The sequence below is a fragment of the Silanimonas sp. genome (assembly GCF_027531545.1).
Lineage (GTDB): Bacteria > Pseudomonadota > Gammaproteobacteria > Xanthomonadales > Xanthomonadaceae > Silanimonas.
Genome location: NZ_JAPZSC010000006.1, coordinates 1 through 57,671, shown reverse-complemented (window position 1 = coordinate 57,671; position 57,671 = coordinate 1). Strand labels below are relative to the sequence as shown.

The 57,671-nt window shown below is 66.2% G+C and carries 46 protein-coding genes and 1 pseudogene (1 of these 47 running past the window's edge); 21 read left to right on the top strand and 26 right to left on the bottom strand.

What is annotated here, in order from left to right; genetic code table 11:
- From O9280_RS04595 to O9280_RS04575, 5 genes are all read left to right on the top strand, one after another.
- Window positions 1-5,505, top strand: the 3' portion of a protein-coding gene (locus O9280_RS04595; protein WP_298340605.1) for a non-ribosomal peptide synthetase/type I polyketide synthase. 4,113 nt of this gene lie to the left of the window's left edge; only the last 5,505 of its 9,618 coding nucleotides appear in the window; its start codon lies beyond the left edge, outside the window; it ends in the stop codon at window positions 5,503-5,505.
- Complete coding sequence (locus O9280_RS04590) at window positions 5,502-6,257, top strand: alpha/beta fold hydrolase (protein WP_298339383.1); 756 nt, start codon at window positions 5,502-5,504, stop codon at window positions 6,255-6,257. Before O9280_RS04595 ends, O9280_RS04590 begins: the two co-directional genes overlap by 4 nt.
- On the top strand, window positions 6,254-7,057 hold the full coding sequence (locus tag O9280_RS04585) for a hypothetical protein (RefSeq protein WP_298339381.1): 804 nt from the start codon (window positions 6,254-6,256) through the stop codon (window positions 7,055-7,057). The genes O9280_RS04590 and O9280_RS04585 overlap by 4 nt, the downstream gene beginning before the upstream one ends.
- A 103-nt stretch (window positions 7,058-7,160) precedes the next feature.
- Window positions 7,161-8,765 (top strand): hypothetical protein, encoded by a 1,605-nt coding sequence (locus O9280_RS04580; RefSeq protein WP_298339378.1) that lies wholly within the window; start codon window positions 7,161-7,163, stop codon window positions 8,763-8,765.
- Window positions 8,762-9,148, top strand: a complete 387-nt coding sequence (locus O9280_RS04575; RefSeq protein ID WP_298339375.1) for a VanZ family protein — start codon at window positions 8,762-8,764, stop codon at window positions 9,146-9,148. Before O9280_RS04580 ends, O9280_RS04575 begins: the two co-directional genes overlap by 4 nt.
- Window positions 9,149-9,219: 71 nt before the next feature.
- Here O9280_RS04575 and O9280_RS04570 read toward each other — a convergent pair whose 3' ends face one another.
- Complete coding sequence (locus O9280_RS04570) at window positions 9,220-11,571, bottom strand: choice-of-anchor X domain-containing protein (protein ID WP_298339372.1); 2,352 nt, start codon at window positions 11,569-11,571, stop codon at window positions 9,220-9,222.
- 710 nt (window positions 11,572-12,281) lie between these two features.
- Between O9280_RS04570 and ykgO the strand changes: the two genes are divergently transcribed.
- From ykgO to O9280_RS04535, 7 genes are all read left to right on the top strand, one after another.
- Window positions 12,282-12,407: a type B 50S ribosomal protein L36 gene (gene ykgO, locus O9280_RS04565; RefSeq protein WP_029213509.1), complete on the top strand. Its 126-nt coding sequence runs from the start codon at window positions 12,282-12,284 to the stop codon at window positions 12,405-12,407.
- Window positions 12,408-12,522: 115 nt separating this feature from the next.
- The gene (locus O9280_RS04560; protein WP_298339369.1) at window positions 12,523-12,852 is read left to right on the top strand and encodes a hypothetical protein; all 330 of its coding nucleotides are present in this window, start codon (window positions 12,523-12,525) and stop codon (window positions 12,850-12,852) included.
- A gap of 113 nt (window positions 12,853-12,965) precedes the next feature.
- Window positions 12,966-13,997 (top strand): agmatine deiminase family protein, encoded by a 1,032-nt coding sequence (locus O9280_RS04555; protein WP_298340604.1) that lies wholly within the window; start codon window positions 12,966-12,968, stop codon window positions 13,995-13,997.
- A 33-nt stretch (window positions 13,998-14,030) separates the two neighbouring features.
- Complete coding sequence (locus tag O9280_RS04550; RefSeq protein WP_298339366.1) at window positions 14,031-14,915, top strand: carbon-nitrogen hydrolase; 885 nt, start codon at window positions 14,031-14,033, stop codon at window positions 14,913-14,915.
- On the top strand, window positions 14,912-16,123 hold the full coding sequence (locus tag O9280_RS04545) for a TraB/GumN family protein (protein WP_298339363.1): 1,212 nt from the start codon (window positions 14,912-14,914) through the stop codon (window positions 16,121-16,123). The genes O9280_RS04550 and O9280_RS04545 overlap by 4 nt, the downstream gene beginning before the upstream one ends.
- Window positions 16,124-16,234: 111 nt before the next feature.
- The gene (proB, locus tag O9280_RS04540; protein WP_298340602.1) at window positions 16,235-17,353 is read left to right on the top strand and encodes a glutamate 5-kinase; all 1,119 of its coding nucleotides are present in this window, start codon (window positions 16,235-16,237) and stop codon (window positions 17,351-17,353) included.
- A complete protein-coding gene (locus O9280_RS04535) occupies window positions 17,350-18,621 on the top strand; it encodes a glutamate-5-semialdehyde dehydrogenase (protein ID WP_298339360.1) in 1,272 nt (423 codons plus the stop codon). The genes proB and O9280_RS04535 overlap by 4 nt, the downstream gene beginning before the upstream one ends.
- Window positions 18,622-18,657: 36 nt before the next feature.
- Here O9280_RS04535 and O9280_RS04530 read toward each other — a convergent pair whose 3' ends face one another.
- From O9280_RS04530 to O9280_RS04520, 3 genes are read right to left on the bottom strand one after another with little or no spacing between them, the layout of a single operon-like run.
- A complete protein-coding gene (locus O9280_RS04530) occupies window positions 18,658-21,762 on the bottom strand; it encodes an efflux RND transporter permease subunit (RefSeq protein ID WP_298339357.1) in 3,105 nt (1,034 codons plus the stop codon).
- Entirely contained in the window at window positions 21,759-25,217 is a 3,459-nt protein-coding gene (locus tag O9280_RS04525; protein WP_298339354.1) for an efflux RND transporter permease subunit, read from the bottom strand. Before O9280_RS04525 ends, O9280_RS04530 begins: the two co-directional genes overlap by 4 nt.
- A 10-nt stretch (window positions 25,218-25,227) precedes the next feature.
- Entirely contained in the window at window positions 25,228-26,403 is a 1,176-nt protein-coding gene (locus O9280_RS04520) for an efflux RND transporter periplasmic adaptor subunit (protein WP_298339351.1), read from the bottom strand.
- Window positions 26,404-26,634: 231 nt separating this feature from the next.
- Here O9280_RS04520 and O9280_RS04515 point away from each other — a divergent pair, with 231 nt between their 5' ends.
- Together O9280_RS04515 and O9280_RS04510 are read left to right on the top strand one after the other, a co-directional pair.
- Window positions 26,635-26,958, top strand: a complete 324-nt coding sequence (locus tag O9280_RS04515; RefSeq protein ID WP_298339348.1) for a cytochrome c — start codon at window positions 26,635-26,637, stop codon at window positions 26,956-26,958.
- 17 nt (window positions 26,959-26,975) lie between these two features.
- Window positions 26,976-27,359, top strand: a complete 384-nt coding sequence (locus O9280_RS04510) for a c-type cytochrome (protein ID WP_298339345.1) — start codon at window positions 26,976-26,978, stop codon at window positions 27,357-27,359.
- On the opposite strand, the gene O9280_RS04505 is transcribed toward O9280_RS04510, so the two are convergent.
- Window positions 27,344-28,321 carry a hypothetical protein gene (locus tag O9280_RS04505; RefSeq protein ID WP_298339342.1) on the bottom strand — a complete coding sequence of 326 codons (978 nt, stop codon included), beginning with the start codon at window positions 28,319-28,321 and terminating at the stop codon, window positions 27,344-27,346. The two genes, O9280_RS04510 and O9280_RS04505, sit on opposite strands and share 16 nt — an antisense overlap.
- A 129-nt stretch (window positions 28,322-28,450) precedes the next feature.
- Window positions 28,451-29,035 (bottom strand): NfuA family Fe-S biogenesis protein, encoded by a 585-nt coding sequence (locus O9280_RS04500; protein WP_297866337.1) that lies wholly within the window; start codon window positions 29,033-29,035, stop codon window positions 28,451-28,453.
- 96 nt (window positions 29,036-29,131) lie between these two features.
- On the opposite strand from O9280_RS04500, the gene O9280_RS04495 reads away from it, so the two are divergent.
- Window positions 29,132-29,479 carry a 4a-hydroxytetrahydrobiopterin dehydratase gene (locus O9280_RS04495; protein WP_298339339.1) on the top strand — a complete coding sequence of 116 codons (348 nt, stop codon included), beginning with the start codon at window positions 29,132-29,134 and terminating at the stop codon, window positions 29,477-29,479.
- Window positions 29,480-29,512: 33 nt separating this feature from the next.
- Here O9280_RS04495 and O9280_RS04490 read toward each other — a convergent pair whose 3' ends face one another.
- Window positions 29,513-30,466 (bottom strand): RluA family pseudouridine synthase, encoded by a 954-nt coding sequence (locus O9280_RS04490; protein WP_298339336.1) that lies wholly within the window; start codon window positions 30,464-30,466, stop codon window positions 29,513-29,515.
- Between the two features lie 394 nt (window positions 30,467-30,860).
- Between O9280_RS04490 and O9280_RS04485 the strand changes: the two genes are divergently transcribed.
- Entirely contained in the window at window positions 30,861-33,860 is a 3,000-nt protein-coding gene (locus O9280_RS04485; RefSeq protein WP_298340600.1) for an Rne/Rng family ribonuclease, read from the top strand.
- A gap of 97 nt (window positions 33,861-33,957) precedes the next feature.
- On the opposite strand, the gene O9280_RS04480 is transcribed toward O9280_RS04485, so the two are convergent.
- The 3 genes from O9280_RS04480 to O9280_RS04470 form a co-directional block, all read right to left on the bottom strand.
- Window positions 33,958-34,602, bottom strand: coding sequence for a response regulator (locus tag O9280_RS04480; RefSeq protein WP_297866340.1), 645 nt, complete (start codon window positions 34,600-34,602; stop codon window positions 33,958-33,960).
- A gap of 185 nt (window positions 34,603-34,787) precedes the next feature.
- On the bottom strand, window positions 34,788-35,585 hold the full coding sequence (locus O9280_RS04475; protein WP_298339333.1) for a hypothetical protein: 798 nt from the start codon (window positions 35,583-35,585) through the stop codon (window positions 34,788-34,790).
- A gap of 17 nt (window positions 35,586-35,602) precedes the next feature.
- Window positions 35,603-36,031: a hypothetical protein gene (locus O9280_RS04470; RefSeq protein WP_298339331.1), complete on the bottom strand. Its 429-nt coding sequence runs from the start codon at window positions 36,029-36,031 to the stop codon at window positions 35,603-35,605.
- Between the two features lie 234 nt (window positions 36,032-36,265).
- Between O9280_RS04470 and O9280_RS04465 the strand changes: the two genes are divergently transcribed.
- Together O9280_RS04465 and O9280_RS04460 are read left to right on the top strand one after the other, a co-directional pair.
- Window positions 36,266-37,465, top strand: coding sequence for a site-specific integrase (locus tag O9280_RS04465; RefSeq protein ID WP_298339328.1), 1,200 nt, complete (start codon window positions 36,266-36,268; stop codon window positions 37,463-37,465).
- 7 nt (window positions 37,466-37,472) lie between these two features.
- Window positions 37,473-38,627, top strand: a complete 1,155-nt coding sequence (locus tag O9280_RS04460; RefSeq protein WP_298339325.1) for a hypothetical protein — start codon at window positions 37,473-37,475, stop codon at window positions 38,625-38,627.
- A gap of 77 nt (window positions 38,628-38,704) precedes the next feature.
- Here O9280_RS04460 and O9280_RS04455 read toward each other — a convergent pair whose 3' ends face one another.
- From O9280_RS04455 to O9280_RS04425, 7 genes are all read right to left on the bottom strand, one after another.
- A complete protein-coding gene (locus O9280_RS04455; RefSeq protein ID WP_298339322.1) occupies window positions 38,705-39,409 on the bottom strand; it encodes a MobA/MobL family protein in 705 nt (234 codons plus the stop codon).
- Between the two features lie 231 nt (window positions 39,410-39,640).
- Window positions 39,641-39,967 (bottom strand): hypothetical protein, encoded by a 327-nt coding sequence (locus O9280_RS04450; RefSeq protein ID WP_298339319.1) that lies wholly within the window; start codon window positions 39,965-39,967, stop codon window positions 39,641-39,643.
- Between the two features lie 89 nt (window positions 39,968-40,056).
- The gene (locus O9280_RS04445) at window positions 40,057-43,170 is read right to left on the bottom strand and encodes a DEAD/DEAH box helicase family protein (RefSeq protein WP_298339317.1); all 3,114 of its coding nucleotides are present in this window, start codon (window positions 43,168-43,170) and stop codon (window positions 40,057-40,059) included.
- 42 nt (window positions 43,171-43,212) lie between these two features.
- The gene (locus O9280_RS04440) at window positions 43,213-43,971 is read right to left on the bottom strand and encodes an abortive infection system antitoxin AbiGi family protein (protein ID WP_298339315.1); all 759 of its coding nucleotides are present in this window, start codon (window positions 43,969-43,971) and stop codon (window positions 43,213-43,215) included.
- 11 nt (window positions 43,972-43,982) lie between these two features.
- Window positions 43,983-44,339, bottom strand: a complete 357-nt coding sequence (locus O9280_RS04435) for a hypothetical protein (RefSeq protein ID WP_298339313.1) — start codon at window positions 44,337-44,339, stop codon at window positions 43,983-43,985.
- Window positions 44,339-45,589, bottom strand: coding sequence for a restriction endonuclease subunit S (locus O9280_RS04430; protein ID WP_298339311.1), 1,251 nt, complete (start codon window positions 45,587-45,589; stop codon window positions 44,339-44,341). The genes O9280_RS04435 and O9280_RS04430 overlap by 1 nt, the downstream gene beginning before the upstream one ends.
- The gene (locus tag O9280_RS04425; RefSeq protein ID WP_298339308.1) at window positions 45,586-47,433 is read right to left on the bottom strand and encodes a class I SAM-dependent DNA methyltransferase; all 1,848 of its coding nucleotides are present in this window, start codon (window positions 47,431-47,433) and stop codon (window positions 45,586-45,588) included. Before O9280_RS04425 ends, O9280_RS04430 begins: the two co-directional genes overlap by 4 nt.
- Before the next feature lie 372 nt (window positions 47,434-47,805).
- Here O9280_RS04425 and O9280_RS04420 point away from each other — a divergent pair, with 372 nt between their 5' ends.
- Window positions 47,806-48,978: a nucleotidyltransferase gene (locus O9280_RS04420; protein WP_298339305.1), complete on the top strand. Its 1,173-nt coding sequence runs from the start codon at window positions 47,806-47,808 to the stop codon at window positions 48,976-48,978.
- A 275-nt stretch (window positions 48,979-49,253) separates the two neighbouring features.
- Here O9280_RS04420 and O9280_RS04415 read toward each other — a convergent pair whose 3' ends face one another.
- Window positions 49,254-49,415 carry a hypothetical protein gene (locus O9280_RS04415; RefSeq protein WP_298339303.1) on the bottom strand — a complete coding sequence of 54 codons (162 nt, stop codon included), beginning with the start codon at window positions 49,413-49,415 and terminating at the stop codon, window positions 49,254-49,256.
- A gap of 335 nt (window positions 49,416-49,750) precedes the next feature.
- On the opposite strand from O9280_RS04415, the gene O9280_RS04410 reads away from it, so the two are divergent.
- On the top strand, window positions 49,751-50,845 hold the full coding sequence (locus O9280_RS04410; protein ID WP_298339300.1) for an SAVED domain-containing protein: 1,095 nt from the start codon (window positions 49,751-49,753) through the stop codon (window positions 50,843-50,845).
- 154 nt (window positions 50,846-50,999) lie between these two features.
- On the opposite strand, the gene O9280_RS04405 is transcribed toward O9280_RS04410, so the two are convergent.
- The 6 genes from O9280_RS04405 to O9280_RS04380 all read right to left on the bottom strand — a co-directional run bounded on the left by O9280_RS04405 (window position 51,000) and on the right by O9280_RS04380 (window position 55,527).
- Window positions 51,000-51,233: a hypothetical protein gene (locus tag O9280_RS04405; RefSeq protein WP_298339297.1), complete on the bottom strand. Its 234-nt coding sequence runs from the start codon at window positions 51,231-51,233 to the stop codon at window positions 51,000-51,002.
- Window positions 51,230-52,129, bottom strand: a complete 900-nt coding sequence (locus tag O9280_RS04400) for a hydrolase or metal-binding protein (RefSeq protein ID WP_298339295.1) — start codon at window positions 52,127-52,129, stop codon at window positions 51,230-51,232. Before O9280_RS04400 ends, O9280_RS04405 begins: the two co-directional genes overlap by 4 nt.
- Window positions 52,126-53,109 (bottom strand): lambda-exonuclease family protein, encoded by a 984-nt coding sequence (locus tag O9280_RS04395; RefSeq protein WP_298339293.1) that lies wholly within the window; start codon window positions 53,107-53,109, stop codon window positions 52,126-52,128. The genes O9280_RS04400 and O9280_RS04395 overlap by 4 nt, the downstream gene beginning before the upstream one ends.
- Window positions 53,110-53,198: 89 nt before the next feature.
- Window positions 53,199-53,954: a hypothetical protein gene (locus O9280_RS04390; protein WP_298339291.1), complete on the bottom strand. Its 756-nt coding sequence runs from the start codon at window positions 53,952-53,954 to the stop codon at window positions 53,199-53,201.
- Window positions 53,954-54,166, bottom strand: coding sequence for a hypothetical protein (locus tag O9280_RS04385; protein ID WP_298339288.1), 213 nt, complete (start codon window positions 54,164-54,166; stop codon window positions 53,954-53,956). Before O9280_RS04385 ends, O9280_RS04390 begins: the two co-directional genes overlap by 1 nt.
- Before the next feature lie 68 nt (window positions 54,167-54,234).
- The gene (locus O9280_RS04380; RefSeq protein WP_298340598.1) at window positions 54,235-55,527 is read right to left on the bottom strand and encodes a DnaJ domain-containing protein; all 1,293 of its coding nucleotides are present in this window, start codon (window positions 55,525-55,527) and stop codon (window positions 54,235-54,237) included.
- A 166-nt stretch (window positions 55,528-55,693) separates the two neighbouring features.
- Here O9280_RS04380 and O9280_RS04375 point away from each other — a divergent pair, with 166 nt between their 5' ends.
- A complete protein-coding gene (locus tag O9280_RS04375; RefSeq protein WP_298339286.1) occupies window positions 55,694-56,131 on the top strand; it encodes a helix-turn-helix transcriptional regulator in 438 nt (145 codons plus the stop codon).
- A gap of 48 nt (window positions 56,132-56,179) precedes the next feature.
- Here O9280_RS04375 and O9280_RS04370 read toward each other — a convergent pair whose 3' ends face one another.
- On the bottom strand, window positions 56,180-57,136 hold the full coding sequence (locus O9280_RS04370; protein WP_298339284.1) for a DUF932 domain-containing protein: 957 nt from the start codon (window positions 57,134-57,136) through the stop codon (window positions 56,180-56,182).
- A gap of 357 nt (window positions 57,137-57,493) precedes the next feature.
- A pseudogene (locus O9280_RS04365) lies at window positions 57,494-57,671 on the bottom strand (hypothetical protein); the annotation flags it as partial.

The following is a 57,671-nucleotide window of genomic DNA, read 5'->3' as shown; positions in this document are numbered from 1 at the left end:
CAGGTCCGCGAGCCGGTGCGCTTCGCCGAGGCCGTGGCCAATGCGTCGGGGGAAGGCGACACGCTGTTCATCGAAATGGGACCGGGCCAGGCACTGACCACGCTGGTCCGCCAGATCCGGTCGGGCGCGAGCGCCCGCGTCGTCCCCCTGCTGCCCGCTCCGGGCCGCGGTGCGCCGCCGGCGCGCCACGCCCTCGAGGCCCTGGGCCAGCTCTGGTGCCACGGCGCCGATCCGGCATGGCCGATCGCCGCGGATGCCCCGCGGGCCGAGCTGCCCTCCTACCCCTTCGCCCGCGACGCGCATTGGTTCGACCGCGCTGCGCAGGGCCCGGCGGCGTCCACCGCGCCCCTCATGAGCCCTGCCCCGACCATGACCGACCGCCTTCCCTTCCTCGTGCAACGGCTCCGCGCCGTGTTCGCCGACATTGCCGGCATCCCGGCGGCATCCCTCGATGCCGCCATACCCTTCCTCGACCAGAACTTCGACTCCTTGACCCTGACCCAGGCGGCGCTCGAGGTGGGACGCGTCTTCGGCCATGCACCCCGCCTGCGCCAGCTCATGGAAGACCTCGACCATGTCGATGCCTTGGCACGTCACCTTGATGCGCTGCTGCCTGCGGAGGCGCATCGGGCGCCGGCGGGGCTGACGGTGCCCGCCGCGGCGATACCACTCGTCGCCACGCCGGCCGTCCTACCCGCGGCTTCCAGCCCGCTTCCGGCCAACGATTTGATCGGGCTGATGAGCCAGCAGCTCGCGCTGATGCAGCAGACCCTCGCGCTCGTGGCCGGCGCGGGCGGCTCCATGATGGTCGTGCCGGCAGCGGGGGCGTCGCCCGCCCCGGTGCCCACTTCCTTGGCGGTGCCTCCGTACCCCGACATGACACGTCGCGAGGACGCGCCGGCACGGGACCTGAATGCGAAACCCTTCGGAGCATCCGCGCGCATCACGACCAAGGCGCAATCGAGCCTTGACGCGGCGCAGGCCCGGTGGCTGGAGGATTTCACCGCACGCTACCTGCGCAAGACCGGCCGCTCGCGCGCCTACAGCCAAGCGCATCGCGACGGCATGGCCGATCCCCGGGTGGTCACCGGCTTCAACCCGGCATGGAAGGACCTCGTCTACCCGATCGTGGCCGACCGCTCCGGGGGCGCCACCATCACCGACATCGACGGCAACACCTACATCGACCTGCTGTCCTCTTTCGGCGCGAACCTGCTCGGCCACCAGCCGAAGGCGCTGACCGACGCGATGCACGCGCAGCTGGACCGCGGCCTTGAAGTCGGCCCGCAGCACCCGCTGGCTGGCGAGGTGGCTGCCAAGATCCGCAGCTTCACCGGCCACGAGCGCGTGGCGTTCTGCAACACGGGTTCGGAAGCGGTGATGGGCGCCATGCGCATCGCGCGCACAGTGACCGGCCGGAAGACGATCGCCATCTTCACCAACAGCTACCACGGGATCTTCGACGAAGTGATCGTGCGCGGCACGCCGCAGCTTCGTTCGCTGGCCGCCGCACCTGGCATTCTCGCGAGCGCGGTGGAGAACATCCTCGTGCTCGACTACGGCAGCGAGGAGGCGCTCCGCATACTCCGTGAACGCGGGCACGAGCTGGCCGCGATCATGCTCGAACCGGTGCAGAACAAGCTACCAACACTACAGCCGGTCGAATTCGTCCGCGCGCTTCGCGGCATCGCCGACGCGGCCGGCTGCGCCCTGATCTTCGACGAGGTGGTGACGGGCTTCCGGCTGGGGACGGGTGGCGCGCAGGCCCACTACGGCGTCCGCGCCGATCTCTGCACCTACGGCAAGATCATCGGTGGCGGCCTGCCCTTGGCGGCGATCGCTGGCGGCACGCGCTGGATGGATGCCCTAGACGGCGGCACGTGGCGCTACGGCGACGACAGCATCCCTGAAGCGGGAGTCACCTACTTCGCCGGGACCTTCGTGCGCCACCCACTGGCGCTGGCCGCGGCGATTGCCACGCTGGACGTGCTCGCGGAACGCGGCTCGGCCCTGTACGCGACGCTTGCTGCCCGCACGCAGGCGCTGGTGGACCGGCTCAACGAGGGCTTCCGCGCCCGCGGCGCGCCGGTGGAGGCCGTCCACTGCGCCAGTCTCTGGCGCCTGCGCTGGGATGACGGCGAACGCTACGTGAGCCTCTTCTACTACCTGGCGCGGTACCACGGCCTGCACCTTTACGAGCAGTTCGGCCACTTCGTCACCGATGCGATGGACGATGCCGTGATCGCGCGCATCGGCGACATCTACCTCGCCTGCCTCGACGAAATGATGGCGCTCGGCCTGATCCGGCCACGACAGGGCGCCGTCCTGCCGCCGCCCGGAGCGATGGAAGCGCCCCTGACTCCCGGACAGACCGAGCACTGGCTGGCCGCACAGTTCCGTGACAATGCGCTCCTCGCCTTGAACGAGACGCTCATGCTGGAACTGGAAGGCCCTTTGGACCTCGACGTCTTCCGTAGTGCCATCAGCGACTTGCAAGCACGCCATGATGCGTTCCGGACCATTATCTCAGCGGACTCGCCCTGCCAACGAGTAAAGCCCGGCTGCGAGCAGCCGCTCGCCTTCATCGACCTTTCCGCCCATGCGGATCGCGATACCGCGCTGACCATCGCGATCGAAACGGCCAGCCGGGAGCGGTTCGGTCTGGGCGAGAGCCCGATGGTTCGTTTGCATCTCTACCGCATCGACGCTGATCACCATGTGCTGCATATCGTCTGCTCGCACCTGGTCTTCGATGGCTGGGCCTGCAGCGTGCTGTTGAACGAGTTGGCGGCGCTCTATGCCGCGCACCGCGACGGTCGACGCGCCGACCTGCCCTCGCCGGAACGACCGGGCGATTTTGCGGCAACCGAGCAGGCGCGAATGGCCGGGCCCGAGGGCCAAGCCGACGCCGTTTGGTGGAAGGACACGCTGGCCAACCCCCCAGCCGCCGTCTCGCTGGGCGACCGGCAGCCGCCCGAGAGCCGGCGCTACGACGCCGATACCGCCCGGACCCGCGTGCAGGGCGACCGCTTCCATGCACTCCAGGAGCTCGCGAAACAGCACCGGCTGACGATGTTCCAGCTTCTGCTCGGCATCGTCGGCCGCCTCGTGGCCCGGGAAGCGCGGCAGTCCGACCTCATCCTCGGCATTCCCTACGCCAGCCAGAATCACGGCCGCCATCCGGCGCTGATGGCCGACGGCGTGTTGGATCTGCCGGTGCGCTTGCGGATCGCAGACGGCGACGACGCCCTTGCCACCGCAAACACGGCCCGTGCCGCATTGATGGACGCCCTCGACCATCCCCTGATGACGCAGGGCATGGCGGCGCGGCTCCTCGGCATGCCTGGGCGCAGGGAGCTCCCGCCCCTCACAGGGGTGTACTTCAACCTGAACCCGAGGCTCCCGCTCGATCGCTTCGCGCCACTGCGCGCCCGTGCCAAGGAGGCCCGCAAGCCCGGCCTACTTGGCGAGCTGGTCTTCAACTTCTACGACGAAGGCGACGCGCTGTCGCTCGACCTGCATCACGCCACTGAGTACTTCAGTCCGCAACGCATCGCGCAGGTGCTGACGGCGTTCGAGCACGAGATCGATGCGGTAACCGGGGCAGCCGGGCCCGATCAGGAAAATCCGGGCACAACGGAGCGCCCGCTGCCGACCATGGCGCGTTTCGAGGCATTGTTCGCCGCACAAGCCGAGCGCACGCCCACCGCAATCGCGATCTCCAGCGCCGAGGGGCGCATCACCTTCGCCGAGCTCGACGCCCGCGCGAACCGCATCGCCCACGCCCTCTCGGCCCGCGGCGTGCGCACCGGTGACTGGGTGGGCCTGTGCCTGCCGCGTGGTATCGACCTCGTCGCTTCGCTGCTCGGCGTGTTGAAGGTCGGCGCGGCCTACGTGCCTCTCGACCCGGCCTTCCCGCTGCAGCGCCTGCGCGACATGGCGGAGGACGCCGGTCTGGCCCTGCTGCTCAGCGATTCGGAAAACGCGGCGCGCCTCGACCTCGCCGGCCTTCGCACGCTGCGGCTCGACAGCGACGCCCGCGACATCGACGCCGCCTCGTCCGAGGCGCCCGTCGTCGCACTGCCCGCGGACGCCCCGGCCTACGTCATCTACACCTCAGGCTCGACCGGCAAGCCCAAGGGCGTGGTGGTGCTGCAGCGCGGCGTGGTGAACTTCCTCCGCAGCATGGCGCATACGCCGGGCCTCAAGGCCGGCGAGCCCCTTCTGGCGGTCACCACGCTCAGTTTCGACATCGCTGTCCTTGAGCTGCTGCTGCCGCTGACCGTCGGTGCCGAGATCGTTCTCGCGCAGCGCACCGACGCGATCGACGGCCACGCACTGAAGCAGCTCATCACGCAGCACGTCGTGCAGGTCATGCAGGCCACGCCGAGCACCTGGCACCTGTTGCTGGAAGCCGGCTTCGTCGCCCCACCGGGCTTCCGCGCCCTCTGCGGCGGCGAGGCGCTCAGCCCCGCCCTCGCGAAGCGGATGCTCGACGCCGGCGTCGCCGAACTGTGGAACATGTACGGGCCGACCGAGACCACGGTGTGGTCGACGCTGGCGCGCATCACCGATCCCGAGCACATCACGGTGGGCCGCCCCATCGATGCCACCGTCGTCCGCCTGCTCGACGAGCAGGGCCGGGAGTGCGGCGTGGGCGAGCCGGGCGAAATCTGCATCGGCGGCGCGGGCGTCGCGCAGGGTTACCACGCCCGGCCGGAGCTGACGGCGGAACGTTTCATCGCCGATCCCTTCGACGCGACACCCGGTGCGCGGCTCTATCGCACCGGCGACCTCGGCGCGTGGAATGCCGACGGCACCCTCCGCCACATGGGCCGGCTCGACCACCAGGTGAAGCTGCGCGGCTACCGCATCGAGCTGGGCGAGATCGAAGCCGCGATCGAGCAATTGCCGGGCGTGGCCCGCGCGGCGATGACCGTCGAGAGCTTCGGCCCGATGGACGATCGTCTCGTCGCCTACGTGGCTGCAGCGGCCGGGGCCAGCGTGCCGGCGCTGACGCCGATGCGTCGGGCCCTCGGCCAGCGCCTGCCCGACTACATGCTGCCGCAGGTGCTGCGCGTTCTCGAGGAACTCCCCCTGTTGCCGAACGGAAAGATCGACCGAAAAGCCTTAGGCGTCGCGAATGCGACGACGCCCCAACCTCAGGATGGTTCGGAAAACTCCGCCGCGCCCGCAGCCACCCACCACCTCGCACTGCTCGAATCCATCTGGAAGGAGCTGCTGGGTGTCGAACAGGTCAACCCAGACGACAATTTCTTCGAACGCGGCGGTCATTCCCTGCTCGCGCTGAGCATGGTCAGCCGCGTGGAGTTGGCCTGCGGCAAGCGCCTGCCCCTGCTCCGCGTCGGCGACAGCAGCCTTGGCGCCCTCGCGGCCATTCTCGACGGGCCACTGGAGGCGACGCCCGAGGCGAACACCCCAGTCTCGCCGCAAGGAAAGCTTGGCAGCTGGCTGCGCAAGCTCGTCCAACCGTCCGACGCATGAGCGCGAGCGCGCGGGCCGTGCAGCGCCCCGTGGGCCGCGGCTGGGTCCACGGCATGCTCTGCGATGCGCCAAGAGCTGAGACAGCCGCGCTGCTGTTGCCACCGTTCTTCCACGAGTGGCAACGCAGCTATCGCCTATTCGCGCTGCTTGCCGACGCACTGGCAACCCGTGGCGTCCGTGTGCTGCGTTTCGACTATCGAGGCAGCGGTGAATCCTCAGGAGACGACGCCGAGTTCCTCCCGAGCCGCGCCCTCGATGACGCGGAAGCCATGCTGGCAGTGTTGCGCGAGTACGAGCCCACCCGAATCACCCTTGTCGGTGTGCGGGCCGGCGCCCTGCTCGCCGAGATGCTGGCGGAACGCCATCGGCTGCCATGGTGCGCTTGGCAAGGCGTCGACAGCGGCTTGGAGCACCTGGCGGAACTGCGCGAACGCGACACGATCGAGCGCAACAGCCGCCGTCGATTCCCCTTCCTCCGCCGCGATCGTGCGCCGGAGTCGGGCATGCTGATGGGCCATCGCGTTCACGAGGAATTCGCGCTGGAGCTTGGCATCTTCAAGCGCCGCGGCGAACCGGCCGTGCGTGTCGATGTGCCAAGTCGTTGCGGGCCTGCGGACCTCGCTCTCCCCGACCCACTGTCCGACTGGGTAGGCCAGATCGACCTCCAAGGCAGCGTGCCCCTCGCGGCCATTGCGGCCGTCGCCACTGCGCTAGCCGAGCGGCTTCGTGCCCCCGCAAGGGAGGGCGCATGATCGAACGCGCCTTCCGCCTCACTGAGGGCGATGCCGACCTTGGCATCCTTGTCGAACCGACCCGCCGCGGCAAGACCGCGGTACTGCTGCTTAACGCCGGTGCCATCCGCCGCGCCGGACCGTTCCGCCTGCATGTCCACGCGGCGCGGCGCTTCGCCGCGCTCGGATTCCCTACGCTTCGCATCGACCAGCCCGGCATCGCCGACCACATCGCCCCAGCACGGCGGCCTCAAGTCGAGGCGCTCAGCGAGGTGCTCGACGCGCTGCAGCGCGAGACCGGCTGCGATCGATTCGTGGTCGGCGGGGTCTGCAGCGCGGCCGATGTCGCATGGGCGCTGGCGCAGCGAGAGTCGCGCGTCGCTGGCCTGCTCCTGCTCGACCCGCTCGCCCGGTCGACCGCGCCGGGCTTCCGCCTTGGCCAGGCACAGTTGCTTCTCCGCCGCGGCGTCTCGGGCTTGATCGACATCGTCAGGCGCCGGCTGGCCCGCCGTGTCAGCCCGCCCGTACCCACCGACGACCAGCTCCGTGAGTGGCCACGGCAAGGGGCGGAACGAGCGGAACTTGAACATCTCGTCGGCCGTGGCACCGAGCTCTTCATACTGTTCACGGGCGGTGCGGCGAGCTACTTCACCCACCCTCACCAGTTCTATGCGGGGTACGGCCCTGCATCGCGCAGCCCGCAGATCCATTTCGAATACTGGCGAGACTGCGACCATTTGTTCTTCCGACCCGACGACCGCGAACGCTTGGTCGAACGCGTAGGAAGATGGCTGGGCGAACGCTTCGGAGCGCCGGCATGACTCCCGGAACCTTCGGTAACGGCCCAAAGCGAGGCCCCAACAAGGACATGGACGCATGTCGTTGACGGCAGGATCCGCCGCCCCTCCTTCCCCGCTCCACGCGATGCAGCCCGGCCTTCCGCGGCTGCGGGTGAGCGTGGTTCTGGCTTGTACGCGTCTGCCGGCATGGCTGGACGAAGCGCTGGCCGCGCTGCTGCAGGCGGACTTCCTCGACGTGCAGGTGCTGCGCGACGCCGATGCGCCCGCACGTCGCCACGGCAGCCTCGCCTGGCGCGCTTACCACGCGCTCGACCGCCGACTGCTCGGTGAGCTCCGGCCCATCATGGCCCCGCGCGCGCTGGCGCCCCGACTGGCCGAGGCACCCGCCCCCGGCACGGCCGATGCCCTGTGCGCCGCGGTGGCCGGCTTCACGCCGGACGTCGTCCTGTCGATCGGCCATTCCCCGGCGCGTATCGACCTCTGGCCGCTGGCGCGCCGCGCCGCATGGTCGATCCCCTCGGAAGCCTGCAAGCCCTCGTGGGGGCTGATGCACTTGCTGCCGGCGTTCCTGCGTGGTGACACCGAGGCGCCCTCCGGCTTTCCGGTGCACGACGACCGCACCGGGCACGGGCTGCTGCTGGACCCGGCCGTCGTCTCGATCGCGCAGCTCAGCTTCGCCCGCAACACCGCCTACCAGTTGCAGAAGGCGCCGGCGAAACTGCTGCGTGCGCTGCGACGACTGCAGCAGGGCCAGCCTTCCGCGGCCGAACCGGTCGAACTCGCGCGCGCGCCTGGAACCTTTGCCACGCTGGGCCTTTGCGCCAGGCTCCTCGGCCGCAGCCTGTGGCGTCACGCCCCACGACTCGGGCGCCGCGAACGCTGGACACTGGCCGCCCGTCGCTCGAGCACGGCCCTCGACCCGGCGGCGCCGCGCGCCGAGGACTTCACGCGATGGACGCCGCCGCGCGGCTGGTTCTGGGCGGACCCGTTCCCGGTGAACCACGACGGCGTCGACCACGTGCTCTTCGAGGCCTACGACTACGAACGCTCCATCGGCGAGATCCATGCCGTCACCGTCGATGCCGATGGCCATCCCAGCCCGCACCGCGTGGTGATGGCCGGGCCCCACCACCTGTCGTATCCGTTCCTCTTCCAGCATGTGGGTGAGCCGCACCTGCTCGTCGAGTGCGCGCAATCGCGGCGGATCGAGGCGTTCCGCGCCGAACGCTTCCCCGAAGGCTGGCACCCCGTCGCCACCCTGCTCGATGGCTGGCGCGCCGTCGATGGAACCCTTTGGCAGCAGGACGGCCGCTGGTGGCTGTTCGCCTGCGTGGCGGAAACGCCCTTCGACGACGGCGGACGCGAGTTCAACGAGCTCTTCCTGTTCCATGCCGACACGCCGCTCGGCCCGTGGACGCCGCATCGCCAAAACCCCGTCGTCTCGGACGTGCGCAGCGCCCGCCCGGCCGGGCCGCTGTTCATGCATGAGGGACGGTTGGTCCGCCCGAGCCAGGACTGCGCCGCCGAATACGGCCACCGCATCGTCTTCAACGAGGTGCGACGGCTCGATCCCGAGGTGTACGAGGAACGGCCGCTGGCCACCCTCAACCCCGACTGGGCGCCGGCCTTGCGCGGCTGCCACACCTACGCGCAAGCCGGGCGGCTCGAGCTGCTCGACGCGAAGTACCTGGCGCCGACTCGGGACACGCGCCGCGACGCGGCCCCGTGAGGCCCGGCCCCGGGCGGCGACGCCTCGATCGTCTCGCCATCGTCGTCTCGATCGTCGGCTTCGCGGTGCTGCTGATGCCGATGCGGCAGGATCCCGGCCTGCAGGTGGTGTTCAACCTCGCGCACGTGCCGGGCTTCGCGCTGCTTGCCCTGCTCTGGGCGGAAGACCTGCTGGCACGGGACTGGCCGCGTGGACGGCGCCTCGCAGTCGTCGCCTTGTGCGGCCTCGTGGTGGCCGCCGCCACCGAAGGCTTGCAGATGCTGGTGCCCGGCCGCTACGCCGACCTCGGCGACATGCTCCGCAACGCGCTCGGCATCGCGCTCGGGCTGGGCGTGCACCGTCTCTGGCCTGGCGTCCTGGCCTTCCGCATCGGCCGCGACTGAGCGTCAGGCCGAAAAAGAAAACGGCGACGTGTTGCCACGCCGCCGCCCCCCCATCCATGGATGTCGCTGGATTACTGCGCGGCCGGGATGGCGCTCGGCGGCAGGTACATCATGTAGGCGTCGATGTCGGTGCTCGAGGTCGTACCGAAGTTCGAGGCCCAGATCACGCGGGTGAAGTCGCGGCTCACCGTCGCCTGCGGCTCAGTCCAGTAACCGCTCAGGCGGCTCTGGTGGTGGCCGATGTTGAGGATGCGGCCACCCGACTTGAGTTCCACCGCGAACAGCTTGTTGTGCAGCCACTGGTTGGCACCCGACGAGCCGTAGGTCGACATCAGCACCCAGCCCGGCTTGGCGAAGGCCTGGCCCGAGACGTGGTAGGCCGTCGCCGTGCCCGAGAGGTAGGTCGGGAACAGGTTGGTGCGGGTGTTGGTGTCGATGTTGAACATGAAGAAGTCACCGGCGTTCGCCTGGTAGTCGACGGCGACGTACACGTCCTGCCCGGCGGCGTTCAGCGCGAGGTCCGAGTGCTCCGAGGTGGTGTGCAGCTGGCGCGACGTGGTGAACGTGCGGTCCCAAGCCACCGTGCCGCCACTGCCGGCCAGGTGCGACACCACGCACCAGCGACCCGAGGCCGACATGCCGGTGTGGTCGGGGCGAGCGCTCAGCGAACGCGAACCCACCACCGTCTGCGTCTGCAGGTCGTACACGATGACGCCACGGATCGCGAAGCTGCTGGTCTCAGCCATCAGGCACCAGTAGCGGCCGTCCGCCGAGGGCGAACCCTCGGATTTCGTCCAGACGCGGGCGGCATCGGCCCAGGGCAACTTGCCGGCGAAGCTCGCGGCGCTCGTCGAGGTGTTGGTGTCGACGTTGAGCTGGCGCAGCGTCATGCCGCCATTGGTGTCGAAGTAGTACAGCGTCTTCGGATTGGTCGGGTGCCACTGGATCTCGGCGTCACCGGCCGGACCGCTCAGCGTGCGGATGAAGGCCATCGTGTTGGCGTCGTAGAGATGCCAGAAACCATTCGTCGCTTGCACCAGCACGTAGCTGTTGTCGGCGTTGAAGGCCTGGCGACGCGAGTAGTCGTGACGCGCCATGCCCGACGGCGCTTCCACGGCATGGTCGGTCACGCGGATGCCGCAGGTGCCGTGCACCGGGTCGCGCCAGGAGGTGCCCTTCACCGGCTTGCCGAGCGCCGGCACCGTCGAGACCAGCTGGCCCTGCGGCAGCGCGAAGCCGGCTGTGTAGAAGTTCGCACAGGCCTGCGGGGCACCCGCCGAAGTGACGGGCGGCTCCGTCTGCGCCGGCGCGGCGTTCACGGTCATCGTATAGCCGGCGGTGCTGCTGCGGCCCTGGGCGTCGGCGATACGCGCCGACAGCGTGCGCGTGCCCGCCGAGGCCGCGCCCGGCACCGTGGCGCGGAAGCTGTAGGTGCCGTCACCGGCGGCGGCGTCGCCGTTCTGGCCGGCGTCGTTGAAGGCCTGGGCGGCGCCGAGGCCGAGGCTCGACAGATCGCTCGTCACCGTGAGCCCGGTGCTGGCCGGACCGGTGCCGGCCGTCACCCGCACCGTCAGCAGGCTCGACTCGCCCGCCAGCAGGCTGCTCGGGCTGGCCGAAGCGGAACCGAAGGGCGACACGCTGGTTTCGGCCGTGGCGACGGTGACGGTGGTCGATGAGAACGCCGAGCGGCCTTGGGCATCATTCGCCGCCACGCGCACGGTCTTGCTGCCGGTGGTGATACTGCCGCCGACGGTCTGCCGGAAGCTGTAGATGCCGTCGCCGGCGACCGCGTCACCGTTCAGGCCGTTGTCGCGAAGACGCTGGCTTTTGCTGCCACCCAGCGCGGAAAGGTTCGCGGTGACGCCGATGCTCGTGCTGGCCGGATTGGTGGCCGCGGTGACTCGCGCGGTCACCAGCGTGGTGCCGCCCGGCGCGACCGACGTCGGCGAAGCGGAACCGAGGGCCGACAACGCCACCGTGGAGGCCGGCTGCGTAGTCGTCCCGCCGCCAGAGCCGGAGGCACCCAGCGTGGCTGTGAAGGTGGCCGTGGTGCTGCGGCCCTGCGCATCGCGAACCGTCGCGACAATCGTCTTGGTGCCCAGCGTGGCGGCGCTTGCGATGTTCTCGCGATAGGTGAACACGCCGTCGCCAGCCACGGCATCGCCATACTGCCCGGCGTCGTTGAGATCCTGGGCGGTGCTACGCAGTAAGCCGCTCAGGTCGGCCTGGACGGTGATGCCCGTGCTCGTCGGGTTGCCAGCCTTGGTGGTGTTCACGGTGACCAGCACCCAGTCACCGGGATTGAGGTTGGTCGACGGCGACGCGGCACCGGTGGCCGAGAGGCTCTGGGCCTGCGCGAGGACCGGCAGCGCCAGCAGGGCGGCAGCCAGGGGCAGGCGGCGGAGGGTCGAAGAAGGATTCATGAGGGCGTCTCCAGGATTCAGGCGTGCGAATCCCCAGGCCGGCCGTTGTGACGCGGCCAGGGGCGCTTGCTTTGGTTTCAGGCGGGCTCCGCCGCCCGAGAGGGGGTACTGGCTACGGAGCGACGGTCGTTGCTAGGGCAACGCGCTCCGTATTGATCGTCGGGAACCGGAAGTGGTCCTCGCCGCAGCGAGCCGACCCGGCCGCCCTGGCCCTTCCGTGCACCTCGATCCGGTGCCGGCACCATCGCTCCAGATGGCGTCCCTCCGATCCGTCCCCCGCACTCGCAAGTGCGTGGGCGACCTCAGGTGAAGCGCACTCTCCAGTTGCAAACGGATGCAAACCGGGCAATCGGCCACACTTTCGCTGACACCGGTTCAAAATCGCCCCGGCGCCACTCAAAGCACCGGGCCACGTCACAAATTGTCAAAGCCCGTCATTACCGGGCGTTCACGTCCGGGGGAAGGAATGCGTGATGCGACGAGCAAAAGGCGCCGGCGAATGGCCAGCGTGCGCGGAATGACCGGCGGCGGGCCACGGCGCGGCCTCCGCCGGCGACCACCGTCCCGGCATACCCACGGCCCCCCGAAGGCCCGGGCCCTCGCTGAACGAGGGATGCCAAGCGCTTGATCCGGAAGCAAGTTGTGCCCCATACTCGCCGGCTTCCGCCGTTGTACCGACCGTTTTCCCTTTTTTCGCCCACAGGTGTCGCATGAAAGTCCTTTCGTCCCTGAAGTCCGCGAAGTCCCGTCACCGCGACTGCAAGGTCGTGCGCCGCCGTGGCAAGGTCTTCGTGATCTGCAAGTCGAACCCGCGCTTCAAGGCCCGCCAGCGCTGATCCGCGCCCGGCCCTGATGCCCTGCGACGCCGGCCCCGTGCCGGCGTTGTTGTTTTCGGGCATCGCGATGCCACAATCCGGCATCGCCCCCATCCGATCGTCCCGGAGATCCGCCATGCTGCGTTCCATCCTCGTCGCCGCCGGCCTCGCGCTGGCTTTAGCCGCCCCCGCCCAGGCCGACCGCCTGCTGATCCAACGGGCCCAAGCCAGCGAATCGGCCACTCTCCCCGCGCGCGGCCAGACCATGACCCAGGTGGAGTCGAAGTTCGGCGCTCCGCAGCAGAAGCTCGAACCCCGCGGTGGTCAGAGTTCGGCATGGCCGGTGATCCACCGCTGGGTATACCCCGAATTCACCGTGTATTTCGAGCGCGAGCGCGTGGTCGACGCCGTCCTGAACCGCGCCGCGCCGGAAGAAGTGGGTCCGGTGCCCGCAACGCGGGGCTGAGCGACACCACCCTGCCCTCGAGGCGCGGCCCGTCGGACGCGCCTCCCACGCCCTTGCGCGACCCTGCGTACGCGCCCCCTCGCGCCGCGCCCGCGCATTCTCGTCGAGTCGCCCTGACCATGAGCCTCCGCTTTCCCGCCGAATGGGAACCCCAGGACGCCGTCCTGATCGCCTGGCCGCACGCCGGCACCGACTGGGCCGAACGGCTCGCCGAGGTCGAGACCACCTACGTCGCGCTCAGCGAGGCCATCACACGATTCCAGCGCTTGGTCATCGTCGTGGCCGATGCCGCGCTCGAAACCCACGCCCGCGCTTTGTTGACGGATGCCGGCGCAGACCTCGCACGCGTGCGCTTCGTGCACGCCGCCTACGACGACACGTGGCTGCGGGATTCCGGCCCGATCACCCTCCGCGACGGCGAGGGCTTCCGCCTGCTCGATTTCCGCTTCACCGGCTGGGGCGGCAAGTACGGCGCCGCGCAGGACGATGCGCTGATCGCGCAGCTCGTCGCGGCGGGCCTGTTCAAGGACGCCAAGCACCAGCGCATCGACTTCGCGCTCGAGGGCGGCGGCATCGAGACCGACGGCGACGGCACCCTGCTCACCACGTGGCACTGCCTGCACGAGCGCCATCCGGGGCTCACGCGCCAGGAGATTTCCTGGCAGCTCGAGAACGCCCTGCAGCAGCGGCGCGTGCTGTGGCTCGACCACGGCGCGCTCGAAGGCGATGACACGGACGCCCACATCGACACCCTCGCCCGCTTCGCTGCGCGCGACAGCATCACCTACCAGGGCTGCGACGACCCGGCCGATTCGCACTACGCCGGGCTGCAGGCGATGGGCGCCGAGCTCGCGGCGCTGCGCACGGCCGACAACCGGCCCTACCGCCTGTTCCCGCTGCCTTGGGCGCGCCCGATCATCGACGAGGGCCGCCGCCTCGCGGCCTCCTACGCGAACTTCCTGATCATCAACGGCGCGGTGCTGATGCCGGCCTACGGCGACAAGATGGACGCCGCCGCCGCCGTGATGCTCGGCAACGCCTTCCCGAACCACGCCATCGTGCCCGTGCCCTGCCGCCCGCTGATCTGGCAGAACGGCAGCCTGCACTGCATCACCATGCAGCTACCCGCCGGCCTGCTGGCTTGAGCGCACCGCGCCCGATACGTACCGAGTGACCCCATGAGCCGAATCCTCAAAGTCGCCCTCGTCCAGGAGTTCAATCAGGGCGACGCCGAACCCAACCTCGCGCGCATCGAACAGCGCGTGGCCGAAGCCGCCGCCGGTGGCGCGAAGCTGGTGCTGCTGCAGGAACTGCACAACGGCCCGTACTTCTGCCAGCACCAGAGCGTGGACGAGTTCGATCGCGCGGAAGCCATTCCCGGCCCGAGCACCGAGCGCCTGTCGCAGCTCGCGAAGCAGCATGGCGTTGTGCTGGTGGCCTCGCTGTTCGAGCGCCGCGCACCCGGCCTCGCGCACAACACCGCGGTGGTCTTCGACGCCGACGGCAGCTTCCGCGGCAAGTACCGGAAGATGCACATCCCCGACGACCCGGGCTTCAACGAGAAGTTCTACTTCACCCCGGGCGACCTTGGCTTCACCCCGATCGACACCTCGGTGGGACGCCTTGGCGTGCTCGTGTGCTGGGACCAGTGGTACCCGGAAGCCGCGCGCCTGATGGCGCTGGCCGGCGCCGACCTGCTGCTCTACCCCACGGCCATCGGCTGGGACCCGCGTGACACGGACGCCGAGAAGGAGCGCCAGCGCATGGCGTGGATCCTCTCGCATCGCGGCCACGCGGTGGCGAACGGCCTGCCGGTGCTCACCTGCAACCGCACCGGATTCGAGGCCTCGCCGATCAACGGCCCGGGCATCCAGTTCTGGGGCTCCAGCGCGGTGTTCGGCCCGCAGGGCGAAATCCTTGCCGAGGCCTCGCGCGACGCCGCTGAAGTGCTGTTCTGCGAGGTCGACCTCGCCCGCGGCGAAGCCGTGCGGCGCATCTGGCCCTTCCTGCGCGACCGTCGCATCGACGCCTACGGCGACCTCACCAAGCGATTCCGCGATTGAACAACACGACCCTGCCGGCCGCGCTGGCCGACCAGCCGATCGCCCGCGTCGACCGCGACGGCGTCCGCTACACCCTGCTCGGCACCGCGCACGTCTCACAGGAGAGCGTTGCCGCCGTCGAGACCGCGCTGGCCAGCGGCGCCTTCGACGTCATCGCCGTCGAGCTTGATCCCGCCCGCCATCGCGCGCTGACCGATCCGAACGCACTGGCGAAGCTCGACCTCGTGCAGGCCATCAAATCCGGCAAGGCCGGGCTGCTGGCGGCGAACCTCGCGCTCGCCGCCTACCAGCGGAGGCTCTCCGAGCAACTCGGCGTCGAGCCCGGAGCCGAGCTGAAAGCCGCCGCCGTGGGCGCCACCGCGCGCGGGCTGCCAATGGTGCTGATCGACCGCGATATCGGCCTGACCTTCAAGCGCGCCTGGGGCCGGCTCGGCTTCTGGAAGCGCTCGATGCTCGGCGCCGGGCTGTTCACCAGCCTCATCGTCGACGAGAAGGTCGAAGACGACGCCATCGAGAAGCTCAAGCAGGGCGACGTGCTGGAGGCGAGCTTCGCCGAGTTCGCCGGCCAGAGCCCCGAGCTGTTCGAAGCGGTCATCGCCGAACGCGATCGCTACATGGCCGCCAAGCTGCGCGAGGCCGGTGCCGCGCATCCGGGCAAGCACGTACTGGCCGTGGTCGGCGCGGGCCATCTCGCGGGCCTGACGGCCGCGCTCGAGACCGGCACCACCGAGCCCGCGATGCAGATCGCCGAACTCGAGGCCCTTCCCAAGGACGAGGGCCTGCCCTGGTTCACGATCATCCTCGTGGGCCTGCTGCTCGGCGGCTTCGCCTGGGGCTGGCACCAGGGCGGCATCGAAACCGGCGGCATGGTGCTGCTGCAGTGGGCGGCGATCACCGCCGCGGGCGGCGCCCTCGGCTGCCTCGCGGCCGGCGGACACCCCTTAAGCATCCTCGCGGCGGCCGTGGCCTCGCCGATCACACCGCTGCATCCCGCACTGGGCTCCGGAACGATCAGCGCGCTGGTCGAGGCTTGGGTGCGCAAGCCGGATTACGCCGACTTCCTCGCCCTTCGCGACGACACACGCACGTTGCGCGGCTGGTGGAAGAACCGCGTGGCACGCACGCTGCTGAACTTCTTCCTGACTTCGCTGGGCACGGCGTTGGCGGTGTGGGCGGCGGGCGCCGGCATGATCGCCAAGCTGCTCTGAGCGGACCGCGCGCACGCGTGTCCGCGCCGCCGCGCATGAGTTCGACACCGGAAGTGATTTGACGGCTCGACGACGCTGCGCTCCACTCGGGAGCCCGCCCTTCGAGTGCCGCTGGTGTCCGAGCCCGTCGCCCTGCCCCGCTGGAAACGCGCCGTCCTGAAGGTCGGCAGCAACCTGATCGCGCCCGGCGGGCAACGCCTTTCCACCCGGCACCTGCTGTCGGTCGCCCGCTTCATCGCCGAAGCCCGCGCCGACGATCGCGAGGTCGTGCTCGTCTCCTCAGGCGCCGTCGCCGCCGGGCGCGCGCTTCTGGGCTCGCTGGATGCGCCCGCACTCCCGGCGAAGCAGGCGCTCGCGGCCCTCGGCCAGCCGCGCATGTTCGAGGCCTGGGCCCGCCTGCTCGACGTGCCTTGCGCGCAGGTGCTGCTGGCCTTCGACGACCTGCAGAACCGCCGCCGCTTCGTCAACGCCAAGAACACGCTGCGCGAACTGCTGCGCGCCGGCGTATTGCCGATCATCAACGAGAACGATTCGGTGGCCGTCGACGAGCTCCGACTCGGCGACAACGACAACCTCGCCGCCCACGTGGCGGTGCTGGTCGAGGCCGACCTGCTGGTGATCCTTTCCGACATCGACGGCCTGTACGACGCCGACCCGCGCAAGGTGCCCACCGCGACGCGCATCGCGCGCGTGGCCGCCATCGACGACGCGGTGTTCGCGCTCGCGGGCGGCGCCGGTTCGGCCGTCGGCACCGGCGGCATGCGCACCAAGCTGGAAGCCGCCGCGAAGGCGACGGCTCGTGGCATCCCGACCGTCATCGCCCACGGCGCCAAGGCCGAGGCCCTCGAAGCCCTGGGTCGCGGGCAATGCCCGGGCACCCTGTTCGAGCCCACGGCAACACCGGCCAGCGCCAAGGAGCACTGGATGCGCCATGCGCTGGCGAGCCAAGGCCAACTGCACGTCGATGCCGGGGCACTGCGGGCACTGAAGGAGCGCGGCGCGTCCCTGCTTCCGGCCGGCGTCCGCGGGGTCGAGGGCGCGTTCCGTGCCGGCGATGCCGTCGAAGTGCGGGTGGAGGGCGAAGCGCGGCCCTTCGCCAAGGGCATCGCGCAATACGATGCCTCCGAATTGCGGCGCGTGCTGGGCAAACCGAGCGCTGAGTTGCCGGCCCTGCTCGGCTACGAAGGCCCCGAGACCGTGATCCACCGCGACGACCTGGTGCTGCTGTGACCCCCGACGAAACCCGACTCATCCGCCGCTGTGCGGAAGCCTCGCGCGCCGCTGCGCGCCGCCTCGCCGCGAGCGACGCCGCCACCCGCACTGCGGCGCTCGACGCTATCGCGCTCGCCCTCGAGGCCCGGGAAGCCGCCGTGCTTGCGGCCAATGCGAAGGATCTCGAGGCGGCCGGCGCGGCGGGCCTGTCGGCAGCAATGCAGGATCGCCTGCGGCTCGACCCCGCCCGCTTCGCCGCCCTGGTCGCCGCCGTTCGCGCCGTGAATGCGCTGCCCGATCCCCTGGGCGGAATCGAATGGCAGGCGCCGCGCGCCGATGGCCTCGAAATCGGGCGGATGCGCGCACCGCTCGGGGCCATCGCGATGATCTACGAGTCACGCCCGAACGTGACCGTCGATGCCGCGGTGCTCTGCCTGAAGTCCGGCAACGCCTGCGTGCTGCGTGGCGGCCGGGAGGCCGCGCACAGCAATGCCGCGCTCATCGAGGCCGTGCAGGCCGGCCTGCAGGCCGTCGGACTGCCGGTCGATGCGGCGGTGCTGGTGCCGGTGTTCGACCGCGCGGCGATCGCCGAACTGCTGAAGCATGACGACTGCCTCGCGCTGGTGATCCCACGCGGCGGCGAAGGCTTGATCCGCCACGTCACCGAGGTCAGTCGCGTGCCGGTGATCCGCCACTACAAGGGTGTGTGCCACCTGTACGTCGAAGCCAGCGCCGAACTCGACGCCGCGCTTCGCCTCGTCATCGACGGCAAGTGCGCGCGCCCTTCCGCGTGCAATGCCCTGGAGACGCTGCTGGTCGACGCCGGCGTCGCGGACACCTTCCTTCCGCGCGTTGGCGAGGCCCTAAAGGCCCGCGGTGTCACGCTGCGCGCCTGCCCGCGCGCCCAGCCGCTGCTGCCTTCGGCCACCGCCGCCACGCCGGAGGACTGGGACGCCGAGTACCTTGATCTGGTGCTGTCGGTGAAAGTCGTCGACGGCATCGACGAGGCGCTCGCGCACATCGCCGAGCACGGCTCGCAGCACACCGAGGCCATCGCCACGGCGGACACGGCGTTGGCGGCCCGCTTCCAGCGCGAGGTCGACGCCTCGGCGGTCATGGTCAACGCATCCACCCGCTTCAACGACGGTGGCGAGCTGGGTTTGGGCGCCGAGATCGGCATCTCGACGACCAAGCTGCACGCCTACGGGCCCATGGGCCTCGAATCACTCACCACCCTCAAGTGGATGGTGCGCGGCACGGGGCATACCCGCGCGCCCGTCCTCTGACGCAGCCCCGGGAGAACCGGGGCCTGCGCCGGTTCCTCAGTGAGCGGCGCCGATTTCCCGAACCCCGGCCCATTCGCGGGCACGGCGGAAGGCGGCACCGCTCCAGTTCCCGACGTCATCGAGGATGGCGTAGATCGTCGGCAGGAAGACCAGGCTGACGACCGTCGAGAAGATCAGGCCGCCGACGATGGCGCGTGCCATCGGGTAGTAGCCCGGGCCATCGCCGCCGATCTGCGCGCCGCCGAGCGTCAGCGGAATCATGCCGAGGATCGTCGTGCCCATCGTCATCAGGATGGGCCGCAGGCGTTCGCGACTGCCCTCCACCAGCGCATCGAGGCGGTTGTAGCCCTCGCGGCGCAGGTTGTTGATGTGCTCGATCATCACGATGCCGTTGTTCACCACCACGCCCATCAGCACGAGGATGCCGATCGCCGCCATGATCGTGAACGTGGTGTTGGTGATCACGAAGAACCAGAACACGCCGAAGGCCGAGAACACGATGCTGCTCATGATCGCCAACGGGTACAGCAAGGATTCGAACAGCGCGGCCATGATGATGAAGATCATGATCATGGCGATGAGCGTATTGAAGGCCATCTGCGTACCGGCCTCGTCGTTCCGCTGGAAATCGCCACCGAAACTGAAGCCGTAGCCGGGCGGGAACGTGACCTTCGATAGCACTTCGGTCATCGCCTTGCGAGCATCCTCGTTGGTCTGCTTGTCGCCGAGGTTGGCCGCGATGTTCAGCGACGTGCGACGGTTCTCGCGATTGATCTGCCCGGCGCCACGCTCGATGTCCACCTTCACCATCGACATCAGCGGAACACGGCTGCCGTCCTGGCGCGTCAGCTGCAAGGACTGCAGGTCCTGCACCCGGAACCTGTCCGCACCGGCGAAGCGTGCCCACACCGGCACCTCCTCGCCGCCACCGCGGAACTCGCGAAGCGGCGTACCACGCAGGGCGATGCCGATGTACTGCGCCACTTCCTGGGCGGAGAACCCGTAAGCCGCGGCGCGATCGCGATCCACGCTCACGCGCACTTCGCTGGTTTCGTCGCCGGTATCGATGCGGACATCGCGAAGCTCCGAACGACGGGCGAGCACGGGGACGATTTGCTCGGCGAGCAGCGTCAGCTCTTCGTTGGAGTCGCCATTCAGCGAGACACGGACGCCCTCGTTCTGGCCCCCACCACCGCCACCACCACCGGGGCCACCGCCGCCCTCGATGCCGATCTCGGCCAAGGCGGACTTGGGCAGGATCTTGCGGATCTTCTCCTGCAGCTCCTCGGTCGGGATCAGGTCGCCCTCGGACTTCAGGGTCACGTCGATGCCACCCCAGCCGCGCTCGCTGTAGACCGTGTAGATCTGCTCGATCTGCAGCTCTTCGCGCTTGGCGTCGAGCACCTCTTCCACCTTCAGCATCTCGCCGAACATCTGGTCGAGGCTGTACGAGCCGCGCCAGTCGAAGTAGATGTCGATCTCACGACCAGCATCGTTCTTGAACATGTCGACCTTCATCAAACCGGTCGCGGCGGGAACGATGCTCAGAATGACGATCAGGACGATGCCGAACACCGACCAGCCGCGATGCTCGAGTGACCAGCGCAGGCTGCTCGCATAGTAACGGGTCAACCACGGAACGAAGCCGGTCGTTAGGCCCAAGGAGGGCGGCGTGGACACCTTGGCCGAAAGCATCGGGATCAGGCTCACCGCCACCAACCACGAGGCGAGCAGCGAGATGGTGATCGTCGCCGCGACCTGGCCGAGGAAGATGCTGATCTGGTTGACGTCGCCGAACAGGTTCGGCACGAACACGATGATGCTCGTCAAGGTGCCGGCGCTGATCGCCAGCTGCACGCTCCGCGTGCCCTCGATGGCGCAGCGATACGGATCATTCGGGTACTTCTCGCGGTACTGGTAGATGCTCTCCACCACCACGACCGCGTTGTCCACCAGCATGCCGAGTCCGAGCAACAGACCCATCATGGTGAGGATGTTCAGCGTCAGGCCCATGAAGTACATGATGCCGAGCGTCAACACGATGCAGACCGGGATGGCGAGCGTCACCATCAGGGTGCTCGGCCAATGGCGCAGGAAGTAGAACAGGATGAAGATCGAGAGCAGGCAACCGACGATGCCGGCCTCGGTCAGCTCGCCGATCGAACTCTTCACCGATTCGGCCTGGTCGTCGGCGATCCGCACCTTGATGCCGCGCAGCTCCGGCTCTTTCTCGATCTCGACCATTTCGCGCAGGACGTCGCGCGACATCTGCACGAGGTTGGCGTCGGCCTCGCGCTGGATGTCGATACCCACCGCCGGGCGGCCATCGAGGCGGCGGCCGAAATCGGCGCGCTGCGGCTTCAGCACCACGTCGGCGATGTCGGAAAGCTTCAGGCCCTGGTCGTTGAGGACGAGGTTGCGCAGTTCGTCGAGGTCGCGGATCTCGCCCACGGGCTGCACGCGGATGCGGCGCAGGCCATCATCGATGCTGCCAGCCGACACGGAGAAGTTCACCGCGCGGAGGCGCATCGCCAGGTCGTTCAGGGCGACGTTGTGCGCCCCGAGGCGCACGGGGTCGATCGCCACCTCGACCTCCGGCGCCTCGACGCCGATGATGTCGACTCGCGCCACGCCGGGGATCCGCTCGATCCGGCGCTTGAACAGGCGTTCCAGCATCGCGTACTCGTTGCGCAAGTCGCGGTCGCTGGTGAAGCGCAGGCGCAGCACCGGCTCGTCCGTCGTCGAGAACTTCATGACGAAGTAGCGCTGGAAGTCGTCCGGCAGGTCGGTGCGGATCGCATCGATGCGATCGCGCGCCTCGCTCGCGGCGATGTTGGTGTCGCGCGCCCAGTCGTCGAACTCGAGGAAGATGCCGCCGCCGTCGCCGCGGGCGTTCGACCACATGTTCTTGACGCCGGACAGCGTCGCCAGGGCCTCCTCGGCCGGCCGAACGATGGTGCGCTCCACTTCTTCCGGGGACGCGCCGGCGTAGGGCAACTCGATGTAGATGAACGGCGCCGTGAGGGCCGGGAACTGTTCGAGTGGCAGCTTGAAGGCGGCGATCAGCCCCAACACCATCAGCGAGATATAGAACATGATCGCCGACACCGGACGGCGCAGGCTGAGTTCCGCAAGGCTCATGGCTGCGACTCCCCGACCAGCTTGCCGATCAAGCCGATCTGCTTGTTGCGCTCACCTTCGGCCTTCCACGATTCGTCGCTGCTGCGGTCGAGCAGCTTGTACATCACCGGGATGACGACCAGGGTCAGCAGGGTGGAGACCGTCAGTCCGCCGATCACGGTGATCGCCATCGGCGCCTTCACCTCGGCACCGTCGCCGCCGAAGAAGGCCAGCGGCGCGAAGCCGAACAGCGTCGTCAGGGTCGTCATGACGATGGGACGCAGGCGCGAGTAAGAGCCTTCCACCAGCGCGTCGACCTTGCTCAGGCCCTCGAGGCGCAGCTGGTTGACCTTGTCGACCAGCACGATGGCGTTCTTCACCACGATGCCGACGAGCAGGATCAACCCGATGAAAACCACCACCGACACCGGCGAACCGGACAGCACCAGGGCCAGCACGGCGCCGACCACGGCCAAGGGGATGGTGAAGAGGATGACGAAGGGGTGCAGCAGCGACTCGAACTGCGAGGCCATCACCAGGTAGACGAGGAAGATCGCGAGGCCGAAGGCGAACATCAAGGACTGCAGCGAACGGCCCAGCTCTTCGCTCTGGCCGCCGAAGGCGAGGCGCAGGTCGGTGCCCAGCGGATTCGCCTCGACGAGCTTGTTCACTTCCTCGACCGCAGTGCCAAGGTCGATGTCGCGCAGGTTCGCCGAGATGATCGCCACCCGGGTCTGGTCGACGCGGTTGATCTCGCCGGGACCGATGGTCTCGATCACTTCGGCCACCGCCGACAGCGGCACCGGGCGCTCGCTCTGCGGGTTGATGATGAGGTCGCGGATCTCGGCCACCGAGGCCCGATCCTGCTCCTGCGCACGCACCAGCACGTCGATCTTGCGATCACGGAAGCTGTAGCGCGTGGCCACCTCGCCGCGCACCTTGCGCACGACTTCGTCGGCGATCTGGCGCGTGGTCAGGCCGAGCGCGGCGGCCCGTTCTTGGTCGAAGCGGATCTGCACCTCGGGGAAGCCCTGCTCCACCGTCGATTTCACGTCGGCGAAGTGCGGCGAGGCCAGCATCAGCTCGCGCAGCTTGCGGCCCGCGGCCTCGAGTTCCTCCAGCGACGTGCCGCGGATTTCGATTTCCAGCGGCGTCGACAGGGCCACCAGCTCCGGGCGGCTGAATTTGACCTCGACGTCCGGGTAGCCGGCCATGAAGCCGCGCAGGTCTTCGGTGAGCGCCGCTTCCGTCGTGCGGCTGTAGCCCTGGCCCAGCACGATCGACACGCGCGCGATGTTCTCGCCCGACTCGGTCGGATTGGCGTCGAGGCGCGTGCCCGTCCCGCTGACGCCGAACAGCGCCTTGATGCGGTCGTCGCCGTCGAACTGACCCTGCACGGCGGCAACGAGGCGATCGGTGTCCTGCAACTGGGTGCCGGCGGGCAGCTTCGCGGTCATGTCGAAGCGATCCTGCGCCAGCTGGGGGATCAGGTCGGTACCCAGCGTCGTCGCCATGCCGAGCGAAAGCAGGAAAGCCACGCCCGCGGAACCCAGGACCAGCGCGGGATTGCGCAGGGCCGCGGGAAGGATGCGTCGACGGTAGGACTCGGCGGCGGCGTCGTAGGGACGCAGCACGAATTCACCCACCTTGGCGATGGCGGGCAGGAGGAAGGTGGTGAACCCCCGCCACACCAGCAGCGCGGCGCGAACCGCGAGCAGCGTGAGGAAGGTCAGGGCCCACCACAGCAGCTTGAATGGTGCGAAGACCAGCGCGGCCAGGATGCCGACGATGGCGCCAAGCGCACCCGGGCGACGGACCACCATGCTGGTGTAAGGCGCAGCGAAGCGCTCGCCGGCCTCGACGAAGCTGCGGGGCGGGCGCACCGAGCCCGGCTCGCTCTCCACCGGGAAGCTCATCGGCGCCGTCGCCTTCAACGAACTGAGCATCGGGATCAGGGTCAGCGCGATGACCATCGAGATCAGCAGCGCGATCGAGACGGTCAGCGCCTGGTCCCTGAAGAGCTGGCCGGCGACACCTTCCACGAACACCAGCGGCAGGAACACCGCGACGGTCGTGAGGGTCGTCGCCACCACGGGCATGCCCACTTCCTTGGTGCCGACGATGGCGGCCTCCAGCACGCCCAGGCCCTTCTCGCGGGCCTTGGCGATGTTCTCCAACACCACGATCGAGTCGTCGACCACCATGCCGGTCGCCAGTGCGAGGCCGGCCAGCGACATCACATTTAGCGATAGGTCGAGCTGCCCCATGAAGAAGAAGGTGGCGATGATCGACACCGGGAGCGACAGCGAAATGACGAAGGTGCTCCAGCCGTCGCGGAGGAAGAAGAAGATGATCAGGATGGCGAACAGGCCGCCCATCACCGCTTCCTTCTGCACTTCGCTCAAGGCCGAACCGATGAAGACGGACTGGTCCTCGACGGTGCGCATGGTCAGGCCATCGACCGTGTACTGGCCCGGCACGGTGGCGACCTGCGGCGGGCCGCGGCGCCCACCCTCGGCACCGGGCGTGCGCGGCGCGGTCTCGCGCTCCATGTCGCGCAGGGCCTGCTTGATGGCGTCGGCCACCGCGACGGTGTTGGCGTCGCCTTCCTTGTACAGCGCGACCTCCACCGCTTCGGCAGAACCGATGCGGATGATGGCCTCGCGCTCCTTGTTGCCCTGCTCCACGGTGGCGACGTCGCGCAGGTGGATCGGCACGCCGTTGAGCGTGGTGATCAGCATGTCCCGCATCTGTTGCAGGTTGGCGAACTGGTTCACCGTCCGCACCAGGTAGCGCTGCGAACCTTCCTCGATGCGGCCGCCGGAGATGTTGACGTTCTCCTGCTGGAGGCGCTGCACCACGACGTTGATGTCGAGGTTGAGCTGCGCCAGCTTGTTCTGGTCGATCAGGACCTGGACTTCATCCTCGAGGCCGCCGCCCACCTTCACCGCGGCGACGCCCGGCACGGGCTCGAGGCGACGCTTCAACGTCTCCTCGGCATAGCGGCGGAGGTTCATCAGCTCCTGCGGCGTGGCCTGCGCGCTGGAGGCGGCGATGGCAAGGCGCATGATCGGCTGGGTGCTCGGGTTGAAGCGCAGCAACACCGGAGGCTTCACTTCGAGCGGCAGCTGGAGCAGTTCGAGCTTGTCGCGGACCTCGAGGCTGGCCTGGTCCATGTCGGTGCCCCAGGCGAACTCGAGGACGACGTCGCTCTGTCCCGTGCGCGAAATCGACTTCAGCTTGCGCAGGTTCTTGACCACGCCCACGGCTTGCTCGATCGGCTCGCTGACGAGCGTCTCGATCTCGGCCGGCGCGGCGCCCACGTATTCGGTGCGCACCGTGAGCGTCGGGTAGCTCAGGTCGGGCAGCAGGTTGACCTTCAGGTCGAACAGCGCGATGAAGCCGAACAACACGAGGGTGACGGTCGCCATCGCCACCGTCACGCGACGGCGGGTGGCCAGTTCAATCAGGCTCATGGACAGGCGCTCAGCGGTTGGCGGCGTCGGCCACGGCCGTCGCGGCAGGCGCAGCGGCGGTCGGGTTCAGCACTTCCACCTCGGCCCCGTCGCGCACGGCGACGCGACCCTGGGTGATGACCTGCTCGCCGGCTTCGATGCCGCCCAGCACTTCGGCGTATTCGCCGTTGATGTAGCCGAGCTGGAGCACCTTGCGCACGGCCTTGCCGTTCTCGACCACGAAGACCGCGGATTCGCCCGAGCCTTCGATGAGCGCGATGCGCGGCACCGTCAGCGCGGCGTCGCGTTCGTCGTACACGATGTTCAGGCGACCGAACATGCCGGGGCGCAGCTTGTCCTGGCCGCGGAACACGCCGACGACGCGGAACGTGCCCGTCTGCGAATCCACCACCGGGCTGATGCGGCCGACCTCTCCCTGGAACACCTGGCCCGAGAGCGCATCGACCATCATCCGGATCGGCAGGCCAGGCGTCATCGTGTTCATCTCGCGCTCCGGCACGTTCAGCACGGCCTCGAGGTAGGAGGTGTCGACGATGCGGTACACCGGCGCGTTCAGCGCGATCAGGTTACCGGGCTTAGCCATGCGCTGTGCCACCACGCCGGAAATCGGCGCGGTGATCGTCGTGTAGCTCAGTTCGAGGCGCGCGAGGTCGTAGGCGGCCTTGGCCGATTCGAACTCGTAGCGCAGCTGGTCGTTGGCGTCGGCACTCACCAGTTTGCGTTCGAACAGCTCCTTGGAGCGCTCGAAATTCGCCTGCAGGCGGCGCATCGTGGCCTCGGCGCGGGCGACTTCCAGGCGCGTGCGCTCCGGGTCGATCTGCGCCAGGGCCTGGCCGGCCTCGACGGTGTCGCCTTCTTCGACCAGCACGCGCAGCAGCACGCCGCCGGTCTTGGCCACGACCTGGGCGTCGGCCGGAACCTCGAGGTTCGCCGTGCCGCTGTAGCTGGCCGAGATGCGGCGCTCGGCCACGGCCGCCACCTCGACCGGGACGGCCTCGTTCTTCTTCTCCTCGCCCGGCTTGCCGTCCTCCCCGGCCTCGGCCGTGGTCTCGGCCTCCTCGTCGGTGGCGGCGTCGCCCTCGTCTTCGGAACCGCCCGAGCAGGCGGTCAGGGCAAGCACGGCCGCCAGTCCGAGGACCAGGGCAAAACGCGGGGTGGCGGAGGGGTTCGAGCGTGAAGCGGTCATGGGAAGGCCGTGGTGTGCTGGTTTCATACAACACTGATCCCCGGCCTTCACAAACGCATATGCCAAGAGTCAGCCTGACCTCGCACACAGCCCCGTGGAACGCGGATCAGTGACTCGGCGCACATCGGGGGTGGCCCGAGCCGCGGGCGCATCCTGCGCCATGGCCCTGTCAAGGCGCCGCGCACGGTGGCTATAATCCGCGGGCTTTCCACCCTGACCCCGGATCGTCTGATGCGTCGACTCCTGACCGCCCTGTTCGGCACCGCGCTCGCGTTCGCGATGGCGCCTGCCCACGCCGCCGGCAACGCCGAAAACGGCAAGACGCTGGCCTACACCTGTGCCGGCTGCCACGGCATCCCGGAGTACCGCAACGCGTACCCGAGCTACCACGTGCCGAAGATCGCGGGCCAGAACGAGGCCTACCTCGTCAACGCGCTCAAGGCCTACAAGAGCGGCGACCGCCAGCACCCGACGATGACCGCCCAGGCCTCGAGCTTCTCGGACCAGGACATCGCCGACCTCGCCGCCTACCTGTCGGCCCCGAAGGCCAAGTGACGAAGGACCTCCGCCCCATGCGCCTCCAGACCCTCGCCACCGCATCCCTCCTCCTCTTCGCCGGCACCGTGCTCGCCGTTGGTGCGCCGAAGGGCGACATCGCCGCCGGCAAGCAGCGCTTCGAAGCCACGCCGGAAGGCGGCCAGTCCTGCGCCAGCTGCCACCTCGAAGGCGGCGCCAAGTCGATCGACGGCAACACGCCGCTGCTCGCCGGCCAGTACGCCGATTACCTCGAGAAGGCGCTCAAGGACTACCGCTCCGGCGCTCGCGTCAACGTGCTGATGAACGCCCAGGTCAGCGCGACCGAAGGCGCCAACAAGCTCAGCGACGGAGACATCCAGAACATCGCCGCCTACCTCGCCGCGCAGCCGCAGGCGGTGGAGATCTACAAGGCACGTTGATCGTCGGAACGCGCCTCCTCCGGCGCGATTCGCTCTTCGGGAAGCCCGGCCTCGCGCCGGGCTTCGTCGTTTGCGGCCGCATCGTCGGGCGAATTGCCCGCGGAGTCGGTGCCAGAACTGCACAGAGCCGACAACCGGTCGAGGAAATAGGCCACCTGCACGGCCTCCTCGGCGTCCTCCAGGGCCTGCCGCAGTTCGCGGCACTGGACCCGGTTCGAACGGTCCCAAGGGGCGGGCGGCGGACGCTGCACGATCACCCCGGTGCCGCCGTTGCGGACGATCGTGCAAGCTCCCGCGACACCGGCCACGGTTCCGCAGACCAGCGAGAACTTGGCGTTGAGCGGCACCGACACCTTCCCCGAGGCCTTCTCCACGAGCCGCCCGAGCCAGTCGTCGATGAGGTTGCCGCGCGGTCGCCACGCATGCGCGAAACGCGACGGATTCGGATCGAGCGCCCGCGGACGGTAGAACACGTCGTCCTCGCTGCCGTCGCCGGGCGTGTAGTAGTCGCCTTCGCGCGGCGGCGGCTTCGCCGAATACAGGTTCTCCTGCGGCAGCAGTGCGCGCGCCTCGTCATCGAGATACGGGATCGTGCGCGCCACGGGCGCCGGTGCGGGCACGGCGGCTACGGTCGTCTCCGGCGAGGCGGCGTCGACCGGCTCGATCGACGGCGCGCGATCCTCCAACGGTGGCACGCCTCGCGGCGCTGCGACGGTGGCCGATGCGTCCACCGTGGCCGCCGCGGTGCGCGGCCGATCCGCAAGCGCCGGCGCGCTGCGCTCCGCGGCCGGGTCCAGCAGATCCACCGGCACCCAGGCCGGGGCCGGCGCGACATCGGCGACAGCCTCGAGAACGACAGGCTCGCTGGGCAGCGTCATCGCCACCACCAGGCCGAGGTGCAAGGCCAGCGACACGGCCCAAGCGAGGCTGCGGCGCCACGAGAACTGCCGGTGTTGCGCCATGCGTGCGGGGGGCCTCGATCACGAAGCGCCCGATGCTGGTGGGCCAGCGCGTAAGCGGCGGTTAAGGCCGCCTTATGGAGACGCGTCGATTCAGCGTCCAGCAGGAAATCGCCGCCGTGGCGCGGCGATTCAGCGCGCGATGTAGGGCGCTTCGCCGGTGCTGTGGTCGGTGGCGTCCCGCACGGCGGTGATGCCGGGGATCTTCGCCATCAGCTGCTTCTCGATGCCCTGCTTCAGGGTGACGTCGGCCATGCCGCAGCCGTGGCAGCCGCCGCCGAATCGCAGCAGCACGACGCCGTCCGCGGTCACTTCCTCGAGGCGCACGTTGCCCTTGTGCGCGGCGAGCTGCGGGTTGATCTCGTTGTCCAGCATCCAGCGCACGCGTTCCGGAATCGACGCGCCATCGGCTGGTGCCGTTCCCTTGATCTTCGGAGCGCGGATGTTGAGCTCACCGCCCGTGGCGTTCGTGCGGTAGTCGATCTCGGCGCCATCGAGGTAGCCCGCGGTGCCGCCGTCGACGAACAGCGTGAAGCCGTCGCAGTCCACGGCCCACTCGTTGCCATCGAGGTCGCTCTTCTCGGCGAACTCCAAGCGGACGTCGGCCTTCGGCGTGCCGGCGTGCAGCGCGGAAAGACGGATGCCCACGGCATCGCCGCCCTGCGTTTCGAGCAGCCGGCGGAAGTGGGTCTGGGCGGATTCGGTGATCTGGATCATGCGCGTATTCTATGCGCCCCCGTGCTTCACCGGCGTCGAGTCGCCATCACGCGACCTCGCCTGACGCGCACGCCGCCCCTGCCGAACGGACCTGCCATGACGACCCTCGCTGAACTCGCCACCGCCCACTGCACGCCGCTGCGCGGCGCGGAGCACCAGTTGTCGCCGGAGCGCGTCGCAGCGCTGCTGGCCGTGCTGCCGGCGGGCTGGCGCCTGATCGACGATGGCCCGGCGATCGAGAAGACCTTCCGCTTCGCCGACTACCACCGCACGATGGCCTACGTGAACGCGCTGGCCTTCATCGCCCACGCGGAAGACCACCACCCCGACCTCGGCGTGCACTACGACCGCTGCGTGGTGCGCTTCTCGACCCACGACGTGGGCGGGCTGTCGATCAACGATTTCGTCTGCGCTGCCAAGGCCGAAGCGCTGCTGCAGCGCTGACCCGCGACGCGGCGGCACAGGACGCCGCGCGCCTCAGGCGAGGCGGTCGAGCACCGCCCTCAGCTCCTCGCTGAGCGGCGCGGTCACGAGGTAGGGCGTCGCGCCACCGTCGAGCGCGAACTCCATCGACGCGGCGTGCAGGAACAGGCGCTTCAAGCCGACCTGCTCGGCGAGACGCTTGTTGGCCTCCTTGTCGCCGTACTTCGGATCACCGGCCACCGGGTGCCCGATATGGGCCGTGTGCACGCGGATCTGGTGCGTGCGGCCGGTCTCGATGCGGATCTCGCAGAAGCTGTGCCCACCGCGACGCTCCAGCACCTTGATGTGGCTGACAGACGCCTTGCCCTCCGGATCGACGCGCACCATCCGCTCGCCGCCCTGCAGCACCGACTTCCGCAGCGGGGCGTCGACGGTGATGGTGCCGTCCGGCACGCGGCCGACCAGCAGGGCGAGGTAGCGCTTGCCCGGGCCCTCGTCGTCCTCGCCGCCGCGCATCAGGGCCTGCAGTTCCAGCAGGGCCGAGCGCTTCTTGGCCAGCACGATGACGCCGGAGGTGTCGCGGTCGAGCCGGTGCACCAGCTCGATCGACTCGTTCGGGCGCAGGGCCCGGAGGCCCTCGATCACCCCGAAGCTCACCCCGGAGCCGCCGTGGGCGGCGATGCCGGAGGGCTTGTTCAGGGCCAGAATGGCCTTGTCCTCGAAGACGATGCTGGCGGCCAGGCGGTCCAGCAGCCCCTTGGGCGCGACCTTGGGCTCCCCCTCCTCGGCCAGACGGACCGGCGGAATGCGCACCTCGTCCCCGGCCTTGATCTTGGTCTCCGGCTTGGCCCGGCCGCCGTTCACCCGCACTTGGCCCGAGCGCACGATCTTGTAAATGATCGAACGCGGCGCGCCTTTCAGCTGGCCCAGCAGGAAGTTGTCGAGGCGCTGGCCGTCGCGGTCGTCCGGAACACGGACGAGGCGAACGCCTCCGGTTTTCTCATTCATGGGCGAGACCGACGGGGTGGGCGGGCCGGGGCGCATCTGTTAAGCTTCGCGCGCAGGCTAAGGTTCTGATTCGCTTGGGAGTTGGCCGAAAGCCCCCTCCCCTGAGTTCCCGTCGAAACGCGACCACGCCCCCCGGGGGCGATCATGTTAGCGGCTTTCGCACGGGCAAACCCGCCCCCTGCCCGAGTGTCCCGAAGGGTTGCCCTTCGGCCACGCGGCTAGCACCGGATCGGCCTGACACACCGACCGGCATCAGTGGAATACAAAGAAGCGCTCCCGCGGGAATGCCCCGACGGTCCGAAGCGCTGGATCGATGCCAGGCGCCGCGCAAGCGGCGCCGGATGACGGGCCCGACCCGGCGTTCCTCGCGGTAGAGCGCATGAGGAACCTGACAATGAAGCGGATGCTGATCAATGCCACGCAGGCAGAAGAACTGCGCGTGGCGATCGTGGACGGCCAGTCCCTGTACGACATCGACATCGAGCAGTCGGCCAAGGAACAGCGCAAGTCCAACATCTACAAGGGCCGCATCACGCGGCTGGAACCCTCCCTCGAAGCGGCGTTCGTCGAATACGGCGTCGACCGCCACGGCTTCCTGCCGCTGAAGGAGATCGCCCGCGAGTACTTCCAGCCGGGGACGAACCCCGACAAGAACACGCTCAAGGAATGCCTGCGCGAAGGCCAGGAAGTCGTCATCCAGGTCGACAAGGAAGAACGTGGCAACAAGGGCGCCGCCCTGACCACCTTCATCTCGCTGGCCGGCCGCTACATGGTGCTGATGCCGAACTCGCCGAATGCCGGCGGGGTCTCGCGCCGCATCGAGGGCGAAGACCGGCAGGCGCTGAAGGAAGCGCTGGACGCCATCAACATCCCCGATGACATGGGCGTCATCATCCGCACCGCCGGCGTCGGCCGCGACGCGGAAGAGCTGCAGTGGGACCTGAACTACCTCCTGCAGGTCTGGCGCGCCATCTGCGACGCCGCCCTGTCGAAGCCGGCGCCGTTCCTGATCTACCAGGAATCCCGCTTGATCGTCCGCGCCCTGCGCGACTACCTGCGCGGCGACGTCAACGAGATCCTCGTCGACACGCAGGCGATGTACGACGAAGCCCGCGAGTTCATGCAGCAGGTCATGCCGAACGCCCTGCGCAAGCTGAAGCTCTACGGCGACCCGATCCCGCTGTTCAACCGCTTCCAGATCGAATCGCAGATCGAGAACGCGTACGAGCGCAACGTCCGCCTGCCCTCGGGCGGCGCGCTGGTCATCGACCAGACGGAAGCCCTCACCTCGGTCGACGTGAACTCGGCGCGCGCCACCAAGGGCGGCGACATCGAGGAAACCGCGCTGCAGACGAACCTGGAAGCGGCCGAGGAAGTGGCCCGCCAGCTCCGCCTGCGCGACCTCGGTGGCTTGGTCGTCATCGACTTCATCGATATGAGCTCGACCAAGGCCCAGCGCCAGGTCGAGGACCGCCTGCAGAACGCCCTGAAGCACGATCGCGCCCGCGTCCAGATCGGCCGCATCTCGCGCTTCGGCCTGCTGGAAATGAGCCGCCAGCGCCTGCGCCCCAGCTTGGGCGAAAGCAGCCAGATGGTGTGCCCGCGCTGCGACGGCCACGGCCGCGTGCGCAGCGTCGAGTCGCTGTCGCTGTCGATCCTGCGCGTGGTGGAAGAGCACGCGATGAAGGAAAACACCGGCCAGGTGCTGGTGCAGGCCCCGTCGCAAATCGCCAACTACCTGCTCAACGAGAAGCGCCGCGCGATCACCGAGATCGAGCAGCGCCACGATGCACCGATCATCATCGTCGCCGACCCGGCGCTCGATATCCCGCACTACACCGTCACGCGCCTGCGCGAGAACGAGCTGGGCGAGGAATCGTCGAAGCCGAGCTACCACCGCACCTCGCCGCGCAAGCTTGAGCTGCATGCGCTGACGAAGAACCAGCTGAACATCCCGCCGGCGCCCGCCGTGACGAAGGTGCAGCCGGTCCAGCCGATGCCGAATCGTCCCGTCGAAACCTTCGATGGCGACGTGGCTCCGGCACCGGCCGCCCCGGTGGCCGCCGCGCCTGTGGCCGCGCCGCAGAAGCGCGGTTTCTGGAGCCGCCTGATGTCGGTGTTCACCGGCGACGACGACGCTCCCGCCGCCGCCCAGGCCGCCGCCACCGGCAAGCCGCAGGGCGAGCGCCCGCGCCGCGAGGATCGCGGCCCGCGCAACGATCGCGGTGGCCAGCGCGGCGATCGCAACGAGCGCGGAAACCGCGGCGACCGCACGAACGAGCGCAGCGATCGTGGCGAGCGCCAGGGCGCCACCACCGGCGAGCAGCCCGCGCCGCGCGGCGAGCGCAATGAGCGCCCGGGCCGCGGCGACCGCCGCGACCGCAACGCGAAGCCGGAGCGGAGCCCCGAAGAGCAGAAGCGCATCGACGAGCAGCGCAAGCTCGAGGAGCAGCGTCGCCTCGAGAAGCAGCAGCGTCGGGAAGAACAGCAGAAGCGCGAGGCCGAGAAGGCCGAACAGCGCAAGCAGGAACCGGGCCGTCGTCCTCAGGAACCGCGCACCAACGCGACCGCCGCAGCCGCAGGTTCCGTCGCGGGCGTGGCCGTGGTCGCCGAGGCCGTGCTCTCCGAGCCGACGCGCCCCGTCGCGAACGCCGCGCCCGGCGAAGGCCTCGCGCCGACGCCCGAGACCGCCGAAGCCATCGTCGAAACGGCGGCCATCGAAGGCGTCGAGACCAACGGTTCGGAAGGCGCCTCGTCGGCTGAAACCGGCACGGGCGGCAAGCGTCGCCGCGGCCGTCGCGGTGGACGTCGCCGCCGTCGCGGCGCCGGCGCGGAAGGTGCCGACGGCACCGCCGCGGGCGATGCGCTGGATGGCGAGGATTTCGGTGACGACGCCGACGGTGATGACGATGGCGAATCGGCGAAGCCCGCCGGCGAGCGCAGCGTCGCCACGGCCTCGACGGTCCTGCTGACCAGCGCCGAAACCGACTTCGACGACCTGCCGGCACCGGCGAAGCCCGCCGCGGCGCCGATCGTGGAACCGGTTGCCGCACCCGCGCCTCCGGCACCCGCGCCCGCCGCCGCAGCAGAACCCGAGGCCGTGGTGGCCGAGGCACCGCAGCCGGCGGACGCCACACCCGTCGTGGAAGCGCTTCCGGAAGCCGTGGAGACGCCGGCTGTCGCCGATCACACTCCAGTGGCGATCGACGTTGCTCCGGTGGTGGTGGAGGCAGCGCCAGCCCCGGCAGTCGAGGCGGCTCCGGTGCCCTCGCCGCTGCAGCGCGACCTGCTCGCCGAACTCGCCGTCACGAGCTCGGCGTCGGAGGTCCCGACGGTTGCTGCGCCGGACGCGGAGAACGCATCGGACCGCAGCGACGGCCCGCGCCCCGTCTGATCAGCCGCGGCCCAGGCCGCGACAGACGTCGCATGCAAAACGGCCCGGTATCCCGGGCCGTTTTCTTTCTCACACCGGTGGCCGGAGCCAGGACGCCTCAGTTCGGCGAGAGGGTCGCGTCGTGCACGCCGTACTGCGTGGCGAGGCGGGCCAGTGAGACCGTGTCCTTGATCGCCAGCTTGTCGAGCAGGCGGTACTTGTGGGTCGCGACGGTCTTCCCGCTGAGGTGGAGTCGGCGGCCGATCTCTTCGAGCTTGAGGCCCTGGCAGAGCAGCTTCGCCACCTCCATCTCGCGCGGAGAGAGATTCTCGAACGGCGACTCCGCCTGCGCGCCGCCCAGCGCGATGTGCTGCGCCACGTCGCTGGCGAGATAGCGCTTGCCGCGAGCGGCTTCGCGGATGGCGCGCAGCAACTCGTTGGCGTCGCAGCCCTTGCCCACGTAGCCGTGCGCACCGGCAGCCATCAGGCGGCGAGGCATCGGGCCATCCTGCTGGACCGAACAGATCACGACGCGCGTGGGGGTGTCGCCCTTGGCGAGGCGCTCGGTGATCTCGAGGCCACTGACGCCAGGAAGGTGGAGATCGCACAGCACGACGTCGGGCACGAGCTGGCGGATGAGCGGCAGGCCGGACTCGCCGTCCTCGGCTTCGCCGACCACCTGCATGTCGGTCTCGCGCTCGAGGATCAGACGATAGCCCGTGCGCACGAGCGCGTGGTCGTCCAGCAGGAACACCTTGATCATTGTCGACGTTTCCTTGTTCCACGGGGGGATGGGTTGGGGACACGCACAGACTAGGTGCGGGGACCTCGGCACGACAAGGGCGGACGTCGTGACCGGATGTAGGAAAACGCCTCTTCGAGTCACGGGACGACGGTGCGGGATCCGGAACGGCGGCAGAACGGGTTTCCCTGCAGCGCCGGTCCACGCTAGCCCCGGGTGATGGCGTCCGCGGCGTCGATCAGTTCGGCCGGCGATTGCGCCCGCTCCAGCCGGGCGATGGCGGCATCGGCCGGCATCGCGAGGAAGTCCGCGATGCTGCTGTCCCTCTGCAGGATCGCAAGCAGCCGGGCGCGCACGTCCTCGAGCGACATGTCCGGCCCGGGCTGGCCGACGAGGCGCGCCGGCACCTTGCGCCAAGGCAGCAGGCGGTCGAGCAGGGTCACGACGTGAAGCGGGTTGACCTCCACGAGGGTGAAGACCTCGCCCCCGCGGCCCAGACAGACGGCCCCACGATGGTGGCGCATCGCAAGCGCGGTCATCCGCCGTGGGTCGGCGGGTGCGCCGCAGAGAACGGCGAAGGCGTCGGACTGGATCACGAGGAACGACGGGGCACCACCCGCGAGCGAAGAAGCCGACGCCCGTCCGCGATCGACGAGAAGCCACCTCAGGAGGAGCACGCCGACGCCGTTCCCGAGGCCGACGACGGCGGGCACGGCCAGGCCCATCGCGGCCCAGTACAGGGTTTCGGTCACGTACTGGCCGAAACCGTTGCAGGGGCTGGTCTCACCGAGCCAGCCGCCGCACTCGCCGGAGTAGGAAGGCAGCCAAGCGATGACGACCAGCAGGTAGGCGGCGACGAGTGGGCCGGTCAAGGCCAGCACCATCGCGAGCCAGCGTCTCTTGCCCGGGGCCGGTCGCGACATCGCGAACCACATGGACACAGCCGGCGCGAAGACCAGCAGGGCATGAACGACGAGGATCAGGGGAAGAATCAGGGGTTGCATCGTGCCGTACCGCGCCGTCACTCGACCGGAATGCCGCGCTGCCGGAAGACGCGCCCAAGGGCCTCGGCCGATCCGAAGCACTCGCCGGGGAGTCGATAAGGAGGGGCGTCATCGACATCGAGCCAGACGCTGGGTTGGCCTTCCGACCATCGGGTGATTCGGACGCGGCGGATCGTTCCGACATCGATGGCCCGGCGCCATGCGCCCCTGAACAGCGTCAGTCGCCCGCCTTCGAGAAGCAGGCCGCTTCGGCGATCGCGCAGGAAAATCGCGGCGGCCATGAGGGTCGAGACACCCGCCGTCGCGGTGAAGTACCAGGGCGCAGCATGGGCCATCCCGATCGCGGCCATGCCAGCACCCAGGATCGCGGCCACGGCGACGATCGGCCGTCGCCCGCGCTGCTCGAAGCGGTACTCCATGCCTGCCCCCTTGTGATCCGTCGGCACGGCGTGATCGGAAATCCCCGCGGGCCCTCCGTCGCGAAGGCCCCGGGATGGCGGAGAGAGTGTCCGCCTATTTGCTCCACTGCGCCTCCCAAATCCTCACGATTTCCGAGCCCAAATCATTGCTTTTATTAGGCTTGTGAGGAAATGTGATCACAACACCCCACTCACTCACCCAAGCCAACACAAGCGAGGATGGTAGAGTTGATGGTAGAAGTACGGGAGCGAAAGTGACACATGCCGAAGCGAGCGAAGGAGCTGTCTGCACTGGAAGTTGGGCGACTCAAGAGCCCAGGGAGCTACGCCGTGGGAGGGGTCTCCGGCCTGTACCTGTACGTGAACGATGCGGAAGGTCGTTCATGGGTCCTCCGTACGATGATCGCAGGCAAGCGACGCCACCTAGGACTTGGCGGCTACCCGTCCGTAACGCTCGCTCAGGCGCGAGAGAAGGCACGCGCAGCTAGGGACAGCGTCGCCAAAGGCATCGACCCCATCAGGGAGAAGCAAGAGGCCGCGTCAGCCCTTCGCGCACAGGAAGCACATCGCAAAAGCTTCCTCGATACCGCAAACGCCTATATCACCTCACAGGCGCCTGCCTGGAAGAACGCGAAGCACCGGGCCCAGTGGCAAAGCACCCTCCGAACCTACGCTTTCCCAGTCATCGGCCACCTGCCCGTCGGTGACATCACCGAAGTCCACGTAATCAGCGTTCTTGAGCCGATCTGGACCACGAAGAGCGAAACCGCTTCACGGCTTCGAGGACGTATTGAGAGCGTCTTGGATTGGGCGAGGGTCAAGGGATACCGTGAGGGAGAGAACCCCGCTCGCTGGAAAGGTCATCTTGACAAGATCTTTCCGGCGCAAAGCCAAGTTAGGAAGGTTCAACACTTCCGAGCCCTGCCCTCCAATCGCACTGCTGATTTTTTAAGGCGCCTGGACAACCAAGAGGGCGTTGCAGCGCTCGCGCTCAAGTTCCTCATTCTTACCGCTTGTCGCAGCGGAGAGGTCAGGGGCGCTGCTTGGCGTGAGATCGACTTCGAGAACGCCGTTTGGACAGTGCCAGCTGATCGAATGAAAGCGAAACGCGAACACCGGGTGCCACTGAGCACAGCGGCGCTGGACCTACTAAATCGCGTGCGCGGCGAATCCACATCGAACTCCAGCACTCTAGTGTTTAGCAGCCCGAGAGGCGGAATGCTCTCCGACATGAGCCTCACCGCCGTAATGCGACGCCTTGACGTCGACGCCGTCCCTCATGGCTTCCGCTCAACGTTCCGTGACTGGGTCGGCGAGCTTACGCAGTACCCAAGCGACCTGGCGGAGATGGCCCTTGCACATACGCTTGCCAACAAAACGGAGGCGGCATACCGCCGAGGCGACGCACTGGAGAAACGGCGAAGCATGATGGAAGATTGGGCTCGCTTTTGCTTGACATAGAGATCCGATGAACGCATTGACTGACTCGCAGTTCCTGCGACCGCGCAATCTGATTGATGCGGAACGCATTGAAGTGGTCGACGCTATAAACCTGGTGGTCTACGCGAAGCTGCCACTGAAAAGCATACTCAAAGGCTTCGACTTGATTGCGGGCTTCGTTCATGACCCAGTTTCCGGCTCTCGAAATGGAATTCATGAGCATGAAGTTTCGCGCCTACGTCGCGATTTCAACTCCTTCGCAGATCGCCTCCGATTTCCGCTTGCTACTGAGGACTTTGAGCCGCTCTATGACCGCCTGCTAGTCGCTGGTCATGACTGCCTCCCTCACTTCTTTCACGACGAACATCTGCTTGTCGACAAGCGACGGCGCGCAGCTATGCTCCTCGCTGAGTACAACGCATTGCAGGCGGATTTGCGGGCGAAGCACTTCATCATCCAACTGTCCGAAACCGAGCGGGCTTACACACTAACCCTAAGCGCATGGATGTCACGACCGACATTGGCGTCGTATCTGGAAGACCGAGGAGTGTGGCCTTGGTGGAGCAACAAGGCCAACGCCGCTACCCACTCCCGCATTGAACGCATACTCCCAAGTGACGCGATGCTGGCAACGGAGTTCAACGAGCGCGAGGCATACGTGAACTCGCGATCCCTTTCGTACACGTTTGCCGAAATGCTTCTCAGGCGATGCCCCATCGGAAAACGACACTTCGCATCAGCCGCGCTAACGAGTACGAAGAACAAGGACGCAGCTTTCGTCGAGATGAAAACTGAGACTCCAGCAAAGCAAGAAGAAACATCGCGCTTGGTGCAAAGACCAAAACCGGATGAGCAGCTCATCCTCAGCGAAGACAAGGAGACTCGAGCTGCACCAAGCCTTTTCGATGAGTTCGCGCGCGCTAAGACTCTTGCGAAGCAAAGGAACTTTCCACCCGAACGAGAACGCGCCCTTGAGCAATTGGGCCCAGAAGTGGAAGACGGCCCGGACTACATCTCAAAAGAGGACATCGCCAACCTACTCCGCGTGCATACAAACACCGTGGACAACTGGAGAAAGCGCCCGGACTTCCCTAAAGAGGTCAAGCTAGGGCCCACCACGCTGCGCTGGGAGCGCAGAGCGGTAATGGCATGGATAGAGACAAGAGGCCAGCGGGGGGAGTGACCCCCCGCATGTAACACCCCTGATCCTGCGTGTGCCACCACGGCCTTTAGCCGAAACCCGAGGACGTACTCGGCGAACTAGCGAAGAATCTTGCGAACCGCCACGTACGTGGCCTTCTCCTTTTCAGCCATTTGACGCACGCGCATGGGCCCCAAGTGTCGTTCGGCCTTGCGATCCAAACCCTGTTCGGAAAGCTTTCGATGATCCACACGAAGGCTGAAGCCGTGCATCCCAAGATGATGATTGATCGTCTCTGCGACCAGCCTCCGCTTGGCGATCAAGGCGTCACGAACTTCCATTCGCGTGCTGCCGCCGCCGTCTTTCCTCCTTCCGCCCTGGCATGGCTGCTTGCCGTTGTATCGAGCGAAGAAAGTGGTTTCATCCCTCTCAATCCCATCGTCCATGCGATCCGACACCATGAGATGCAAATGCGGATTGGGATGCTGCTCAATCGAAGATGATGGCGCGTGGATCGCTGCCTGGTAAGGCTTTCCTCTCGCCAGCTTGGTGATGATGTCTCTCGCCAAAGTCTTGTTCTGCTCCACAGTCAGCTCGACAGGGAGCGCAACAATCGACTCGCGATAAACAGCTCCATTCTTGCGTTCGTGCGAATCCGCAGCCTTCCAGAACTTCCCCACATCCCCCTCTGCCCACTCCGGCAGATTGCCGCACTGGACATCGACCAGATCCTCTCGCTTGCTGTGAAAGCCCTCGCGCGCGATGTAACGGGCGTGGTCGTACCCGTTCCGACCACTTTTCAGCTCATAGTGAAAACTTGCCATAGCAACCTACCCTTTTTCCTGACCAATGAAAAAGCCAGCGACAAGGCGCTGGCTTCAGTTTGTGTGGAAGTTGAACCGACACGAATTGGCGAGTAGAAACTGTAAGTGCGCGAAGTAAATCCCCCGCCTCTTCCTACGTTTCTACTGAAGAAATCAATCCATCAATCCCCTACTCCACATACAACATCATCGACAGGTAAGAATTTACTCATTGCATGGAAGGATGCTTCGTCAAACACCTTGCCCAGGACGAATCCAACCATGCCTCTCAGCAAGGATTTGCCATTCAGGCTTGCTGGATGCCAACTGATACTGGCAGTACTGTACGAGTCGAGACACCTCGTACGTAGGGTAAAAGGTCAGAGAGGTCGGTATGGACTTCTGCCTCATCTGTCCAAGCTGTTGCTGCTGTTGCTGAAGATGCAAAACAAGCGATGCGATGTAGAAACCGAGCTCTTGGTCTTCCGATGTCGCCCGTATCTTGCCGAGTGAGACCATGTGCGCATTGATCGTCTTTACCTCAGCGACAGTGATAAGCGTCTTCTCGTAACTGTTCATTCGAATCCGGAAAGTTGGGGAAACTGAGCAGTCCAGCGAATTGACTGGGCAACTCGGTTGCTAGCCGACAAGCAGATGGATCGTGCCACTCATTGGCGCGCATCGGAGTGGGAGACCACCCCACTTCTTGAACGAAGCAACTCATACAACTGACCGGGCCCGAGCAGGATGTCCTTCAAGCCGTCCTGGATCTTCTTCGAGGCCAGCGCCTGCTGACTCATGGCGGTGTGCGCCTCAAGCGCGTCCATGAGCGCTTGCATGAGTGCAATGCTGAGGTCGGGACTGTTCGAGAAATGAATCTTCTCGTTGCTTGCCGCCTGGTCGATGAGTGTCTGATTCTCGAGCAGCTTGCCCTTGATCACCCCGTTCACATAGACGAGTTGATCGTTGTCAGTAAGCTGCCCCTCGAAGAGCCCGTTCACCTTCTCGATGATCTCAGCGAGCAGCACGCGGTCCTTGTCCTGCACGGCCCCCGTACCCGGGGCGTCGATCGGGGGGAGCTTTTCAGGATCGCCGTCGCGGAGGTCCAACGCCGCCTTGGCGCCCTTCCGAAGGGTGTGGTGGGTGAGCACGACCTTCGAGAGGTCGACCTCGTCGCGCTCCCGGCCGAAGTCGAGGAGCGGGATCAGGCGCTTGTAGAACATGAAGCGCTTTTCGATGTCGGTGTTGCCGTAGTTGAAGACCTGCGACAGGAACGAGTACAGCCGGCAGTAAGCGCCCATGTCGCCCTTGAACAGCACGAGCGCTTCCAACGTGTCCTTGGCCTTCTTGGCCGCTGACTCCTGCCCTGCTGCCTCTGCCGTCGCCTTATCGACCTGGGCGGCCTTGTAGCGCTTCAACAGACGGTCGGCGACTGGAGCCAGTGCGGCGCTCAGCTCGTACTGCCTCGCCTTCGGATCCATCTCGATCTTGGCGACGCGATCCACTTCGAAAGCGTCGTAGTGGCCGGCCGCGTCCAGCTTGGCCCGGAGGTCGAAGACAAGATTCGGGTCGGTGGTCGCTTCGAGTTCGGCGGTCTCGTAGTAGGTCTTGAACGCCTTCAAGACTTCGGCCGGCTCGTTGACGAAGTCGAGGATGTAGGTCGTGTCCTTGCCCTTGTGCGCCCGATTCAAGCGGGAGAGGGTCTGCACGGCTTGGATGCCGGCCAGCTGTTTGTCGACGTACATGCCGCAGAGCAAGGGCTGGTCGAAGCCGGTCTGGAACTTGTTGGCGACCAAGAGGAGGTGAAAGTCCGGGCGAGCGAAGGCCTCGCGGATGTCGCGTCCGTTGAGCCCGGGATTCAGCAGCTTGCTCGTTTCGGTGACCGGCTCCGGGTAGCTCTCGGGGTCGTTCACTTCAGCCGAGAAGGCCGCCAGCACGCCAAGGTCGTAACCCTTGCTGTCGATGTAAGCCCGGATGGCCTTCTGCCAGCGGACGGCCTCCTTGCGGGAGGCCACCACCACCATGGCTTTCGCCTGCCCTTCGAGCAGCGGCTGGACGTTCTCGCGGTAGTGCTCAACGACGATCTGGACCTTGGAGGCGATGTTCCACGGGTGCAGGCGGACCCACTGCATGATCCCCTTCATCGCCGCGGAGCGCTCGACCTCCTTCTCACTGAACTCTTGGCCCCCATGGGCCAGCTTGAAGGCCAGGTCATAGGGCGTGTAGTACTTCAGCACATCGAGGATGAAGCCCTCTTCGATGGCCTGACGCATGGAGTAGACGTGGAAGGGCTGCGGCAGGCCGTCCGGCCCCGGGCGGCCGAACAGTTCCAGCGTCTTCGCCTTGGGCGTCGCGGTGAAAGCGACATAGGTCAGCCCCTTGGTGCCAACCCGCGCTTCCATCCCTGCCGCCAGCAGGGTCTCGGTGTCGACTTCGCCGCCGTCCTCCAGCTCGGCCATTTCCTCGGCCGAGAGCAGCTGCTTGAGCTTGGCGGCGGCCTGCCCGGTCTGCGAGCTGTGGGCCTCGTCGGCGATGACCGCGAAGCGCTTGCCCTCCGTCGCGGCCAACTCCTGCACCTGCTGCAAGGCAAAGGGGAAGGTCTGGATCGTGCAGACGATGATCTTCTTGCCGTCCTTCAGGGCCTGCGTGAGCTGGGCGCTCTTGCTCCCCGAGTCTGAGCTGATCGTGGCCACCACACCCGCCGTCCGCTCGAAGTCGAAGATCGCCTCCTGCAGCTGGGCGTCCAACACGTTGCGGTCCGACACGACCAGCACGCTGCTGAAGAACTTTTCGTTCTGGGCGTCATGCAGGTCGGCGAGGAAGTGGGCCGTCCATGCGATGGAGTTGGTTTTGCCTGACCCGGCCGAATGCTGGATCAGGTAGCGCTCGCCGGGACCCTTCGCTTGGACGTCGTCCACCAGCTTCCGGGTGGCATCCAGCTGGTGGTAGCGGGGGAAGATGACCGCGCTGACCTTGTTCTTGTCGTCGCGCTTGGCGATCAGATAACGCTGCAGGATCTGTAGCCAACTCTCGCGCTCCCAGACCTCCTCCCAGAGGTAGGCCGTGGCGTAGCCACCCTTCACCGGGGCATTGCCGGCACCGCCGTCGTTGCCGCGATTAAAGGGCAGGAAGCGCGTCTCCGTGCCCGCGAGCCGCGTGGTCATCATGACCTCGCTCTGGCTCACCGCGAAGTGCACCAGGGCGCCGCCCGGGAAGGCCAGCAGCGGCTCGCTCACGCCGCCCTTGGGCTGCGGGTGGCGGTCGAATCGGTATTGGTCGACCGCATCGCCGACGCCCTGGGTGAAATCCGACTTCAGCTCGGCGGTCGCGACCGGAATGCCGTTCAAGAACAGCACGAGGTCCAGCGCATCGTTCGGCTTGTTGGGCGAGTGCCGCACCTGCCGCACCACCCGCAGGCGATTGGCGTTGTACCGCGCCAGCGTCTCTGGGGTTTGCAGCGAAGGTTTCAGGCCCATCAGAGTCAGCGGCGCCTTCAGGCCGACCATCTCCACGCCCCGGCGCAGGACATCCAGCGTGCCGCGTTCATCGAGGCCTTTGCGGATGCGCTCGGCGACTCGCTTGGCGGCTTCGCTGCCGTGGTTCTTGGTGACCAGTGCCCAGGCTTGAGGCTGCGTCTGCTCCAGCCAGGCGATCAGGTCGGGCAGGTACAGCCCGTTGGCGCGATCGAAGCCCTCGCCGTCTTTCTCGGCATAGAGCCAACCCCGAGCGGCCATCGCCGCACAGAGGTCAGACTCGAAGTGGACTTCCTTGTGCAAGCTCATGGTCGGAACCGTGATGTGAGGATAGGAGAATAGCGCGGCTGCTCAGGGTTGGCCTTGAACATCCGGGACACTTGAGTAAGTGATCTCGCCAAGCAAGTAGCGATCACCCACCCTCAACTCGGCAATGATGGCTTTAAGCTCGTCGTGGTAGTCGGGCGGCGCGATGATCTCGCTTAGGCATGACGCCAAAGGCAGGTCGCCGAACTTTCGCCACTCACGCTCCAGGTAGAAGTTCTCGTCGTGATCATCCGGCAGATTGACGTCCCAGAACTTCAGGAAGGCGAGGTATTCCCGCTTGATCAAGCCTGATGCTTCCCACAACGCGTCGTCCACGTCGATGGCGGGAGCGTCAACCACCCTCGAACGTTCGGGTGGTGGTTCAGCCGAAAAGCGCTGCAATCCATCCAGCACGTTTGACACTTCGGCGAGATGCCCCTCCGCCCAGCTTCCGCCTACTGTTCTGAAAACGGGAACATAAATGACAGGGCGCGTGCCCATCTTCACGACCGCGGCGCGACAAACACCCACGCCAAACTGGCCGTATCTGCGCGCATGCACTCCCAAGAGACTACGAGGGATGTCACAGAGACAAGTCACGCTCTGCTCGATCGGTTCGCCGTTCAACAGGCCACGGCTTGGGTCTCGACGTATCCGGATGCCATTGTGCGATCCCCCTACATCGCAGGCCCGAACCGTCATCGACCGCAATATCTTGCACAGAGTGTCGAAGTTCGCACTATCTTCCTTGGGATGCGGGCGCCCCGTGAAGTGGTAGAGCGTTCGACTGGCAAGTTCCTGCATCACTGTCTCACTCAGGTCATGAACCGCGCCAGCAGGCGCGACAGGAACGAGGCGTCCTGCAACTGGCCGTGACTCAGGGCCTCCTGCCGCCAATACTTCCACGCTGAAAGTCCGGCGCCGAGCAACAAGCAGGCGGTGCCAATCAGGAACGCCCGGTGCCACTGGCGGCCGAGCACCTGATCCAGCACAGGGCGGAGGATGCCGGCGTCCGCATCCGCGAGCAGATGGAGGACGATTAGCGGATACACAACGCCAAACAGCAGAAAAGCGAATACCCCGATGGCGAGCGGCTTCCACCAAGGGCCACGGCGCGACGACGCGGCGACATCACTTACAGGCGATGAGGAGCGGCGGTAGCGGCGGGCCATCAGGCGGCCTCTCGCACGTCGATCTTGCCGGTGACTGCAGCGGCAATTAGGGCCGACCGGCGCTCCCTCAAAAGGCCGAGACCCCGAATCACTTCGGCCGAAAGCTCATCGAACACAGTCAGCTCTCGGTCGAGCCAGTTGATTATCTGTCGCTGCTCAATCACTGGCGGCAGCGGCACAAGCAGCTGCTTCACGTTCCCGCAATTCAGATGCGGATGCAACGCACCGGTCTGAATAGACAGCAGACTTTGGACGCCAAAATGCGAGTTGAGAACCCAGGAAAGCCAAGCACCTTCGAGCGACTCTCGAACGGGCGAAACAATGATCAGCGCATGACAATTACAACCCGAGAATTCCTCAGTAACTACGGCTGACTGTCCGATGTCGCCGGTTTGGACAATCAAGACGTCACCCGCTTCAAGAATGGACTTGCTGTGCTTCTGACTCCATTCGTCACCAACAAAGTAGGGAACATCAAACCGAATTCGGTTCCCCTTGATGTGAAGAGACTGTAGGTATCGAACACCGTCCTCGACTAGTACATCCCTTGTCGGGCCGACGTACCCATTGGTGATCTTCGTACTCACCGAAGAAATCGACCTAATGCCCCAATGCGCCGGAACGTCTCCCAGCCATGCCACACCCGAATCCTTCATCGGCGCATCGGGATTGAGCCCCTTGGTCACCGCATGTGAGATGACGGCTTGGCGCTTCTCGGCGAGCCGCTCAAGCAAACGCTCCTGCTCGGTGATGAGGGCGTCGATCTTGGCGGTTTCGCGGTCAAGGAATGCGGCGATGGCGGACTGCTCGTCATACGCTGGGCATGCGACAGCGTGTGCATTCAACGCCGCCTTGGTCATGCTGGGCAAGGCCGTATTCGTTGAGTAGTAGCCGAAAGGAATCGTGGTCGCTGAGTAGTACGCGAACTTCGCTGAAACCCCAGGATTCACCTTCGACCAATACATCGTGTCAACGGTCCAGAAGGGCCCATTGACGTAGATCGGGCGATCGATCGTTCCCTTTCGGCCAAGCAAAACCGATTCGCCATCAAACATAGCCATCGAGGCAAATGCGAACGCTCCACCGGAACCGATGACCGGGACGCCATCATCGGTTTCGATGGCCTTGTGGTCTGCGCCGTTCTGGAGATCGAGAAGCCGCTTAAGGGGCCCGATCTCCCAATGCGATGGCACATTGCCGATCCATTCGACGCCGCTGTCCTTGTAGGCGGGGTACTTCGGCAACCTCATTCCGCCAACTCCCCGAGCATCCGCAGGATGTTGGCCGACACGGCCTTCAGCTCAGCATCGATCTCCTCCAGCGGGCGCGGCGGCTCGAACACGTAGAAGTGCCGATTGAACGGAATCTCGTAGCCGACCTTGCTCTTGCTTTCGTCGATCCATGCGTCCGGCGCATGCGGCAGCACCTCGCGCTCGAAGTAGGCGCGGATGTCCTCGCCCAGCGGAACGTTCTCGGTGTCACGCAGGTTGCTGTCGGGCTGCGGCTGACCCTTCTGCTTGCCCTTCTCGAGCACCACCACCTTGCCCGTCTCATCGCGCAGCGGGCGCTCGACGGTGATCGTGGTGTAGCCGAAGGCCTCGTTGCGGAAATGACGGGCCAGCGGCGCGCGCTTGGTCTTACCGCCCTCGGGCGCGGCCGGCTCGGCGGCATCCCGCGCCACCACCTCGCGCCCCACCTCTTTGCCTGCAGCATCCAAAAGGGTGACGAGGTCGGCCTCGGCGAACTCGCCGAACAGGCGCGTCACCGTGGCGATGTGTTCGTCGTTCATCTCCTTGCGCTTGCTGCCCAGGCTCTTGCGCATCTTCTGCCAGAAGTGCGAGCCGTCGATCAGCTGTAGCCAGCCCCTGCGGGCGGCGGGCTTCTTGTTTGAGACAATCCAGACGTAGGTGGCGATGCCCGTGTTGTAGAACATGTCGGTCGGCAGGGCGATGATTGCCTCGACCAGATCGTTCTCCAGCAGGTAGCGGCGGATCTCGCTCTCGCCGCTTCCCGCGCCCCCCGTGAACAGCGGCGAACCGTTCAGCACGATGCCGAAGCGGCTGCCGCCCTTGCCGTCCACCACGGGCGCCATCTTGGCCACGAGGTGGAGCAGGAACAGCATCGACCCGTCCGACACCCGCGGCAGGCCGGGGCCGAAGCGGCCATCGAAGCCCTTCTGCTCGTGCTCCTGCCGGACGACTTTCTCGACTTTCTTCCACTCCACGCCGAACGGCGGGTTGGCCAGCATGTAGTCGAAGGTCTTCTTCGGGAAGCCGTCTTCGCTGAGGGTGTTGCCAGCGATCATGTTCTCCACGGCCTGGCCGCGAATCAGCATGTCGGCCTTGCAGATGGCGTAGGACTCGTCGTTGAGTTCCTGGCCGAACAGCGTCAAGCGCGCCGCGGGGTTGTGCTCAGCCAAGTGCTCGGCGGCCACAGAGAGCATGCCGCCGGTACCCGCTGTCGGGTCGTAGATGGTGCGCACCACGGCGTTGCCGGGCGCCAGCACGTCGTCGTCCTCGATAAAGACGAGGTTGACCATCAGCTTGATGACTTCACGCGGGGTGAAGTGTTCACCCGCCGTCTCGTTGGAGAGTTCGGCGAAGCGCCGGATCAGCTCCTCGAAGACATGGCCCATCTGGGCGTTGTCGACCTTGTCCGGGTGGAGGTCGATGTTTGTCGTGAATTTCTCAGTGACCAAATAAAGCAGATTGGCCTTGGCCAATCGCTCGATCTGGCTGGCGAAGTCGTAGCGTTCGAAGATGTCCCGCGCCGCCGGCGAGTAGCCCTGCAGGTAGCTGTAGAGGTTCTGCTTGATGTGGTCCTGGTCGCCCAGCAGCTTGGCCAGGTCCAGCGCCGAGGTGTTGTAGAAGCTTTGGCCTGCCGCCCGTAGCAGGAAGGGGTCGGGGTTCACCCCAAGCTTGGTCTTGGCCTCCAGCTCGGCCAGCACCTTGGCCTTGGTGGGCGCCAGAACGCAGTCCAGGCGGCGGAGGACCGTGAAGGGCAGGATGACCTTGCCGTATTCGTGGGGCTTGTAGTCACCCCGGAGCAGGTCGGCAACCGACCAGATGAAGGCGGAAAGGTTGGTTTGGTTCATGCCGGGAGAGTCCGTTCGGGCAGGGGCCGAGAATCTCCGCATTTTGTCTCATTCAGGGCGCTTCTCGGAGGGGTTCGGCACCTTTTCGCCCTCCGCAGGGAATTGCGCACGGCCGACGCTCCGAAGCCGTGCCGCGAGGCGCCTAGCAATAGCGCGCGGTACCAGCAGCGAGGAAGCCCTGTCTCAAGGATTGAGACTGGCGAGGTCGATGATGCCCCTTGCGAAAACGCGCCTTGGCCCACAGGTACGGGCGAAGAGCATTCGATGCTGAGGCAATGACGCACGAACCACCTGACATTCGGTAGCGATGCGACTGACGCGGACGTCGCTGACCACGCATTCAAGGCCGCGGACCTGAAGCATGAGGACACGATGAGCAACTCGAAACGGACATCACGGCTTGAAGCGCTGCTGACAGATATTGACCTGCCTGATGGCGCATACGAACGTGCAGAGCGTCGATATGTTGACCTGTCGAGCTGGATGTCACGACCCGAGTCAATCCTCTCGAAGTTTGATGTGCACATCTTCGTGCAGGGCTCGTTTGCCCTCGGTACGGCCATAAGGCCGGTGAACCCAAAGGAGGAATACGACCTCGATTTCAGCTGCAAGCTGCGTACGGGTGTTTCTCGAAACTCATGCTCGCAGTCTGAACTCAAGGGAATGGTACGAGTCGAGCTTGAGGCTTACCGAAACGCGCGAGGAATCCATAGCCCGCTCGAATCGAAGCACCGCTGCTGGCGGCTGAGTTACCAAGATGCGCTCGCCTTTCACATGGACGTCGTACCGGCACTCCGTGCGGACGATCAGTACCGGGCGATCCTTGCAGAGAGAATGAGCAACGCAGGGCTGGACCGATCGTTGGCGAATGAGATCGCTCAACGAGCGATCTGGATTACTGATGATCAGCATCCTGAGTTTGAGAAGAGAACCCTCAACTGGCCATCCAGCAACCCAGGTGGCTACCAGCGTTGGTTCCTTTCCCGAATAGAGGCAGGCGGGCCCCGTGCACTGTTGGAGCGGGCGCAAGTCGATGCCGTCCCAGTGTTCCGCGCGCTCCAGCCCCTTCAGCAGGTCGTTCAGCTTCTCAAGAGGCATCGGGACGTCATGTTTGCTGATGCGCCTGACTTGAAGCCTGCGTCGATCTTGATCACGACCATCGCTGGACAGGCTTGCTTCGCGGGAGAGTCACTCGAAATGACGCTCGACCGGACGCTGCAGCGACTGGAACAGCTTCGAGCGAATCGAGTCACGCAGATCTTGAACCCGATCAATGCAAACGAGAACTTTGCCGATCGGTGGACCGGGTCGAACTGCCCGCTCAGGCACAACTTCTTCAACTGGATTGATGCAGCGAGACGAGATTTCTCGGCTTGGAAGTCCGTTGACGTACCGCAGCAGCTCATGGAGATCGCAAACGATGCTTTTTCGGTTTCCCTACAACCGGACGACGCAAGAGCGCTAGCGGGTGGTTCAAGCACAAGCCCGGCTCCCCGCGCCGTATCGATTCAATCCGCCCCCGCTCCGTGGCGCGCTCGGGGCTAATGCACTTCACGGAATCGGACATCGCCGCCCTCTTGACTGCCTTCCCGGGCTTTCGGCGACGTCCCACTAGTCAATGCAAGGTGGCCGTACTTGCTGGCCGCCTTCGCTTCGAAGCCTCGGCGCCCGGCAAACCGACCATTGCAGACGAGTATCGGATTCGAGTTGAGTTCTCGCTCGATCCAACGATCGCGTTGCCAAAGGTGTTTGAGGACGACAAGCGAATACCGGCTGTTGCGGAGAACCACGTAAATCCCTCCGGCGACCTCTGTCTGGGATCACCGCTCAAGGTGATGCAGGTCCTCGGGCCAAAACCGACGCTCATCGACTTCGTCGAGAAGTGCGTCGTCCCATTCCTTTACGCCGCCTCTTGGCGAGAACGAGGCCTGCCAGGGCTCCCTTTCGACGAACTTGCGCACGGTGCGCAGGGCCTTGTGCATGACTACGAGCGCCTTTTCTCTGTCGTCGGGGCATCCAAGGTTGCGACAACGCTTCAGCTGCTCGGAAAACGCAAGCGTGTTGCAAACAAGCGGCCCTGCCCCTGTAGCTGCGGGCGGCGCCTCGCGAGATGCACAATGCATGTGCGGCTCGCCCCTTTCCGAGAACTGGCGCCAAGGCCGTTCTACGTGGAACAGGCCAAGAACGTTCTAGACTGGATTCGGAATACCGCGCCGCCGCGCCCATCCGTACCGACCGTCGACTTGCAGCCGCTCGACAAGCGCGAGCGATCACGCGCAAATACCAAAGGCAGTCCACCCCTGATCTCGAGGCTGAAATGAGCTGGAACTCAAGTTCAAAGAGATGGATTTCGACGCTCTTCAAGTGGGTTACCCGTCGTCGACACCCGAGTCGCACGCTGATTTTGGGGGGCGTGCCGATCATTGCAGCTGCCGTAGGCGGCGGATGGAGATTTGGGATCAGCGGGTCTTTGGGACCCTTTGGGTTTCTCGGGTCCTTCTCCACGAGCGAAGGGCTACCGTTCTACTGGTTGGTTATTGCGTTTCTGGTCGGCTTGGCACTGGCATTTTCTGGCGCCTACATGTCGATCAGTGACTGGTGTGCAACCAGAGCCGCGTCCGAGCGACGTGCCGTTTTGGCCTTGGAGCTTCGAGGGCTTGTGGATACGTCTGACAAGCCACTGCTTGGGTCTGTTCCTCGAGACCTGATTGGCCAGCGAATTGACGGAGTTGTCGACGTCCGAGAGCTGGCCGTGTCTGGATCAATTGAGCACGCGCTCGCGAAGGTTCTGAGAATTCCAGAACAGCTTCGTAGCCTTCGCGGCTCTCGCAAACCTGAGGACGTTAGCCTGGTCGCTGCGGGCGTCCTCCAAGTTCCTCTTCTCTTTATCGCTGGGGTGCTCATCGACGATGAGGGCGCGATCACACCAATGGATTGGGATCGAACGAGCAGCAAATGGAGACGACTGGATGAGCCAGATGATGGCGAACGCTTTAGCCTAGCGGGGATCGAGCAATTGCATCCCGAAACGTCGCACGTTGTGCTTTCGGTTTCTGCGTCCTATCTCACCAACGCAACAGCCATCAAGAAGACGTTTGGCGACACACCGGTAGTCTCGTTGTCGCTGCCCAACCCGCTTCCCGAAACACTCTGGTCCGACGCGAAGCAGAGCGCATTGGCCTCGCAATTCGTTTCGACTATCGCAAGCCTTGGCAATAGCGGTGTCGAGCAGATCTCGTTGATTCTCGCAGCGCCGAGCAGCTTGGCGATTCGTCTTGGGCGCTCTTACGATCGTCGCAACATGCCCAAGATTGCGTGCTATCAGTACGATCGCACAGCATCACCAGCGTATCCATGGGCGGTGCAAATCGGTCCAACAGACACACAGCTTGTAAAGACAACAAGCCGCTAGGGCAAAAAAAATTAACGCTCAGACCAATGAGGAGCCCGGAGGCTCCCCATTGGTCGTGACCGGTTCTTCTTGTCGATGTCGAACCATCGCATAGGCAGGCAGACAGCCAACGCTACACGCGTAAGCGTTTACGTCATTCCCCATGCCGTGCGCCTCACCGGTGCTGACTCGCGCGCAACGGACCCTCGCCCGTGCGGTAGATGTTTAGCAAGTAATCCTCCCGATGACACATCACCGACTCCGCCTGCAATCGGCTCAGGCCTTGCTTCTGGAAGTACTCCGCCAGCTCAGCATTCGTGCTGTTCTCGTCGTTCGAGAGCACATCCTCGACGCACTCGACCGCCTTGGCGTCCAAGCCGTAGCGGTAACGTCTGACCTCACTGGTCATGCCTGAACCTGCCGCTGCAACTGGCCCTCAAGGCGCCCGCGAAGGCCCGTCGCCGGAACAGGGATCGGCCCTTCGGTGCCCCCGAGAGACTCCGCCGGGAAGAACTCCTCGGCGATGGCCGGCACGTCCTCTGCCAGATCCTCGAACGCGCCGTTGGCGAAGCCCTGCCGAGCAGCCTCATCCAAGGCGGCCTGATCCAGCCCGGCCGCCCGCCTCGCCTCCTCTCGCTCCTGCGCCACTTTGATGGCCGCTTCCAGCGTCATGCCGGAGCGCACCACCAGATCGACATAGAAGATCGCCGAGCGGTGGCTCATCGTGGTCGACTTGCCGCGCAGCTTCAGCTCCAGCGGCATGCAGGACAAGCGGTTGCCGGAGACGGCACTGAAGTACTGCAGCCGGGCGGCCAGCGTCCGGATGGTGTTGAACGAGGTGGTCCGCAGCACGAAGGTGCCGAGGGCATCGTCTTCACCGTCCCCGACCAGCACATTCAGCCGGGCGTAGGCCTTGCAGTCGCCCATGGCGAAGGCGCAGGCGTCCGGCCCGGGGCACGGTAGGCGCTCGACACCGCCCTCCCCCATCCGTCGGCACGTCTCGCCGTTGCCAACGCAGCGCGGCCGGCCGCTGGTGCGGTCGAACAGCGAGTAGTCGGCGCGCAGGTTGAGGTCGGGATCGTTGAAGACCATCCGCACCGGGATCGAACGCAACTTCTGGCCGTCCGTAGCCTTCCGCAGCTGCTCGTCTAACGGATGCAGCGCCCAGCCGTCCCGGTTCTGCACTTGGGTGGTGAGAGTGAACTGGTCGTCTTTCTCGGGAAGCCGCTTGCCGTTGCGCTCCACAACGCGGCCGATGGAAATCCGCCCGATGACGGGTGGGGTGATGGCAAGACCCTTGATCACTGGGGGTTCTCCTTGGGGGTGGTGACGAGACGGAACCGACGGGCACCCGGCTTGCTCTCCCGGTAGGAGGCGACAAGCGCCGGGTGATCGACTTCGAGTTTCTTGACGTTGAGAACGAGGCTGTCCTTCGCCCGCTTGAAGTGCGCTTCACCGAGAGGGCCAAAGGCCGCAACCGACGCCTCACCCATGGCCTGCTGGATGGCCTGACGGTGGCGCTCCGCTTCCCGCTCGCGCTCGTCCAGCTCCGCGCCAAGGGCCAGCAGGCGACCAAAGGCCGATAGGAGCCCCTCCTGCTCGCCCAGGTCGATGACGCTGTCCGAGCCCCGATACAGCTCCCGGAGCGCCTTGGCGGACGATGCAGAGCCATCTGCCGCGGGCGGCGTGCCTGACGTGACCAGTTCCCAGAACCGGGCTTCCAGAATCACCAGCCGGGAGATGACCTCGTCGTCCCGCTCGATCCGGTGGATCTGCAGCTCCTGACCACACAGCAGGACCGCGACATCCGCCGCGCCCTGCCCCGTGACCGCCAGTTGATGCTGCACCTGGATCTGGATGTGCTCCGGCACCCCGGCACGCCACTTCCGGGAGCCATGCTCGCCGGCCGTTTTGCACTCGAGGATCCGGACCTCATCCGTCCCGACCACTTCCCGGTCGAGGTTGGCCAACATGAAGGGGAAGGTCGGGTGCTGGAGCACCGCATTGACCCGCCGCACGCGTCGACCAGTCGCCTTGGCGTAGGCGTCTGCCAGCAGGGGCTCGAGGACCGTGCCCCAGTAAGTGGGCGAGTCCACGTCATCGTTCAACGGGCTTACCGGCACAGAGCCGGTCTTCTGCGCCCACAGCTCCAACGGGCTCCGGTACGGGCACAAGCCGACCGCCGAGGCGGCGTCCGAGCTGCCGATGCCTCCATTTCGCACCGCAAGCCATTGCTCTCGATCCAGAGATCGAGTGTCCACAAGCCGTATCGCTCGATTTTTCATGATCACGCTCTCCAAAAGAAAAGGGCCGCCCCTTCGGACGGCCCTTTCGGACGACTGCCGCGCTCGCCGGCGGGCAACGATTGGTTGAACTACTGCACTTGCCTCAAAGCACCGCCCGACAGCTCGAAGCGCGTGCGTTCCTCCACAGACGGACAGCAATCGGGGTCGTTCGGGCCGAGGCTCAGCGTCGTAAGAACCACAGCGCCTTGTTCGATGGCCATTCGGCCCACCGCAGCACCACCCTGACTACCAACCACGGTCGACCCTGCGAAGCGCAGGTTCCCGTCGTCTTGGCGAACAAAGACCGCCAGGTTCTGGGTGGCGGTGTTGGTGGATGCCACCTCGATGGTGAACACGACCGCTGCATCGTCCCGACCGTCGGCGTTGACATCGCCTGAAGCCGCTAGCCGCGCGTCGCGATACTCACCTCCAGAAACGGCACTCGCCGTGATCTGGATCGCCTGGTCGATAAGCGATTGATCCGATGCCGATGCCCCCGGACCGGCGTCTGCCGATCCATTGATAGCCGGGCTCGACGAAAGCGCCCCCTCTTCTGTGGCTGATTCGATGGAGCCCGAGAGATCGATGCCTCGGCACTGCGCGGCAGTAAGCGCCCCTTGGTTCATGAAGTCAGGAGGCATGACGCCTTTCGTTTGCATGGCCTCCATGGCGTCGAATCCGTAGTGCGCCTCGAGCTTGTCGTACATGCACTCGCAGATTTCCTCCGTGGCACCACCATCCCTGCATCCAGCGACGAACTCGCTTTGCACGCCGCTCCCACATCCGGCGAGCAGCGCGGAAGCGGCAACCACTGCTGTCATTGCGCCGAGAGCACGCGTCTTCATCAGGGCTTCCTCATCGACAGAAGAACGATCACGCCAATCACGATGACGATCGTGAGCAACTCACCGATCCCCGGGATGATCTGCGCCGGCCAAACAATCGACCGGCCAAGCTTGTACATGAAGCTCTTGTGGGCATAGGGACCCCACAACGTGCCGTAGAGCGCAAATAGCAGCCCGATGGCGACGTACGCACCGATGAACTTGTTCCGCATGTCTCACTCCTTGTTGAACGCACGAATAGGGACGCCCGCAAGGCGGGCGTTCGTGGGATTGCGATGAATCAGTCCGACTCCGCGAGGAAAGCGATGAGCTTGGGTATCCAGGCGGTGGCGAGGTCTTGGAAGCGCTGGACCAGCCCATCGGCGTCGGAGGGGTGAAGACCAAAGCTGGTCAGCGTGTGCTCAAGCACCTGACGCCTCGGAAGACGGAGGTCGGCCGGGCCCTCACCGTCGCGGTGAAAGAACGCCAAGGCCATCGTGAGGATGTCGTCCTCTTTTCCTGCAACAGGACGCCCGAACAGGTGACGGAAATGCCAGAGGTAGGCGTGCTTGTAGGCCTCGCTCACCTCGTGGAAGCCGGTGAAGTCCTTCCCTAGCGCCTTTCGAAATGCGTCAGGCAGCTGCGACAGGCTGAAGTAGTGGAGTGCCAAGAAGAGCGGCAACATCCCCTCCGCGACTTCCGCGTCAACCGGCCCTTGGGCACGCCGAGGCAACGACTTCGCCTTGCGAGCCAATGTCGACGAGAAGGCAAGCAGGCTCTGCATCTGCTGGTCGATCAGCAGGTCGATCACCAGGGTGCTTTCACCAAGCCGATTCCGCATTTCCGTCAAGGCACGTCGATGAAGGCGATGCAGCGACTCCAAGTCGTCCGCCGAATTCGCCTCAGGACTCGCCTTGCTCTCCCCCGAGGCGCCTTGGGATTCCTTCAGCGCGGATCTAATTCGATTGGCGAGAAGGTCCATCGCGGCCTCTTCAACGAAGGCGCCTTCGAAGAACTTGGCGCCATTGACCGTCAGCCGATTTGAGGCGCCGTTCTCCAAGCTCCGGACGCCGTCCAAACGGATGTAGCGGGCGTCCTCGAACTTCTGGCGTGCGTACAAGCCATCCTTGGTCACCAGCATCCCTTCGCGCGCTCCGCCGAACAGCGTGTCGTCGACGAGGACCAGCACATCCTCAAGCGCGACAGCGGGGGCGTACGACGCCTTGGCACCGTCGAACTTTGCTCTCGGAATGTTCGGCTTGGCGTAGACCTTGTCGTGAAACCAAGTCCATGCCGGCTTCAGCAGTGCCGAAGCGAAGTCCAGCGCTGGGGGACTTGCCAGCTCTGCCGGTTCAGAGGCCTTCGGGCGTTGGCGAGTCCATCGCTGATCGCACTGTGCGCGAAGCTCAGGCGTGGTCAGGATGCGGTAAGCCGCATTGACCTCCTTCATCTTCTCCGTCGCCCATTCCTGGGTCTCGGCATCGGACTCGGCGTATCGGTCGGGGTGGTACTGGCTACGTCGGCCCTTGAAGGCCAACTCGATCTCGTCACTCCCGGCGCTGGGGCGAACGCCCAGCACCTCGTAGGGGTTCACGTCCAACGCTCTTTCTCCTTCATTTCGCTAACGCTCCCGAGACCCGCCCTGCCGGACGGCGGGGTACTCCCACTGGCCGTCGATACCCTCTATTCTCAGGATAGAGTCTGCCAGACCGATAGGGGTGCCGCCATGATTCGGGCTTGTTCCATGCCGACCTTTGCTGGTGCCCGAAACCTCCGCCCGCGCTCTCTTTGCTGCGCGCCTTGCTCAGGCGAGGCAGTTGCGTGGGCTGAGCCAGCGGGCGCTGGGGGACCGCATGGGGCTGGGTAAAGACAAAGGCTCGTCGCGCATCAACCGCTACGAGCACCAGGTCACGGCCATCGGCTTCGACAACCTCGACAAGCTGGCCGAGGTACTGGACGTCCCCATCGCCTACCTTGTCGCCGAGAACCCGGCCATGGCCGATGGGATCCTTGAGCTGTCGCGCGCCAACGCGGCTGAGCAGGAGCGGCTGGTCCGTGCCCTTCGAGCCCTCTTGGCCTCACCGCCGCTTGCCGAAGCGATTGCACGGGTTGCTGCAGCGCCCGATGAGGAGCGCTCACGGCTCGCCGAGGCCCTGTCCGGGCTCCTTGCCCCACCCGCGAAGAAGCGAGGCAAGTGAGGCGCCTGCGTCAGCAAGCGCCTCACTCTCGCCACCGCCCACGCCCGCCTAGTTCACGGCAGCCATCACCTCGTCCCAAGCACGCTGCTTGAGCTGCGCCCCCTGCCCGAACCACGCGGCTTCGCGACGGTGGTCCTCGCTGCGCGCCCGGCGATGGTGGTCGACGTACTCGGTGACGCTGTTGAGAACGCCCCACGCCGTCCCGCGGCTGGACGCGAGCATCGCCCCCCTACCCCCGCCTGCATACAGCGCACGGACGCTGGCAAGCGCCTGCTCGTTCACCACGTCGTCCCGGCTCTCGGTGACCGAGTAAGTCAGGACACGGCGGAGCAGGTCGTCGACGGCATCCGGCGCGAGCTGCACCTCGCAGAGCGCCTTCATGCGGGCCACGAAACCGTCCCACGCCGACACGGTAATCCCGAGCTGACGCTTCACGGCATCAGGATCGAACTGGCTGCGGTGCGGCACCTTGATGGCCCCACTGCTGTTGCCCAGAGCGATCGACAGGGTGTTGTTGCAGACAACGCGCACCGACGTGAACTGGGCGGTCGTTGCCAGCGTCCCGTCGCAGGCCGTGGCGAGTAGCAGGTAGCCATCGACGCGATCCCGCCCCTTGAGCGTCACGCTCTGCCCGGTGCGCGCCAACGCCCAGAACTTCTTCCCCTCACGGAGCACGCCGGCCGTCTCCAGCTCGAAGCCGTTGCCGGCCGTCAGGTCTCGGTAGAACTCGAGGATCTCGCCCGGCTGGACCACCTTGAAGCGCTTGCTCACCACCGCGAGCGGCGCCTTGGTGTCCGAGCGATAGAGCACCTTCTGTTCTGGGAAGGCATTGATGACGCCCACGTTGTTGTTGCCCGTGATGTAGCGAACCTCGGACTCCTCGATCGCCCAGTCCATGCCCGACTGGCGACGCCACTCTTCGATGGATTGCCCGGCAGCGAGCCGGTTACCGATGCCGTGCCAGGGCTTCTCCCCGGCGTAGGCCATGGTCTGTACCAGATGCATTGTTTCTCTCCTGAGTTTCTGGACGGCATAAACGAAGAGGCCCGGGACAATGCCCGGGCCTCTTCGCTGTGCCGCATGGTTGGATGAACTAGTCCCTTAGGATGGGACCGCACTGCGCACACTTCACGATGCCGACGATGACCGCCGTCGCCACGACGAGTACGCAGTAGATCGCTTCGAGCTTGCTGGATGGCACGTGGATGCCTCCGCTAAGCGCACTGACTCCGTAGTGCAAAGCCGGGAAGCGGAGCCCCCGCTTCAAGTGGGTAATACGTGGCTGAAATTCTTTGAAATCCGCCCTGAGAAAGAAGAAACACGCCTCGCGAAGTCTGCTATTGGCATGTTCGGACACTCATTTTATCTAGCCGGCTGAATCACGATCACTGCCATCCCCGCCAAGGCAAGGCTCACGCCCGCCACATCCCAAAGGGACGGCCTGATGCCGTCCACCATCCACAGCCAGGCAATGGCGAGGCCGATGTAGACGCCACCGTAGGCCGCGTAGACGCGCCCCGACGCCGCTTCATGGAAGGTC

Bases quoted from the DNA above. Each gene is read 5' to 3' on its own strand.
- O9280_RS04520 (WP_298339351.1), bottom strand. From the start codon at position 26,403: ATGACCGCTTCACGCTCGAACCCCTCCGCCACCCCGCGTTTTGCCCTG.
- O9280_RS04435 (WP_298339313.1), bottom strand. From the start codon at position 44,339: ATGGCCCGCCGCTACCGCCGCTCCTCATCGCCTGTAAGTGATGTCGCC.
- O9280_RS04420 (WP_298339305.1), top strand. From the start codon at position 47,806: ATGAGCAACTCGAAACGGACATCACGGCTTGAAGCGCTGCTGACAGAT.
- O9280_RS04450 (WP_298339319.1), bottom strand. From the start codon at position 39,967: ATGAACAGTTACGAGAAGACGCTTATCACTGTCGCTGAGGTAAAGACG.
- O9280_RS04495 (WP_298339339.1), top strand. From the start codon at position 29,132: ATGACGACCCTCGCTGAACTCGCCACCGCCCACTGCACGCCGCTGCGC.
- ykgO (WP_029213509.1), top strand. From the start codon at position 12,282: ATGAAAGTCCTTTCGTCCCTGAAGTCCGCGAAGTCCCGTCACCGCGAC.
- O9280_RS04500 (WP_297866337.1), bottom strand. From the start codon at position 29,035: ATGATCCAGATCACCGAATCCGCCCAGACCCACTTCCGCCGGCTGCTC.
- O9280_RS04395 (WP_298339293.1), bottom strand. From the start codon at position 53,109: ATGAAAAATCGAGCGATACGGCTTGTGGACACTCGATCTCTGGATCGA.
- O9280_RS04390 (WP_298339291.1), bottom strand. From the start codon at position 53,954: ATGAAGACGCGTGCTCTCGGCGCAATGACAGCAGTGGTTGCCGCTTCC.
- O9280_RS04585 (WP_298339381.1), top strand. From the start codon at position 6,254: ATGATCGAACGCGCCTTCCGCCTCACTGAGGGCGATGCCGACCTTGGC.
- O9280_RS04385 (WP_298339288.1), bottom strand. From the start codon at position 54,166: ATGCGGAACAAGTTCATCGGTGCGTACGTCGCCATCGGGCTGCTATTT.
- O9280_RS04430 (WP_298339311.1), bottom strand. From the start codon at position 45,589: ATGAGGTTGCCGAAGTACCCCGCCTACAAGGACAGCGGCGTCGAATGG.
- O9280_RS04460 (WP_298339325.1), top strand. From the start codon at position 37,473: ATGAACGCATTGACTGACTCGCAGTTCCTGCGACCGCGCAATCTGATT.
- O9280_RS04440 (WP_298339315.1), bottom strand. From the start codon at position 43,971: ATGCAGGAACTTGCCAGTCGAACGCTCTACCACTTCACGGGGCGCCCG.
- O9280_RS04590 (WP_298339383.1), top strand. From the start codon at position 5,502: ATGAGCGCGAGCGCGCGGGCCGTGCAGCGCCCCGTGGGCCGCGGCTGG.
- O9280_RS04405 (WP_298339297.1), bottom strand. From the start codon at position 51,233: ATGACCAGTGAGGTCAGACGTTACCGCTACGGCTTGGACGCCAAGGCG.
- O9280_RS04475 (WP_298339333.1), bottom strand. From the start codon at position 35,585: ATGCAACCCCTGATTCTTCCCCTGATCCTCGTCGTTCATGCCCTGCTG.
- O9280_RS04510 (WP_298339345.1), top strand. From the start codon at position 26,976: ATGCGCCTCCAGACCCTCGCCACCGCATCCCTCCTCCTCTTCGCCGGC.
- O9280_RS04530 (WP_298339357.1), bottom strand. From the start codon at position 21,762: ATGAGCCTTGCGGAACTCAGCCTGCGCCGTCCGGTGTCGGCGATCATG.
- O9280_RS04410 (WP_298339300.1), top strand. From the start codon at position 49,751: ATGAGCTGGAACTCAAGTTCAAAGAGATGGATTTCGACGCTCTTCAAG.
- O9280_RS04515 (WP_298339348.1), top strand. From the start codon at position 26,635: ATGCGTCGACTCCTGACCGCCCTGTTCGGCACCGCGCTCGCGTTCGCG.
- O9280_RS04490 (WP_298339336.1), bottom strand. From the start codon at position 30,466: ATGAATGAGAAAACCGGAGGCGTTCGCCTCGTCCGTGTTCCGGACGAC.
- O9280_RS04455 (WP_298339322.1), bottom strand. From the start codon at position 39,409: ATGGCAAGTTTTCACTATGAGCTGAAAAGTGGTCGGAACGGGTACGAC.
- O9280_RS04480 (WP_297866340.1), bottom strand. From the start codon at position 34,602: ATGATCAAGGTGTTCCTGCTGGACGACCACGCGCTCGTGCGCACGGGC.
- O9280_RS04505 (WP_298339342.1), bottom strand. From the start codon at position 28,321: ATGGCGCAACACCGGCAGTTCTCGTGGCGCCGCAGCCTCGCTTGGGCC.
- O9280_RS04550 (WP_298339366.1), top strand. From the start codon at position 14,031: ATGAGCCGAATCCTCAAAGTCGCCCTCGTCCAGGAGTTCAATCAGGGC.
- O9280_RS04415 (WP_298339303.1), bottom strand. From the start codon at position 49,415: ATGCACAAGGCCCTGCGCACCGTGCGCAAGTTCGTCGAAAGGGAGCCC.
- O9280_RS04560 (WP_298339369.1), top strand. From the start codon at position 12,523: ATGCTGCGTTCCATCCTCGTCGCCGCCGGCCTCGCGCTGGCTTTAGCC.
- O9280_RS04570 (WP_298339372.1), bottom strand. From the start codon at position 11,571: ATGAATCCTTCTTCGACCCTCCGCCGCCTGCCCCTGGCTGCCGCCCTG.
- O9280_RS04445 (WP_298339317.1), bottom strand. From the start codon at position 43,170: ATGAGCTTGCACAAGGAAGTCCACTTCGAGTCTGACCTCTGTGCGGCG.
- O9280_RS04370 (WP_298339284.1), bottom strand. From the start codon at position 57,136: ATGCATCTGGTACAGACCATGGCCTACGCCGGGGAGAAGCCCTGGCAC.
- O9280_RS04485 (WP_298340600.1), top strand. From the start codon at position 30,861: ATGAAGCGGATGCTGATCAATGCCACGCAGGCAGAAGAACTGCGCGTG.
- O9280_RS04580 (WP_298339378.1), top strand. From the start codon at position 7,161: ATGCAGCCCGGCCTTCCGCGGCTGCGGGTGAGCGTGGTTCTGGCTTGT.
- O9280_RS04465 (WP_298339328.1), top strand. From the start codon at position 36,266: ATGCCGAAGCGAGCGAAGGAGCTGTCTGCACTGGAAGTTGGGCGACTC.
- O9280_RS04425 (WP_298339308.1), bottom strand. From the start codon at position 47,433: ATGAACCAAACCAACCTTTCCGCCTTCATCTGGTCGGTTGCCGACCTG.
- O9280_RS04525 (WP_298339354.1), bottom strand. From the start codon at position 25,217: ATGAGCCTGATTGAACTGGCCACCCGCCGTCGCGTGACGGTGGCGATG.